The following is a 57,671-nucleotide window of genomic DNA, read 5'->3' on the forward strand; positions in this document are numbered from 1 at the left end:
ACGGACATGTTCGTCAACCGCACCAAGTTCGGCCGCGGCATCCGCGCGGTGGCGCAGGACCCGGACACCGCGACGCTGATGGGCGTCAACAAGGAACGCGTCATCACGCTCACGTTCCTCATCGGCGGCCTGCTGGCCGGCGCGGCGGCGCTGTTCTACATGATGAAGATCCCGCAGGGCGCCTCGTACCAGGGCGGCTTCATCCTCGGCATCAAGGCGTTCACCGCCGCGGTGCTCGGCGGCATCGGCAACCTGCGCGGCGCGCTGCTCGGCGGCCTGCTGCTCGGTGTCGTGGAGAACTACGGGCAGTCGCTGTTCGGCGGCGCGTGGCGCGACGTCGTCGCGTTCGCCCTGCTGGTGCTGATCCTGATGTTCCGCCCGACCGGCATTCTCGGCGAATCGCTCGGAAAGGCACGGGTATGACGACGACCACGACGCCGCCCGCCGCTCCGGCGAAGGCGCGCCGCCGTCCCGTTTCGGACTGGTGGAACCGGCTGTCCCGCGTCCAGCAGTGGGGCGTGCTCATCCCGCTGGTGGCGCTGGTCTACCTGCTGCCGGTGTTGAACCCGCCGCTGATCACCACCCAGCCCGGGTACGACTTCCCGATCGCGATGTTCGAGGTGTCCCGCTACGCGCTGGTCGCCATCGGGCTCAACATCGTGGTCGGCCAGGCGGGTCTGCTCGACCTCGGCTACGTCGGGTTCTTCGCGATCGGCGCCTACGTGATGGCGCTCTTCACGAGCCCGGACTCGTCGCTGGCGAAGCTGCCGTTCCTCGTCGTGCTGCCGATCGCGATGGTGGTCACGATGATCTTCGGGGTGATCCTCGGGACGCCGACGCTGCGCTTGCGCGGCGACTACCTGGCGATCGTCACGCTGGGCTTCGGCGAGATCGTGCGGCTGCTGGCCGACAACATCGACCCGCTGCGCGGCAACCGCGGCTTCCAGGGCGTCGGGCACCCGCCGGGCGTGAAGGCGGACGGCAATCCGCTCTTCAACAACACCGACGGCATCCCGTGGTATTGGCTCTGCGTCACGATCATCATCGTGATCCTGTTCGTGGTCGGGAACCTGGAGCGCAGCCGCGTCGGCCGCGCGTGGGTCGCGATCCGCGACGACGAGGACGCGGCCGAGATCATGGGCGTGCCGACGTTCAAGTTCAAGATCTGGGCGTTCGTCGGCGGCGCCGCGGTCGGCGGCCTCTCCGGCGCGCTGTACGCGGGGCAGCTGGGCTTCGTGAACAACCAGAAGTTCGACGTGGTCACGTCGATGCTGTTCCTGGCCGCGGTCATTCTCGGCGGCGCGGGCAACAAGGTCGGCGTGCTGCTGGGCGCGATCGTGGTGGCGTACGTGCCGCTGCGGTTCCAGGCGATCGCGGAGTACAAGTACCTGATCTTCGGACTCGCGCTGATCGTCCTGATGATCTTTCGCCCGCAGGGCCTGCTCGGCGCGCGGCAGCGGCTGCTCGCGTACGGCAGGCAGGCGTACCAGCGGCTGCTCGGCAAGGGCGAGCAGGTCAGCAGCGACGGTTCGCTGGCGTCCGACAACCCGGGGGAGAAGGCATGACGGTCCCTGGCAACGGAAACGGGCCCGAGGTCCCGGCCGAGGGCGGCCTCGTGGCCGAGGTCGCGAACATGACCGCCGACGAGCTCGCCGAGCACGAGGCCGAGGTCGCCGAGGTCGTCGCGCCGGACCGGGAGATCCAGGCCGATTACGGGCAGACGCTGCTCAAGGTCGACGACGTCACCGTCCGCTTCGGCGGCCTGGTGGCGCTGGACTCGGTGTCGTTCGAGATCCGGCGCGGCGAGATCCTCGGCCTCATCGGGCCGAACGGCGCGGGCAAGACCACCTGCTTCAACGCGATGACCGGCGTCTACCGGCCGTCCTCGGGGCAGGTGCTGCTCGAGGACAAGCCGCTCGGCAAGGCGTCGCGGCACGGGATCACCCAGCTCGGCATCGCCAGGACGTTCCAGAACATCCGGCTGTTTTCCGAGATGACCGCGCTGGAGAACGTGGTCGTCGGCACCGACGCGCGGCACAAGACCAGCCTGCTCGGCGCGCTCCTGCGGGTCCCGCGGCACCACCGCGAGGAGAAGCAGGCGATCGAGAAGGCCATGGCGCTGCTGGAATTCGTCGGCATCGCCGACCGGGCGGCGGACCGCGCGAAGAACCTGCCGTACGGCTATCAGCGGCGGCTGGAGATCGCGCGGGCGCTCGCCACCGAGCCGAAGCTGCTGTGCCTCGACGAGCCGGCCGCCGGGTTCAACCCGGCGGAGAAGGAAGAGCTCATGGGGTTGATCCGGACGATCCGCGACGACGGCTACACCGTCCTGCTGATCGAACACGACATGAAGCTCGTCATGGGCGTCACCGACCGGATCGTGGTGCTGGAGTTCGGCAAGAAGATCGCCGACGGGCTTCCCGCCGAGATCCGGGAGAACCCCGCCGTGATCGCCGCTTACCTGGGAGTTCCCGACGATGACGTTGCTTGAGCTTTCCGACGTTTCCGTCCACTATGGACGGATCCAGGCCGTGTCCGGGTTGTCCATCACGGTCAACGAGGGCGAGATCGTCACCCTCATCGGGGCGAACGGCGCCGGAAAATCGACCACGATGCGGGCGATTTCCGGCATCCGGCCGATTTCCGGCGGTGCCATCCGGTTCGACGGCGAGGACATTTCGCGGCTGCGCGGGGATTTGCGTGTGGTTCGCGGGATTTCTCAGGCTCCGGAAGGTCGCGGGATTTTCCCCGGGATGACGGTGCTCGAGAATCTGGACATGGGCGCTTATGCGCGCAAGGACCGGAAGAATCTGCAGCCTGACTTCGATCGGGTGTTCGAGTTGTTTCCGCGGTTGGCTGAGCGGAAGACTCAGGTCGGCGGGACTATGTCCGGGGGTGAGCAGCAGATGCTTGCCATCGGGCGGGCGTTGATGGCCAAGCCTCGGTTGTTGTTGCTCGACGAGCCTTCGATGGGGTTGGCGCCGCAGTTCATTCAGCAGATTTTCCGGATTATCACGGAGATCAATCGGCAGGGGACTACGGTGCTGCTGGTTGAGCAGAATGCGCAGCAGGCGTTGTCTCGGGCGCATCGGGCTTATGTGCTGGAGACTGGGCAGATCACGAAGACTGGTACTGGGCAGGAGTTGCTGGCTGATACCAGTATCAAGGAGGCTTATCTCGGGGTTGGGTGACGATTTCGCCTCGTCGCCTGGCGGCGACATTGCCCCGGTGTTGCGTGGGGCACCCCGAAGCCCGATTGTGACGACGGACGGCGGGTGCTTGTCAAGGCGGGAAAGATGCCTTGACAAGCACCCGCCGTCCGCGTTTTTGGCTTCGTATCGGGGTGCGGGGGAATGTGGCTGCCTGGTGAGTTGGGTGCGGCGGCTGCGGTTGGGTGGTAGCGCCCCAATGTGGCGTTGGGTGCGTGGGACGCACCGAATGCCACATTGGGTGCATCGCTGCGGCCGCGTGCCTGGCGCGGGCCGTGAGGGGAACCCTGAGGGACTCAGAGTCCGTGAGGGTTCCCCTCACGGACTCTGACACCGAGAATCAGGCGCCTGGTGGGCGGTCCCGGACTACGCAGGTGAGCCTTGCGGTGCAGGTGCGGCGGCCTTCGTCGTCTGTCAGCACGATTTCCGAAGTGATCGTCCCCCGGCCGACATGCAGCGGGGTCGCGACGCCGGTGACGGTGCCGGAGCGGACCGCGCGGTGGTGAGTGCAGGACAGCTCAAGCCCCATCGCGGCGCGTTCGGGGCCCGCGTTGAGCGCGGCCAGCACCGAGCCGAGGGCTTCGGCGACGGTGGCGTTCGCGCCGCCGTGCAGGAGGCCGTAGGGCTGGAGGTTGCCTTCGACGGGGATCGTGCCGACGACCCGCTCGGGCGTCATCTCCACGAGCTTCAGCCCGATCTTGTCGTTCAGCTGCTGGCCCGCGGCCGCGGGGTCCATGCCCGCGAACTGGCCCGGCGTGATTTCCGCCGTCTGCTCGGTCACTCTCTGCTCCTCAACCTATGCGACACGCAAGAGTGTCAGACCCTCACCCTAGACTCGCCCCCGTGAGCCCGACCGAGAACCGAACCGTTGCCAACGCCACAGGCGCCGCCGCCGGGAAAGACCGCCCCCGGCTGCTGCTGATCGACGGCCATTCGATGGCCTATCGCGCCTTCTTCGCCCTGCCCGCGGAGAATTTCCGCACGAAGACCGGGCAGGTCACCAACGCGGTCTTCGGCTTCACCTCGATGCTCATCAACCTGCTGCGCGACGAGAAGCCGACGCATCTCGCGGTGGCCTTCGACCTCTCGCGCAAGACCTTCCGGTCGGAGACGTACGCCGACTACAAGGCCAACCGCAGCGCCACGCCGGACGAGTTCCGCGGGCAGGTCGACCTGGTGAAGGAGGTGCTCGAGGTACTCGGCATCCCGTCGCTCACGAAAGAGAACTACGAGGCCGACGACGTCATCGCCACGCTCACCACGCAGGCCGGCGAAGATTACGACGTCCTGATCTGTACCGGCGACCGCGACGCGTTGCAGCTGGTCACCGATCGGGTGACCGTTTTGTACCCCAAGCGGGGCGTCTCCGACCTCGTGCGGTTCACGCCGGACGCGGTGGAGGAGAAATACGGCCTCACCCCGACCCAGTACCCGGACTTCGCGGCCCTGCGCGGCGACCCGTCGGACAACCTGCCCGGCATCCCCGGCGTGGGGGAGAAGACCGCGGCCAAGTGGATCCGGCAGTTCGGCTCGCTGGCCGACCTGATCGACCGGGTCGACGAGGTCAAGGGCAAGGTCGGCAACGCGCTGCGCGAGCACCTGTCGTCGGTCCAGCTCAACCGGCAGCTCACCGAACTGGTCCGCGACGTGCCGCTGGAGTCCGTGCCGGACGAGCTGGAGCTGCGGCCGTGGGATCGCGAGGCGGTGCACCGGCTGTTCGACGAGCTGGAGTTCCGCGTCCTGCGCGACCGGCTCTTCGAAAACCTGACCAGCGCCAAACCGGAGGCCGACGAGGGCTTCGACGTGTCCGGTTCCGCGCTCGCGCCGGGCACGCTCGGCGCGTGGCTCGAAGCGCACGCCGGTGCGGCCGAGCCGGTCGCGCTGTCGTTCCGGACGACCGGCGCTTCCGTCCGTTCCGACCTCAAGGCGGTCGCCTTCGCGACGGCCGACGGCGAGGGAGCGTACGTCGACGTCACCGCGATGGACGAGGCGGACGACCGGGCGCTGTCGGCGTGGCTCGCGGACCCGAAGGTCCGCAAGATCGGCCACGACCTGAAGGTGCCGCTGCACGCGGTGCGCGCCCGCGGCTGGACGTTCGCCGGGCTCAGCATGGACACCGCGCTCGCCGCGTACCTCGCGCGGCCGGGGCAGCGCACGTTCGGGCTCGACGACCTGGCCCTGCGCTACCTGCACCGCGAGCTGCGCTCGGAAGCGGGCGACGGCGACGGCCAGCTGTCGCTGCTCGACGGCGGCGCGGACGAGCTGGAGCAGAAGGAAATTTCCGCCGAACTGGTGAAAGCGCGCGCGATCTTCGAGCTCGCCGGCGCGCTCACCACCGAGCTGGAGGAACTCGGCGGCGCGAAGCTGCTGGCCGAGCTGGAACTGCCGCTGCTGGAAGTGATCACCGAACTCGAAGCGGCGGGCATCGCGGTCGACGTCGACCAGCTCACCGAGCTGGAGGCGCACTACCTCAGCCGCGTCACGCAGGCCGCGGACTCCGCGTACGAGGTGATCGGCAAGCAGATCAACCTCGGTTCGCCGAAGCAGCTGCAGGTGGTGCTGTTCGACGAGCTGGGCATGCCGAAGACCAAACGCACCAAGACCGGCTACACCACCGACGCCGACGCGCTGCAGTCGCTGTTCGAGAAGACCGAGCACCCGTTCCTGCAGCACATGCTGGAGCACCGCGACGCGACGCGGCTGCGCACCACGGTCGAGGGCCTCATCAAATCGGTCGCCGACGACGGGCGCATCCACACCACGCTCCAGCAGACGATCGCGGCCACCGGGCGGCTGTCGTCGGTCGAGCCGAACCTGCAGAACATCCCGGTGCGCACCGAGGAAGGCAGGCGCATCCGCGACGCGTTCGTGGTCGGCGACGGCTACGCCGAGCTGATGACCGCGGACTACAGCCAGATCGAAATGCGGATCATGGCGCACCTGTCGAAGGACGAGGGCCTCATCGAGGCCTTCAACAGCGGCGAGGACCTGCACACGTTCGTCGCGTCGCGCGCGTTTTCCGTGCCTGCCGCGGAAATCACGCCGGAACAGCGCTACCGCGTCAAGGCGATGTCGTACGGATTGGCGTACGGCTTGTCGGCGTACGGCCTGTCGCAGCAGCTGAAGATCTCGACGGAAGACGCGAAAGAGCAGATGGAGGCGTACTTCTCGCGGTTCGGCGGGGTGCGCGACTACCTGCAGTCGGTCGTCGGCGAGGCCGCGAAGCGCGGGTACACCGAGACGATCTTCGGCCGTCGCCGCTACCTGCCGGACCTGAACAGCGACAACCGCCAGCGCCGCGAAATGGCCGAGCGGATGGCGCTCAACGCCCCGATCCAGGGCAGCGCGGCGGACATCATCAAGGTGGCGATGCTGAACGTGCACCGCGCCCTCGCCGAAGCGGGTTCGCGCAGCCGCGTGCTGCTGCAGGTCCACGACGAACTGGTCCTGGAAATCGCCGACGGCGAGCGCTCGGACGTCGAAAAGCTGGTCCGCGAGGGCATGGGCTCGGCCGCGGAACTGGCGGTGCCGCTGGAGGTTTCGGTCGGATACGGGCGGTCGTGGAACGAGGCCGCGCACTGACGCGTTGAGCTGAGAAGCCGTGCCCGGGGTCGGCGACCGGCCCCGGGCACGACGCGGCTCTGCCGGCCAATGCCAGGAACTTAAGGCTGTGATGCGGACGCGCTGCTGGCGTGTTTCCGCAGCTCAACTGGCTCGGTCCGGTCGAGCGCACGTCGCCGTGGGCCCGGGAACCGCGAGCGGGAGCCGGGTTGTCGTCCGTGAAGGACTCCTTGAGGGAATCTGATTCCCTCAAGGAGCCCTTCACGGACTTCAAGACCCGGTCACATGGCGGCAAATCGGGCGTTCCGGTGCTGTTGGCGTCCTTTGTGGATGGTTAGCGGGCCGGGATCACGCGGCTTATTACAAGTTCCTGGCATTGGCTCTTCCGGCGGAATCGGCGCCGCGTCCGTTCGGGCGAGGGCGAGTCCGGCGGGACGGGTGACGGCATCCGGTCAGGCGGTCCCGGATCTGCGCGCGGACAACGAAATCGGCGGCGAATCCGGCCGGACGACCACGAATCGGCAGCCCACGCGGGTAAGTTGTCCGGCCGATCCGTTTCGCGCCAGCGCGGGGAAACCTGAAACTCGCGGGCTTTTCGGTAGCCTGCCCGGCGGTGTCCTCAACGTCAGCGGCTTCTTGGCTGTCCGGCCGCCAACACGGAGCGACCGCGGAGAAACCGGTGTCACCCACGAGAAGTGCCGCGACGCCGCTGAACGGGTGAGGTTGCTGCTCCAGCGTGGGCCACTTTCCGCAAACGCCGCCCGACCTGCGGCGCGTCCGGCGTAGGGTCCACCCGTGGGGTACCAGGCCGAGCGTCGACGCTGGCGGGTTCGCCTGCGCGACCGCACGGGCGGGATCCGCGGGGCAGGCACCATGCTCGACGAGGACCATGTTCTCACCTGCGCGCACGTCGTCGAGCGGGCCGGCGGGCCGGACGCGGACGTCCTCATCGATTTCGTCGGGCTGCCCGGCACTCCGGTGCGCGTCGGCCGCGTTGCGCCGGGGGCTTGGGTGCCGCCGGGAAGGGACGAGCGCGGCGACATCGCGGTGCTGCGGCTGGCCGAACGGGTGCCGGGCGCATGGGGCGCGCCGTTGTACCGGATGCCGTTGTCGGACGGCCAAGCCGTGCGCGCTTACGGGTTTCCGGCGGGCGCGGACGAAGGGCTGTGGACGTTCGGCGAGCTCGCCGGAGAAGGCGGGCCTGGCTGCGAATGGGTCCAGCTGGCCCGGAAGAACGACGACCAGCCGATCACCGGCGGGTTCAGCGGCACCGCGGTGCTCGACGAGGAGACCGGCCGCGTGGTCGGCATGGTCGTGTCCCGGTACAAGGCCGAGGGCGAGCGGGTCGCGTGGATGATCCCGGTCGAAACCATTCTCGGTTACCTCGGCGCGGACCGGTGGGGGCAGGGGAGTCCGGCCGTCGACCAGACCTTCGGCCGCGAGCTCGACCGAGTCGCTTACGACCCGCAGTTCGCACGCGAAGTCGTGGGCTGGTTCGGCGAGGGGCACGGCGTGTGGATCGTCGTGACCGGCGAGGCCGGGTCCGCGAAAGCGGCCGCGCTTGATCTCGCGGTGGTGCTTGCCGACCGCGAGCGTTCCGCCGCGGCCAACGAACTGCGCGACACCCTGGCCAAGGAAACCTTGCCGCCAGCGGGAAGTGTCGACCTCGCGGTCGACGCGGCGGGCAAAACCTCCGCGCAGGTGCGGCAGCGGCTCGCGGAGCGGCTTGACCTCACCTTGGACAACGGCGCGACGCATTCGGGCATCGGCCGCACCGTCGTGGTGAACGCGATCGACGACGCGGCTGAGCCGGAACAGCTGATCGGCGAGGTGATCGCGCCGCTCGCGGACCGCGCCGCGCGGCTGGGGATCCGGCTCGCGCTCGGGTTCCGCCGGGAGTCGTCGCCTGGGTTGACCGAGCTGCGGTCGCGCCGGAACGGGGCACGGCCGGACGGGCTGGCTCGCCGGATTTCCGCGCTGGACAAGCAGATCGACGAACTCGCTGTTCTCGAGGAGCACATCGCCGAGCTGGCCCCGCGATTCGCGGTGAACGACATTCCGCCGCCGCGGGTGCGTCGCCGCCGTGGTGCGGTGAGCCGGTTGCAGGAAGCCGCTGATCTCGGGGATGTCGCGTGGGCGGAGCGGCACGTCGAGGAGGTCGCCAGTGTGGTGGCCGCCGACCTGGCTGCGGCGAAAACCGCCCGTGATCGGCTCAACGCCGCGCATGAGCGCCGCACCGAGTTGCGGTTTCGGCTCGACGGCTACGGAGAGCGTGCCCGCGCTGCTGGCCGGGTCGAGGATCCGCTGCTGGATTCGTTGTACGCCAACGCCTGGCAGTTGCTGTACGAGGGCGCGTGCGAGCCGGAGGCGGCCGCGGCGGCTGTCGAGGAGTTCAGTGCCGCGGTGCGCAAGGGGAGTCGATGACGGCCTGCGCGCGCCCGAACTGTTCCGGCACGATCAGCCGTGCCGGATTCTGCGCGAAGTGCGGCTGGGCACCGGGATCCGAGCCGAAGAGGCCTGCACCGAAAGCCGACGCGACGCTCGTCATCCCCGCCCCGGGCGCGAGCCGGATCGCCGACACCGTCGTCACGCGGGAGCAGCAGACGGCCGGCCACGGCACCGGCGACGACTACATCCCGCTCCCCGTGGTCGTCCTGCCGGACATCGCCGGGCGGGTCCTCGCCGATCCGCGCGTCGCCGAGGACGAACGGCACTGCGGCAAACGCGGCTGCGGCGCGCCGGTCGGCCGCTCGACCGGCGGCCGTCCCGCGCGCACCGAAGGTTTCTGCTCGCAGTGCGGCACGCCGTTTTCCTTCTCTCCCAAGCTGTTTCCGGACGATGTGGTGGACGGCCGCTACCAGGTGCACGGCTGCATCGCGCGCGGCGGACTCGGCTACGTCTACCTCGGCACTGATCTCCGGCTGAAGCAGTACGTCGCGCTGAAGGGCCTGCTCAACACCGGCGACGAGGCCGCGGTCCGGATCGCCGAGACCGAGAGCCAGGTGCTGACCTCGCTCGACCACCCGAACATCGTCCGGATCCACGACGTCGCCACGCACCCGGATCCGCACGGCGGGCCGGACGCGCGCTACATCGTGATGGAGTTCGTCGACGGCCTCCCGCTCGCCGAGGTGATGCGGCGCGGCCGCGCGATGCTCGACGGGCCCGAGGGAAGGCTGCTCGTCGAGCACGTCGTGGCGTACGGCCGGGAGATCCTCACCGCGCTCGGCTACCTGCACGAACAGGGGCTGCTGTACTGCGATCTGAGCCCGCAGAACGTGATCCACGGCGAGAAACGGGTCAAGCTGATCGATTTCGGCGCGATCCGCAAGATCGGCGACCAGACCAGCCCGATCGTCGGCAATCCGCGGTTCCAGATCGGCGCGACCGAACTGGACGAACACGGGCTCACCGTGCGCTCGGACATCCACACCGTCGGCGCGACACTGCGCGATCTGTTCCGCTGCAGCGACGGCTGGCCGCATCCGGCCGACAAGCGGATCGCGCTCGGCGTCGAATCCTTCACACAGGTGCTCGACCGCGCGACCGGCCCGTACGAACACCGCTTCGCCACTACCGGCGAAATGCTCGTGCAACTCGACGGCGTACTGCACGAGATCCTTTCGCTGCGCGACCGCCAGTCGCGGCCGTCGATCTCCACGCTGTTCACCGAAGCGGCCGTGCTGCTGGACGCCGGGCTAGGCCAGCCGAGGCCGGTCGGGGAGTGGGTACGCCGCGCCCGGCGGACCGCGGGCCCGCTCGGCGCGCTGCCCGAACCGTTCGACATCGCGCTCGGATTGCCAGTGCCGCACGAGGATCCGCACGACCCAGCGGTGACCTTCCTGCGCACCGTCCGTGCGCCGGATCCCGCACGGCTGCTGAAGAAACTCGAACGCGCGGACTCGACCGTCGAGGTGGAACTGCGCCGGTGCCGGGCATGGCTAGAACTGTCCGAAGTAGACTCAACTGGCACGGAGCAGGCCGGCCAGCGCGTGGCCGCCGCCGAAAATCTGCTCGGCGCCCGGGCCAAGCACGACTGGCGGATCGCCTGGCATCGCGGCCTGGTCGCGCTCGCCACCGGTGCCGTGGAGAAGGCGCAGACCTGGTTCGAGCGCGTGCACCGCGACATCCCGGGCGAGGAGACGCCGAAGCTCGCGCTCGGCCTGTGCGCGGAGCACTGCGGCGGGCCGAAACGAGCGGCGCGCTACTACGACGCGCTGTGGGTGCGGGACCACCTGCAGGTCAACGCCGTTTTCGGGCTGGCTCGCGGGCATCTGCGGCTGGACGAGCGCACGGCGGCGGTGGACCTGCTGGACCAGGTCCCGGAGTACTCGCGGCACGACGAGGCGGCCCGGATCGCCGGAATCCGCGTGCGCGCCGGGATCCTGCCGGTGGGGGACGCGCTGCCGGGCATCGAGGACCTGACCGAGGCGATCGACCGGCTGTCCGCGCTGGACCTGGACCGCGACACCGCGGACCGGCTCACCGCCGAGGTCCGCGAGAGCGCCCTGCGGTGCTTCGCCGCCGGGATGCGCGGCATGCCGCCCGGCCCGGTCCTCGGCGAACGCCTCGACGAGCACGGGCTGCGGCTGCTGGTGGAGCAGTCGTACCGGCGGATCGCGCGCCGGGCCGGTTCGGCGGAGTACCACGACGCGTTGGTCGACCGGGCGAACGAGACGAGGCCGACGACCTGGGTGTAGGCGGCGAAGGGGCGAGGGATGAGCAGGGGTTGGGACGTCGAGGTCCATCAGAACCGCTACCTCGGCGAAGGCGACACCGCGATGCAGGCCGTGGTCACCGTCTCCGCGCGCGACGACGGCCAGCCCGAGGTCCGGCCGCCCGGCGCGGAAGTGCTCCTGGTCGACTGCTCGACGTCGATGCGCTACCCGCCGACGAAAATCGCCGCCGCACGCCGGGCCGCAGCCGCGGCGATCTGGGCCCTTCCCGACGGTGTCGGCTTCGCAGTCGTCCGCGGCACCGAACGCGCCGACCTGGCCTATCCACCCGAACCCGGTCTGGCAGTCGCGTCCGATGAAACCCGAGCAGCCGCCGTCGCCGCAGTGGAGCGATTCGTCGCAGTCGGCGGCACCGCGATGGGCACCTGGCTGGAGTGCGCGCGCAAGCTGTTCGCTCAGGTACCCGACGCGGTGCGGCACGTGATCCTGCTGACCGACGGGAACAACCAGTCGCAATCAGCGGAGTCGCTGCGCCGCGAACTAGACGCCTGCGAAGGCCAATTCGTCTGCGACGCAAGGGGAATCGGCGACGGCTGGCAACGAGCCGAACTGGTCGAGATCGGCCGGGTCCTGCGCGGCTCCGTCGATTCGGTGGTACGCGACGAAGACCTGGTCGACGACTTCCGCGCACTGATGGCCGCGGCGCTCGCGAAGGTGATCCCGTCCGCACGGCTGCGGATCGGCGTCACCGAACAAACCACGCTGCGCTTCGTGAAGCAGGTCTGGCCAAGCGAATACGACCTCACCTCGCGCTGCGTCCCCGACGGCGACGGCGAGACGGTCCTCTCGCTCGGTTCGTGGAGCGCGGGGGAGACCAGGGAATTCCAGCTCGCCGTGGAGGTCTCGGCGGACGCCCGGCCGGAGTACGGCTCCGACCGAATGCTCGCCTGGGTCGAGGTCGACGACGCCCCGGATTCGACGGTCCCGCTGCTGGCGCACTGGACCCACGACCCGGTCGCCCCGACGCTGGTCGACCCGAAGGTGCGGCGCTACACCATGCACGCGGAACTCAGCGAGGCCTTGGTGAACGCCGACGAGGCCTACGCCGCGGGCGACCACGCGCGGGCGGCGCGCGAATGGGGCCAGGCTGTCGAAATCGCCACGCGGACCAGCAACAAGGAAGTCCTGCGCCGCCTCGCCCGGGTAGTCGACACGACTGGCGAGGCTGTGCGGCTTCGCCCCGAAGTCACCCGCAGCGAACTGCTCAACCTGCTGGTCTCCACCGTCTCGAACGTCGGCGACCAGCCCCGCGATGCCCGTCCCGCGCCCGTTCCGGACGCGAAACCAGCGATCTGCCGCCACTGCGAGACTCCCAACGCGTCCGACGCCCGATTCTGCGAGGAGTGCGGAGAGCCGCTGCACGGAGGCGCCGCGTGACCCTCCGAACGCGGCAAGCGCTAGTCCGAATCCGGGCAGTGCTGCTGGCCGGAACCGTGCTCGCACTGGTCACTTCGTACCTGGCGGTCAGCGGCGTCGTCCGGACCGCCGATCAGATCTCGTCCGCGACCAGCCGAGCAATCCTCGAAGTCGCGGCCGCACGAGACGCCCTCGTATCCGCCGACGCCGCGGCCATCGCCAGCTTCGCCTCCGGAGAGGCAAAACTGGCTGGCCCAGGACAGGAGTACGAAAACCGGATGGCGTCAGCGAGCCAAAGCCTCGCCCGGGTAGCGGAGTTCAACCAAGCAGGCGACCCCGGCGCCGGAACCCTGCAAACCGTCGAAGGCCTGGTCGCGTCGTACTCCGGCGCCATGAGCCAGGCCGACGCCCACTTCCGCCAACCAGGCGCGGAACTAGTAGGACTAGCCGACCTCTGGTACGCCTCACGCCTGCTGCACGCCCCCGACAACGTCCTGGAGCTACTAGGAAAACTGCAAAAAGACGAGCGCACTGCCCTGGACAGCCAAATCTCCGGCACCAGGATGAGCGCGGGCCTGCTCATCCTCTGGCTGCTGCCGCCGATCGTGCTGCTCGCTCTCCTGGTCGCGACCCAAGTCTTCCTGCGCCAGCGTTTCCGCCGCCGCCTGAACCCGCCGCTGCTGGGCGCGACCGTACTAGGACTGGGCGTCGTCGCGGGCCTGCTGGCCGCCTTCGCCCTGGCCGGACGCCTCGACACAGTGCGCGGCAATGTGGACCAAGCCGTCGCCGTCCGAGAGAAAAGCATCGAGTCCGCCGACGCGGGAGGCCACGCCCGCCTGGCCACCCTCCTGCAACAACGCTGCGGCCCGTCCGGCTGCGGGTCCACAGTGGACGATTTCCGCCGCCAAACCCAAACCACCTCGACGGCGGCCCCCGCCCAGAACGCCATCACCTCGGCCGCCCGAGCCGTAACGACGGCCGGAGCCGCCGCCACCGAATCGGGCGGTCTGCCCATACTGGTCCCCACTGCCCTGATCCTCACCGGCGCGCTAGTGGTGGCCGGGCTATACCGCCGAATCGACGAATACCGGTACCGCCCATGACCCGGTGGAAGAAACTGCTCCTGCTCGCGGCCACGGCGCTAGTGGCGGCTTCCTCGGCATGCGGGGTCGCCGCGAACAGCAACACCGTCCAGGTAATCGGAGTATGGACCGAAGGCGAGGAAGCAGCCTTCAATCAGGTCAAACAACGCTTTGAGGAAAAGACCGGCATAGAAGTCCGCTATCAAGGCACGCGTGCCGTCGAACAGGTCCTAGCCGCGGACGTCCAGCAAGGCGCCGCCCCCGACATAGCAGTCCTCTCCAGCCCGGGTCTGCTGGCCGACTACGCCCGCCGCCAGGAAATCAAACCTCTCGACTTCCTGGAACAACAAGCCGAATCCTTCTACGGAAGACAATGGGTCAACCTGCAACGCCTCGGCACCGGAAAACTTTACTCAGTCGCGGTCAAAGCCGACCTGAAAAGCGCGATCTGGTACCGCCCCGCAAGCCTCCCGTCCCCGAAACCCGCCACCTGGCACCAACTCGTCGCTCTCGCCGCCAGCCAGAACACCCCGTGGTGCCTGGGACTGGCCGCCCCGCCCACCTCAGGCTGGCCGGGCACCGACTGGATCGAAGACATCCTGCTGCACTCCGCGGGCCCGGAGATCTATCGCCAATGGGCGGCAGGCACCCTCCCGTGGACGTCAACGCCGGTACGCCAGGCATTCCAAGACTGGGGCACCCTGGCAGTCCACCCCGGCGGCATCCAAGGCGGTGCACCGGCGGCATTGCTCACCGACTTCCGAGACGCGGCCCGCCCCCTCTTCACCGACCCGCCAGGCTGCCGCATGGAACACCAAGGCTCCTTCGCCATGGGCAGCTACCAAACCATGCACCTGCACAACGAAACCGGCCCGCGCCCGCAACCAGGAACCGACTACGACTTCTTCCCGTTCCCAGGCTCCGGCGCGTCGGAAGTATCGGCGGACCTGGCCGCGATGTTCAACGACACCCCGCAGGCCCGCCAATTCCTGGACTTCCTGGTCTCGCCGGAAGCCCAGCAAATCTGGGCAGGAAACCCGAACGCGACGGCCTTCTCCGCGGGAACCGCAGTACCGAAGGACGTCTACCGCGACCCTGTAAGGAGAAAGGTCGCCGACACCATCACCTCAGGAAAACCAGTCTGCTTCGACGCCTCCGACCTCATGCCGAAGACCATGACCGGCGCCTTCTACCGAGCAATCCTGGAATACACCGCGGACCCCGCACAACTGGAAACCCTGCTGACCAGACTCGAAGACACCCGCAAGAGCATCCCCAGAGCCGACTGGCTGAACGTCCCCTGTGGACAGTAGGGGAGCCGCCCAGCCGCGAACGGCTGGGTTGTCCCAGGGGCCGCCGGGCGGAAATCCACGGCGGAGGCCGGACCTCACCGGGCTCTGTGGACGATGCGGTATCGCACATGCGTGACGCCGCGGCCTTCGAGCCGCCGCACGGGCTCCAGTTCGACGTGGCCGAGCCCGGTCGGTTCGAACAGCCGCCGTCCCCCGTCCAGCAGCACCGGGACGAGGTGGAGTTCCAGTTCGTCGAGCTGGCCCGCGGCCAGCAGAGCCTGTGCCGCGCCCGCGCCGTGGACCAGCACGGGTCGGTCTCCCGCTTTGCCCCGGGCCTCGTCGGCGCACGCGTTGACGTCGGTGTAGAACTTCGCGCTGCCCGGCGGCTCGTCGTCGGGCTCGAAGCGGTGGGTGAGCACGTGGATCGGGACGCCGTCGTGGTGGTCGCCGTTCCATCGCTTGGCCAGCTCGAACGTGCGGCGTCCGGAGATCACGGCGCCGGTCGCCGAGGCCTCGGCGTAGACCTGCTTGCTGACCCCTTCCTCATTCCGACGGTCGAGCCAATCGAACAGCCGGAATCCGTCGCGGCCGAGTTCCTGCCCGGGCCGGTCGTCCGGCCCGGCGATGTATCCGTCGATCGACATGGACATGTACAGCCGCAGCGGCGTCCTGCTCATTTCTCAGTCCTCTTTCCCGGGCCAGTCGGCGGCGGTCATGCCGTCGGGGTGTCCCGCGGGCCACTGGACGAGTTCGATCCGGTCGCTGGCCAGGATGTCGAGCGTGCCGGCCATCGATTCGACCCGCACGACAAGGTGGCTCACGTCGGTTCCGCGCTTGACCAACTCGTCGCCGGGGAGCTTGAGCATGGTCAGCTGCCCGATCGGGTCTCGGGCACCGTGCCGACGACCTCGTAGCCGAGCGCCGTGCAGAACGCCAGCGACCGGGGAAGATCGGCCACTCGCAGTCCGATGTGCAGGGTCCGCATTCCAGTGCCTCCTTCGGGTGCGCCTCGCCCGCGGCGAGCCGCTTTCACCCGTGCGTCGAACACTCGGCACCGGATTCGACAACCGGGGCCGGATTCTGCTCGACGGATGATTGGTGCCACCCGCGTCCCGCCGTGACGAGCCCGCGTGCCCCCGAGGATTCACCCGCCCGCCTGCCCGGTCAGCGGTACCCCCGTAACCACCACCCCACTTAGCGTGACCCACGCAGGAATGACCGACCCGGAAGGACCGAGCAATGATCAAGCGCCTGTTCCAGACCGTCCTGCGGCACGGATGCTGCTCCGCCTGCACCGGCAAGGGCTGCGGCTGCTGCGCTAACTGCCACTAACCCCTGAGGGGCCCGGCGCCGAAGCCGGGCCCCACCACGTCACCTCTTCAACCCGCGAATCAGCAACATCACCGACCCGAGCACGTCAGCTCGAGACCTGGCGGGATGAAAAACCTGCCAATCCAACGCCACCACCAGCATCGTCCCGAAAACCCCAGCCGCGGCGGTCGCGATATCCAACCCCTCAGGCAACCGCCCCGCGGCCCCCAGCCTCTCCAGCTGCGCCTTGACGACGGCAATCAGCTCTTCCCGCAACAACGCCAACGTGTCGTGCCACCGCCCAGGCGTATGCCACAACTCGCTGACCACGATCTGGGAAAACCCCGGATACTCCGCAATGAACTCCAGCGTCGTATCCACCTGAGCCTCGATCACCGCCAACGGATCATCGTCCGTCCCGGCGGCCCGCAACCGCCCGGCGAGCAGATCGACGCCGAACCGGAGCAGAGCGTCGACCAGCCCGTCCTTGGACCCGAAGTTGTAATAAACGGTCCCTTTCGCGACCCCGGCCTCAGCCGCGATGTCATCGACCGTCAGCCCGACAAGGCCGCGACTGGCCGACAGCCGCAGAGTGGCCTCGAAGAGCTTCCGCTTGGTCGCTTCTCTCACAGGCTCAGCTCTGGCTTGAGCGCCGAGACCGACCACACCCGGTGTTTGCGCGCCGCGAGGGTGGACAGCAGGATCCCGCCGACGAGGTACGCGACCAGCACCCCTATGTCACCGAGGATCTGCATCGACGCGCCGGTATAGAGCAGATGCCGGAACCCGTCGATGGCGTAGCCCATGGGCAGCACTATGTGCAGCGGATAGAGCGCGTCCGGGATCGTCTGCCAGGGGAACGTGCCGCCCGCGCTCACCAGCTGCAACACCAGCAGCACCAGCCCGAGGAACTTGCCGACAGCGCCGAAGAGCGCGTTCAGCGCGTGCACGATCGACGTGAAGGCCAGCGACACCAGACAGGCGAACCCGATCGCGCCCAACGGATGCGCCACGTGGATGCCGACCAGCCAGGTCACCGCGGCGAACAGCACGATCACCTGCCCCAGGCCGAGCACGGCCGAGGACAGCCAGCCGCCGAGCGCGACCCGCAGCGGCGACGCGCCGGCGGTGAGCGCGCGCGTCGACAGCGGGCGGATCAGCAGGAACAGCACGAACGCGCCGATCCAGGTGGCCAGCGAGATGAAGAACGGCGCGAGCCCGGCGCCGTACGTGCCCGCCGACGCGACGCCGTTCGACGTGACCGCGACCGGGTCGGCGATCGTGTTCGCGGTGGCGGTGCGGGTCGGATCGTCCGGGTTCGGGATCTGCGACAGCCCGGCGGCCAGACCGTCGCGCAGCTTCGCCGAACCGTCGGCGAGCTGGTCGGTGCCGGTGACGGCGGTCTTCTCGCCGTCGTTCAGCTTCGCCGAACCGTCGCGCAGCTGGTTCGCGCCGTCGGACGCCTGCGAGATCCCGTTGGCCAGCTGCGGCGAGGCCGACGCGAGCTGGTGCGCCCCGTCGGACACCTGGCGCGCGCCGCTGGAGAGCTTCTGCAGGTCTCCGTTGGCGGACTGGATCTTCCCGTTGGCCTGGTTCGCGTCCGTGCGCAGCTTGTCGTAGTCGGCCAGGATGGAACTGGCGACGTTGTCGGACACCCCGGATTCCTGCAGCTTCGCCGCCAGCTGGCTGCGATAACTGTCGATCCGGCCCATCACGTCCGAGGAAGCCGACGCGGCCAGCGAACCCGCGCTCGCCACCTTCTGGTTGCCGTCGGCCACCTGGGCCGCCCCGTCGGCGAGCTTCTGCGTCTGGCTCGGCAGCTGCGCGGTGCTCGATTTGAGCGTGCCCAATCCGGTGGCGAGACTGCTCGACCCGGTCGCGAGCTGACTCGCCCCGTCGGCCAGTTGATGTTGCCCCGTCTGGAGTTTCGCCGCCCCGTCGGCGAGCTGTTTGGCCCCGTCGGTGGCTTCGGAGATCTTGCCGTAGATGGTGGAGAAACCGACGAGGAACTTGTCCGCGGCCTCGCTGCCCACCTTCTCCGCGATCGTCTTGCGGACCTGGTCGGCGACCTGTTTCGCGATCGTGCCGGACAGATAGTTGTTGGCGTCGTTGGTGGTCAGCGTGATGGTCGCCTGCTGCGGCTCGAAATTGCCGGACGACAGCAGCGCCTTCGAGAAGTCGTGCGGGATGCCGATGGCGAACGAGTACTTGTCGTCCCGCACCCCGTCCCGAGCGTCCTTTTCGGACACTTGATGCCACTGGAAGGTGCCGGACTTCACCAGTTCGTCGGTGACCTCGCGGCCGACGTTGCGCTCGGCCCCGCCTGAGTCCTTCGCGCCGGCGTCCTCGGTGAACACAGCGGCGGGCAGCTTGTCGAGGCGGCCGTACGGGTCGTAGTTCGCGTAGAGGTAGAACGACGCGTACAGCAGCGGCACCATGACGAGCGCGAACATGGCGAGCTTCGGCAGCGTCCCGGTGGACAGCCTGCGCAGCTCGTTGCGCGCGATCCGGAACGCGTTCAGTCCGCCGGCCCGCTTGTGGGGGGTGGTCATGCCCGGTCTCCCTCGGAGTTCTCGGTTTCGGCGGTCAGTTCGGCGGTCTCCGGGAGCTGCTTCGTCTGCTCGGCCTCGGTCTCCGCTTCAGCGGGCTCTGGCGGGGCGTACAGCCGGATCGGGTCCGGTTGCTCGGCCTCGCCGACCTTCGCGGGCGGATAGGGGAGCGCCGATTCCGGCGTCGTCGCGGCCAGCACGGCCACCGCGAACCCGCGCGCGGCGTGCTCCTTCGCAACAGCGGTCCAGGAGCCGACGTCGCTGGTGTGCCGGTCGGGCGTGTCGAGGACGAGCACGCGCACGCCGTCGCGTTCGGCGGCCAGCGCGGTGAGCAGGCGGGTGCGCAGCGCGGGTTCGAGACTCTCGAACCGGCTGTCGGCATACGGCCCCGCGTCGTGTTGCGAGAGCCAAGCCGTGACCGCATCCTTGCCGGAAGGACGGTGCGCGAGCGCCAGCTCCTCGCCGGTGACGACGCGCAGCGACAAGGCCTCGTCCGGCTCGCTGACCCCTGGCGAGTCCACCACGGCCACGAGCCGCCGCAGGTCGCCGTCGGAATCGGCGGTCACGGTGCCGGTGGTCGGCTTCAGCCGCCCGGCCAGCGCGAGCGCCAGCGCGGTGATGCCGACGCCCGGCTCGCCGTGCACCACGGTGAGGCAGCCCTCCTCGACGGTGAGCGAGGTAGGCGGCAACAAGGGGCCGTGGGGACCCTTCAGGGACACCCGGTCGGCACGGACCTGCACAGGACACACTCCACGGATTTTGAACTGACTAGTCAGTTCAAAAGTTAGTCCTGGCCTCGGGGGTCGGCAAGACGGCTCGCCGGACGTCACACCAAAGAGCGGAAAGCTCAGCGCAAGGCCCACGCAGGGTGTGCTTCCCAGGACGTCCACAGCGGCCGGTAGCCCTGCCGGTGCCAGAACACCGACGACAGGGGATTGGTCGGGTTGTAATAGAGGTAGGTGCCGGTCGCGCCCTGGTTCAGCAGCTCGCGGTGCGCGCGCGCCATCAGCGCGCGGCCGATCCCGCTGCCGCGGCTGGCGGGGGCGGTGACGACGTTGTTCACGTACCCCCAGCGTCCGGACGGCAGCAGTTCGGCGGCCTCGCTTCCGGGCGTGGACTCGACCCAGTCGCATTGCGCGAGCGCCGCCACCTCGCCGTCGACCTCGGCGAGCCAGGTCGCCTTCTCGCCGAGCGCGCGGCGCAATGCCGGGCCGAGCAACTCCGCGGTCTGCTCGCGTTTCCGATGTGCGACAAGGCCGGTGTAATCGAATGTCGCGGTGCACAACGCCAGGGCCACCGGGTAGTCGTCCGGCCCGGCGAGGCGGATCGACGCGTCGGTCTCGACGTTTTCCGGCACTACGGCGGGGCGAACGGCCAGTGCGGACAACGGAACCAGGCCGTGGTCGAGGAAAGCCCGGATGGCTTCGGCGTCGCGGCTCGGCCAGTTGACGACGCACGCCGAATCGGCGCCCGGCGCTTCAGTGTCCACTTGGGACCGAAGCGCGCCGAGCAGCGCGTCGAATCCTTCGGTGCCCGCCGTTTCCGGATCCGGGAACAACTGCCACACCTCGGCCGCCGACCACAGCAGGGGAGCGTCGCCCGGACCGTGCCGGTAGCGCTGGAGCATGGCGGAAACCTGCGTGCCGGACGCGGTCACCGCGCGCAGCCGTTCGCCGCTCGCGAGCGGAACGGGCGGCGGCAAGAGCGGGTCGAGTTCGGCGAATCGGCCTGCGGAGCTCACCAGCGCAGCGTAGCCGGTCAGTCGCGGCGCGTGCGGAAGATCGCGGTGCCGGGGAACAGCCGGCCGCGCAGCGGGCTCCACTGGCCCCAGGTGCGCGTGTGGCCCGCCGGCCACTCCGGCTCGACGAGATCTTCCAGCGCGAAGCCCGCGGCGGCGAGCGCGCGCACGTAGTCGCCGAGCGTGCGGTGGTATTCGACGTACGTCGCCGTGCCGTCGTCGTCCACCTCGACGTACGGCGTGCGGTCGAAGTACGGCTGGGTCGCGGTGAGCCCCTGCGGTCCGGGGTCGTCCGGGAAGATCCACCGCATCGGGTGGGTCACCGAGAAAACCCACGGTGCGCCGGGACGCAGCACGCGGCGCACCTCGCCGAACACCGTCTCCAGCGACGGCACGAAGGGGAGCGCGCCGAACGCGGAGCACGCGATGTCGAAACTGGCGTCGGCGAACGGGAGCCGCTCGGCGTTCGCCTGCACGAGGGGGACCGTCGCGCCGGTGCGGGCGTTCCCCTCGCGGGCGTGCCGGAGCATGCCGCCGGACAGATCGGTGGCGACCGGTTCGGCCCCGGCGGCCGCGAGCCAGCGCGAGCACGCGGCCTGTCCGCAGCCGACCTCGAGCACGCGGCGTCCGCGCACGTCGCCGAGCAGCCGCGCGTCCTCCTCGCGGACGCCCTCCGGGCACCAGACGAAATCGGCGTCGCCGAGGAATCCGCCGTGGGTGGCCTGGTAGTCGTCGGCATCCGCGTCCCACCAGGCCAGATTCGCCGCTTCCGCCTCGTTTCCGCCGACCTCGCGGTGGGCGACGCCGACGGTGCCGAGCCGCTCTTCAGCGCTCGCGTGACGGTCGCCGGACAGGGCCGCCGGGGCCGCGGCGGGCTCGGGCATGCCGGTCTCCTCTCCCGGTGGCGCCGGCTGGGCGCGGGGAATGCCCGGACCGGCGGAAACGTTCGACAGAAGGTACCGGGAGCCCAGGGCGACCCTGATTGTGTCCCCCGCGGGGGCCCGCGTACGATACGTGTTAGCGCAGTGGGGTTCGCGCTGCCCGGGTGACTACCCACCGGGGCCGCGCATCGTCAGCGGGTCATGCCGCGGTCGTTCACTGGTGGAACGTTTGGTCGCCGGACGTTTGAGCAGGGTCGCCGCATGCCATGGCTGCGGGACTCGCCGCGTGCATTGCCGGTAGCCAACTTCACATCCACCTACGACACCCATCCACCGGAGCAACCCGCCTAATGACCACCGACACCGCCACCGCCCCGACCGCCCTCACCGCGGCTCCGCAGGTCGCCATCAACGACATCGGGTCGGAGGAAGACTTCCTCGCGGCTATCGACAAGACGATCAAGTACTTCAACGATGGGGACATCGTCGAGGGCACCATCGTCAAGGTCGACCGCGACGAGGTCCTGCTCGACATCGGGTACAAGACCGAGGGCGTCATCCCCTCGCGCGAGCTGTCCATCAAGCACGATGTCGACCCGGCCGAGGTTGTCGCCGTCGGCGATGAGGTCGAAGCCCTCGTTCTCCAGAAGGAGGACAAGGAAGGCCGTCTGATCCTGTCCAAGAAGCGCGCGCAGTACGAGCGCGCCTGGGGCACGATCGAGGAGCTCAAGGAGAAGGACGAGCCCGTCAAGGGCACCGTCATCGAGGTCGTCAAGGGCGGCCTCATCCTGGACATCGGCCTGCGCGGCTTCCTGCCCGCGTCGCTGGTCGAGATGCGCCGCGTGCGCGACCTGCAGCCGTACGTCGGCCGCGAGCTCGAGGCGAAGATCATCGAGCTGGACAAGAACCGCAACAACGTGGTCCTGTCGCGGCGCGCCTACCTCGAGCAGACCCAGTCCGAGGTGCGCAGCGAGTTCCTCAACGCGCTCGCCAAGGGCCAGGTCCGCAAGGGCGTCGTGTCCTCCATCGTCAACTTCGGCGCCTTCGTGGACCTGGGCGGCGTCGACGGCCTGGTGCACGTCTCCGAGCTGTCCTGGAAGCACATCGACCACCCGTCCGAGGTCGTCGAGGTCGGCCAGGAGGTCACGGTCGAGGTCCTGGACGTCGACATGGACCGCGAGCGCGTCTCGCTGTCGCTGAAGGCGACCCAGGAAGACCCGTGGCGCCAGTTCGCCCGCACCCACGCGATCGGCCAGATCGTGCCGGGCAAGGTCACCAAGCTCGTTCCGTTCGGCGCGTTCGTCCGCGTCGAGGAGGGCATCGAGGGCCTGGTGCACATCTCCGAGCTGGCCGAGCGCCACGTGGAGATCCCGGAGCAGGTCGTCCAGGTCAACGGCGACGTCATGGTCAAGGTCATCGACATCGACCTCGAGCGCCGTCGCATCTCGCTGTCGCTGAAGCAGGCGAACGAGGGCGTCACGCCGGAGACCGAGTTCGACCCCACCCAGTACGGCATGGCCGCCGAGTACGACACCGAGGGGAACTACATCTACCCCGAGGGCTTCGACCCGGACACGCAGGAGTGGCAGGAAGGCTTCGACAAGCAGCGCGAGGAGTGGGAGCGCGGCTACGCCGAGGCCCACACGCGCTACGAGGCCCACATGGCCCAGGTCAAGAAGGCCGCCGAGGCCGACGCCGAAGCCGCTGCCGACGCTGCCACCGGCATCGAGGGCGGCGAGCAGAGCTACACCTCGTCCGCCCCGGTCGAGGCGAAGAGCGGCGGCACGCTCGCCAGCGACGAGCAGCTCGCGGCCCTGCGCGAGAAGCTGTCGGGCGGCGCGTGAGCGTTGACTCGCTGAGTCTCTGAACAGTTTCGGCCCCGGTCCGCACGGACCGGGGCCGAACTGTTTTCCGGATTTGTTCACGCGAGGCGGCCGCCGTCCCGCGCGAGGACGTCCGGCGGCAAGGCCAGGTCGATCTCGCGACGAACTCGGCCCAGCACTCCCGAGCGCGATGCCGGGTGCGGTTCGGGGTCAGGCGCGCAGGCCGAGGCCGTCGATCGTCGCGCGCACCCCGCGGCGGTACATCGTCTCGTGCGCGGTTTCGCTCGGGTCGAGGAACCAGTCGTCGAGCGGGCTTTGCGAGCGGATCGTCAGCTCGACGCTCACCAGCCCGTGCATCGCCGTCCAGAGCAGGTAGCCGCATTCCTGCGGGACGACGCCCGGCGGGCAGACCAGGTCGATTTTCGCGACGAACTCGGCGAAACTCGTGCGCAGCACTCCGGATCGAAGCGCCGGATCCGGGTCGTAATCGTGCACCGAACGCTCGAACATCAGGCCGTAGCGAGCCGGGCTTTCCAGTGCGAAGCGGCGGTAGGCGAGTGCGACCTCCACCAGATCGGCGATCCCGTCGCCCTCGGTCCGCGGAACGTCGCGCAGGTCTTCGCCCAGCAGGTCGAAAGCCCGTTCGTACAAGGCGTCCAGCAGACCGGTGCGGCCGCCGAAGCGCGTGTACACCGTGATCGTGGACGCCCCGGCCTGTTCCGCCACCGCGCGGACGGTCAATCCGGCGACGCCTCGCTCGGTCAGAACGGTCAGCGCCGCGTCGAGGAACCGGCCGCGGTTGTGCTGCTCCGCCGGTCGTGTCGAGAGATGCCGGGTGGCCATCTCCCACCCCCTTTTGCCCGTGCTCCGCGGGAAGCGCGTCCGCGTCTCGCAAGCAGAAGATACGATATTCACGGCTTCTTGGGAACGTCGTTCCCGGACCGTCCACAAGCGACCGCCCGCACCGGGCGGGCAGTGCCGAGCAGAAGGAATCCGCCCTCATGACCCAGCCGGAACCCGGCACTGTCGTCGTCACCGATGCCGGGAGCGGCCGCTACACCCAGCGCGTCACGACCGCGGGCCACGAATTCCTCGCCGACGAACCGACGAGCGCGGGCGGCGCGGACGCCGGTCCCACGCCGTACGACCTCCTGCTGTCCGCGCTCGGCACCTGCACCTCGATGACGCTGCGGATGTACGCCGACCGCAAGGGAATCCCGCTGACCCGCACGACCGTCCGGCTCCGGCACGACCGCGTCCACGCCCGCGACTGCGAACGCTGCGAGACCGAGGTCGGGTTGATCAGCCGGATCACCCGGGAGATCTCGCTGGAAGGCGACCTCGACGACGCCCAGCGCGCGCGGCTGCTGGAGATCGCCGACAAATGCCCGGTGCATCGCACGCTGAGCCACGAAATCGCGATCGAAACCCACGCGATCTGATCGCGGCGGTCCGTGCGGGGAACCTTCAGGGAATCAGAGTCAATGCCAGGTACTTAAGCCGCGCGACCCCGGCCCGCTGACCGTCCGCAAAGGACGCCAACAGCGCCGAAATGCCCGATTCGTCGCTATGTGCCTGTGCCTTGAAGTCTGTGAGGGACCCCTTGAGGGAATCAGATTCCCTCAAGGAGTCCTTCACGGACCGCAACCCGGCTTCCGTTGGCGGGTCGCGGGGCCACAGCGACGTGCGTTCACCCGGATCGAGCCAGCTGAGCTGGGGAAACACGCCGGAAGCGCGTCCGCATCACAGCCTTGGGTTCCTGGCATGGGGAATCAGGGTCCGTGAAGGCGGCCCTCACGGCGCTCGCCGAAGCGGGAGGGTCAGGCGCGTTCGAGCGAAACCGAAGGCACCCAGGCACGTTCGAGGGCCGCTTCGCGGGCACGACGGCGGAGGCCAGCCAAGCTGTGCTTCGCGGGCACGAGCAGCGCGCTGAACCACGTGCGCCGGTATTCCGCGAGAGCGTCCGAGACCTGGCGATAGCCGACGCAGTGCACCAGGCCGGGGGTGCCGAGCCGGTGCTTCCCGACGTGCTTATCCGCCATTGTTCCTCCGTGTGGGCGACCCTTCCGCCGCGCACGGTACGCACTCGACCCGCGAAAACAGCGCAAGCGCGCGGCGTGTCACCCACATCAGTTCGGCTACGCCCGAAAATGTGCTTGCGTTTACGCGGAGGGTGTGCGGGTACCTGTGCGGGTGCACGTGCAGGGGGTCCGATGTCGCCTGAGCGGGTGACGGCGGCGCTCGTTAAGGTGTGGCCATGCTGCGAGTGGGCCTGACGGGCGGGATCGGTGCGGGGAAGTCGACAGTGGCGAACCGGCTGGCCGAACACGGGGCGGTCGTCATCGACTCGGACCGCATCGCGCGCGAAGTCGTGGAGCCGGGCACGCCTGGGCTGGCCGCGCTGGCCGAGGCGTTCGGCGAGGAAATCCTCGCCGAGGACGGCTCGCTCGATCGGCCCGCGCTCGCCGCGCGCGCGTTCTCCGACGACGAAAGCCGCAAGCGGCTCAACGCGATCGTGCATCCGCTGGTCGGGCGGCGCGCCGGCGAACTGATGGCCGAGGCCGCGGACGACGCGGTGGTCGTGCACGACGTCCCGCTGCTCGTCGAGAACGACCTCGCTCCCGCGTATCACCTGGTGCTGGTGGTCGACGCGCCAGTGGAGGTGCGGGTGCGCCGGCTGGTCGACGTGCGCGGCATGCCCGAGGCGGACGCCCGGGCGCGGATCCGTGCGCAGGCCGCGGAGGAACAGCGCCGCGCGGTCGCGGACGTCTGGCTCGACAACGGCGGGACGCAGGACGTCGTGCTCGCCGAAGTGGACGCGCTGTGGGCGGACCGGCTGGTGCCGTTCGAGGCGAACCTGCGGCTGCGCAAACCGCGTCCGCCGGCCTCGCCGGTGATCTCGCCGTACGACTCGAGTTGGCCGTTGCAGGCCGAACGCCGGTTGGCGCGGCTGCGGCAGATCGCGGGTTCGCGGCTGGTGCGCGCGGACCACATCGGGTCCACCGCCGTGCCGGGCCTGCCCGCCAAGGACATCCTCGACCTCCAGCTCACCGTGTCCTCTTTGGACGATGCGGATGCGCTTGCCGAAGCGCTCGCCGACGCCGGTTTCCCGCGCCGCGAAGGCGAATGGTGGGACGATCCGCAGGGCGGCCACGGGAAGTGGCTCAAACGGTTCCACCAGAGCGCCGACCCGAAGCGGCCGGTGAACCTGCACGTCCGGTCCACCGAAACCCCGGCGTGGCGGCTCGCGCTGCTGTTCCGCGACTGGATCCGGGCGCATCCGGACGAGCGCGACAACTACACCGAGGTCAAGGAAGCACTGGCGCGCAAGCATTCCGCTGACGGCACGGTCGAGCAGTACGCGGAGGAGAAGCAGGGTTGGGTCAACGCGGCGTTCGTGCGCGCGCAAGTGTGGGCCGCGCAGGGCGGCTGGAAGCCCTGACCCGGAAATCAGGTGCGGTCCCGCCTCGCGCGGGGTTACCGTTCGGGCCATGAAGCGCGCCCAGTCCACGACGACGCCGGATCCCGTCCCGGCGCGCTGAACACTGCCATTCGAGCCCGGGGCGAGCGCCCCGGGCTCTTCGCTGTGCGCTCGCCTCGCCTTCCGTGAGGAGACCGCCATGCCTGACCACCGCAAACTCGGCCGGGAACTCGGCCTGTTCGGCAGCGACCCGCTGATCGGGGCCGGGCTGCCGTACCTGCTTCCCGACGGCGCCGCCGTGCGGCACGTGCTGGAGGAGTACGTCCGCGAGGTCGAACGCCGAGCCGGCTATCAGCACGTGTCGTCGCCGGTGCTGGGGAAACGGGAGCTGTACGAGCTTTCCGGCCACTGGGCGCATTATCGCGACGACATGTTCCCGCCGATGGACCTCGGCGGCGAGCAGGTCGTGCTGCGGCCGAGCCTGTGCCCGCACCACGCGCTGATCTACCGTTCCCGCGCCCACAGCCACCGCGAACTGCCGGTGCGGCTGGCCGAACTCGGCGGGATGTACCGCGCCGAACTGTCCGGCGTCCTCGGCGGGCTCAGCCGCGTGCGGGCGATTCAGCTCAATGACGCGCACATTTTCTGCCTGCCCGAGCAGGTCGGCGCGGAGGTGCGGAGTGCGCTCGCGCTGATCCGCCGGGTTTACCGCGATCTGGGCCTGAAACCCGCGCGCTACCGCCTTTCCTTGCCGGACAACCGGGGCAAGTACGCCGGTGCGGCCGAGGCGTGGGAGCGCGCGGCGGAGGTGCTCGTCGAAGCGCTCGACGGTGTCGAGTACGAACGAGGACCGGGCGAAGCCGCGTTCTACGGCCCGAAGATCGACGTCCAGATCGCCGACAGTTCCGGCCGCGAGTCGACCCTGTCCACCGTGCAGGTCGACCTCCACCAGCCGGAGCAGTTCGGGCTGGAGTACGTCGGTCCCGACGGCCGCGCGCACCGGCCAGTCCTGGTGCACCGCGCGGTGCTCGGCAGCCTGGAACGCGTGCTGGCACAACTGATCGAGGAGCATGGCGGCGCGTTCCCGCCGTGGCTGGCTCCGGTGCAGGTGGCCGTGCTGCCGGTCGGCGACGCGGAACTCCCGGCGGCCCAAGCGGTGGCGGAGCAGGCGATGGACGCTGGGCTGCGCGCCGAGGTCGTCCCGGCGGACCGGGGGAGCCTGGGCGCTCGTATCCGCGACCGGCGGTTGGTGCCGTACCAGGCGGTGATCGGTGCGCGAGAGGCCGTTGCGGACCGGATCGCCCCCCGGCTCCGCGACGGCCGTCGGCTGGACCCGTTGCCAGCGAAGGAATTCGTAGCCGCAGCGGCTGCCCAGGCGGCTTCGCGTTCCGGAGCGCTGTGGAGCTGAAAGCACCCCAATGCCACATTGGGTGCGTGAGATGCACCCAATGTGGCGTTCGGTGCGTGAGATGCACCCAATGCCACATTGGGGGAGTTACGAGCCGAGCAAGCCGCGTTCGAAAGCCACGGCGACTGCCGCCGCGCGGTCCTTCACGCCGAGTTTCGCGTACGCGTGCAGCAGATGCGTCTTCACCGTCGCCTCGCTGATGAACAGCTTCTTCGCCGCTTCCTTGTTCGTCGACCCGCGCGCGACGAGGTTCAGCACCTCGATTTCGCGCTGCGACAACGGTTCCTGGGCCGGTGCGCGCATCTGGCCCATGATCCGGCTCGCGACCGCGGGGGAGAGGACCGCCTCGCCGCGGGCGGCGGCTCGGACAGCGCGGAACAGTTCCTCGCGCGGCGAATCCTTCAGCAGGTAGCCGGTCGCGCCCGCCTCGATCGCGGGCAGCACGTCGGAATCCGTGTCGTACGTGGTCAGCACGAGCACGCGCGCCGGGTTGCCGAGGCGGGCGAGTTCGGTGATCGCGGCGACGCCGTCGGTGCCGGGCATGCGCAGGTCCATCAGCACGACGTCCGGCTTCAACGCCTCGGCGAGCGTGACCGCCTCGGCTCCGTGCGCGGCCTCGCCCAGGACCTCGAAGCCGCGTTCGCCGGTGAAGATGCCGCGTAGCCCGTCCCGGACGATCGGGTGGTCGTCGGCGATGAGCAGGGTGATGGTCATGAGGCCCCCTCGGTCGGGTCCAGTGTCGCAGCCGGGACGGCGGGCAGGCGCACCGAGATCGCGGTGCCGCCGCCCGGTTCGGACTCGACGTGCAGGGTTCCGGCGAGCCGTTCCGCGCGCCGCCGCATGCCGGGCAGGCCGTGGCCGCCTTCGGGCGACGGCGGGGCGGGCGGCTGCGCCGGGTCGAAGCCGACGCCGTCGTCGCGCGCGTCGAGCGTCACCTCGTCGCCCATGTACGACAGGGTGATCCCGGCCCGGCCCGCCTGCGCGTGTCTGGCCACATTGGACAGTGCTTCCTGGGTGATCCGCAGCAGGGTCGCCTCCAGCTCCGGATGCAGCGGGACGGCGGTTCCCGTGGCCGAGAACTCCGCGGGTACGCCGGTGCGCTCGCTCCACAGCCGCGCGACTTCGGCGAGCGCTTCGGGCAGCGTCGCGGTTTCGAGCGGCTCCGGGTGCAGCGCGGCGACCGAACGCCGGGCCGCGGTGAGGTTCTCCCGCGCCAGCTGGGTCGCCGAGGCGAGGTGGCGTTCCCATTCCGCCGGGTCGTCGCGGGCCTGCGCGGCGGCCTCGAGCTGGGTGATGATCCCGGTGAAGCCCTGCGCGAGCGTGTCGTGGATTTCCTGGCTCAGCCGCTGCCGCTCGTCGAGCACGCCTGCCTCGCGCGCCTGCGTGAGCAACTGCCGCTGCAGCCCGCGGTTCTCCGCCTCGGCCGCCGTCAGCTGGTCGAGCATCCGCTTGCGTTCCTGATTTTGCCTGCCCACCGCGGCGAAAAGCGCGCCGCCGCCGCCGATCGCCGCGGTCTGCACGACCACGACCGTGCCCCAGATGCCCGGCGACACCGACAGCGCGTGGATCGGGCCGCCGAGCGTCATGGTGTTGATCAGCAGTGACGTGATGCCGACACCGAGCACCGCGACCGGCATCGGCTTCATCCGCATCGCCGCGAAGAACCCGTAGACCATGAAGATGATGAAGTACGCGTCGCGCGACTGGAGGACCGAGCCGAACGCGACGACCCCGGCGAACGCCGCGGCGGAGGCGACCGGGTGGTCGCGCAGCTTCGGGCTGAGAACGAAAGTGGTCAGCGCCAGCCACACCGCGGCCCCGGCGGCGATCAGCACGGTGGTGATCCGGTGTGCGTTCGTCTGGTCGGTCAGCGCGCTCAGCAGTGTCGGGACGACGAGGAGAACCCACGCGAGCGTCGTCTCCACCCGGGCGAACCACCGATGCCACCGCACGGGCTGATCGCCTTCTTGAGACGCGGCGGGCGGCATCAGCGAACCGCGCCAGTCGAGTTCGACGTCCCGGACGTCCTCGAATCTCACGCCTTGAGGTCCTTGAGCCGCGGCCAGATCTCGGCCCAGCTCCCGATCCGGCCGTCGAGCTGCCAGATCGGCATGTGGCGGCTGGCGTTCGGGACGCCCAGCCGGTTGTCGACCTCGCCGACGACGCGCGCGGACCGGAAGTGCGCCGCCAGCTTCGCCGGTTCGCGGCCGACGAACAGCACGGTGTCCGCCTTGTCGTCCGGCCGTCCGAAGTACCAGAATCCGCGGCTGGCGCTGTACGCCTCGGGCAGGCCCTGATCAGGCCCGTACCGGTCGAGCGCGCCCGCCTGCCAGTACCCGCCGGTGACGAGCGTGGTGCGGGTTCGCTGCTCGGGCGGCAGCGCGCGGTACTGCTTGGCGACGGACGCGGCCAGATCCGGCCAGCCGTACTCCTCCATCGCGTACGCCGGGCGCGGCGCGGTCGGGTGCTCGACCAGCCACTGCTCCGGCCATACCGGGAGCGCGTAGGGGAGGCTGTACAGCGCAGACAGGACGAACATCGGCCACGTTGGCACCCAGCGCCACCACAAAGCGGGCCGTCGGCGGTCCTGCAGATGCACTGCGGCAGCCGCCCACAGCAAGCCGAAAGTGCCTGCGGCGTAATAGAACCGGCCGTTGCCGATCAGGAAGAGCGCGAAGACGCCGAGCGCGGTCCAGCCGAGGAAGCGGTACGCGCGCAGCCGAGAGCTGCCGACCAGCACCGTCAGTCCGTACAGCACGCCTAGCGCGCCGATGACCCAACCAGCCCCGGCGAGCAGCGTGGGCACGAACATCGCCCGGCCGCCCGCTTCCTCGACTTCGCGCGACACCGCGTCGCCCATGCCGAGCTGCGGCCAGCCGTTCGAGGCCTGCCAGAGCAACGTCGGTACACACGAGACAGCGGCGATCGCCGCGCCAGCCCACAGTTTCGGACGGCGCAACAGGTCCCGCGGTCCGAAGACGAGCGCGGTGACCGCGGTGACCGCCCAGAACCCGCCGATCAGGAACTTCACGTTCAGCCCGACCGCCGTCGCGACGCCGAGCCACAGCAGCAGATTGTCGTCGCGGGTGCGGATCCAGCGCACCAGCAGCCACAGCACGATCGTCCACAGCAGAGGGTCCACAGTGGACGTCGCGAGGTAGTGGCCGCTGCCGACGAACTGCCCGCAGATCGCGTACGCCGCGGCGGCACGGGTCTGCGCCTTGCGTTCGCCGCCCATTTCGCGGGCGATCAGCGCGGTGAACACCACGCCCGCGGCGGTCGCCAGTATCGCCGGGATCCGGAACACGACGAGCGAGCCCGGCGCGATCGAGTTCGCCAGCCAGGCGAGGAACGGCAGCACCGGCGGCTGGTCCGCGTAACCCCACGCGAGGTGTTTGCCCGCGGCGAGGAAGTACAGCTCGTCGCCGAAGTAGCCGTAGCGGCCGGCGGTGGCGAGGAGTACGGCGGCGGTCCCCGCGGCGAGCAGGAAGACCGGCCGCCGGGCGAAGTCGGCGAGCGCGCGGCCGGGCGTGCTCGGTGCGGTGGCCGTGGTCACGGCATCCATCCTGCTCCCTGTCGGCAGATCGGGGGCTGGCCTCGCCCGCACCCTACGGGCGAGGCCGGACGCCGCCGTACTGCGGGTGGCGCCGGTCAAGCGCCGGTGTTCGCCAGCTCGGGCCAGATTTCCGGCCACGGCCGCAGCCTCGCGGTGGCCAGCCACATCGGCGTGCCGTCGAGCACACTCGGCTTCGCGTCCCCGGTCGTCACTGTTCCGATCGGCTCGAGATGGGCGAAGTGTCCGAGCAGCGGCCGGGGATCTGCTCCGACGAACAGGACGTCGCGAGCCGAATCGGGCGGAACGACCAGTGGCGCGTACCCGCGGTTCGGGCTGGCCGGCTCGGGCAGACCCAGGTCCGGGCCGTAGCGGTCGAGCGCGCTCGCGGTCCAGTACGTCTCGCCGACGATCGCGGTGTGTGCCGGGTCGGGCACGCGATGGAACGCGCGGGCGACCGATTGCGAGGCTTCCGGCCAGCCGACCTCGCCGAACGAGAAGGCTGGCGTCGGCAGCGGCGGGTTCTTCTCGACCCAGGAATGCGGCCACACCGGCAGTGCGGCGGGCAGCATCAGCAGCGCGGAAAGCACGTAGACCGGCCAGGTCGGGATCCAGCGCCACCACCGCGACGCCTGTCCGTTTTCGAGTTCCACCGCCGCGGCTGCCCAGCACGGCGCGAACATGCCCGCGATGTAGTACGACCGGCCGTTGACCGCGATAAACACCACCGCGAGCGCGAGTGTGGTCCAGGCGAGGAAGCGGTAGGAGCGCAGCTGAGGCGAACGCAGCAGCCGCCACAGGCCGTAGCCCAGCAGCACAAGCCCGACTGGGACCCCCGCGAGCAGCAGCACCTGCGGGATCCAGGACAGCCGCCCGCCCCAGGACGCGCCGACCTCGTTCGAGATCGCCGCGCCCATGCCGAGCTGCGGCCAGCCGTGCTGGGCCTGCCAGACCAGCGTCGGGACCAGCGCCAGTGCGGCGATCGCGGCGCCCGCCCACAGCATCGGGCGGCGCAGGAGCTCGCGCGGACCGCAGACCAGCAGCGCGATCCCGGCGACGATCCAGAAGCCGCCGATCAGGAACTTCACGTACAACGCGAGCGCGGTGACGACTCCGGCCCACAGCAGCAGGCCGTCGCGCCGGGTGCGGATCCAGCGGACGACCAGCCAGAGCAGGACGGTCCAGAGGAACGGGTCCAGCGTCGAGGTCGCCAGGTAATGGCCGCCGGCCACGAAATTCGTGCAGGCGGCCCAGGTGGCGGCGGTGATCACTTGCGCGCGGGTCCGGCCGCCGAGTTCACGGGCGATGAGCGCGGCGAACACGACCCCGGCCAGCATCGCCAGCATCGCCGGGAGCCGCAGGACGAACAGCGAATCCGGCGCGATCGTGTCCATCGCGCGGGCGAGCAGCGGCAGCAGCGGCGGCTGATCCACGTAACCCCAGGCCAGATGCCGCCCGGCGGCGAGGAAGTACAACTCGTCGCCGAAGTAGCCGTAGTTGTTCGCGGTGAGCACCAGCGGCACCGCCATCAGCGCGGCAATGCCGAACACGGGCATCCGGGCGAACGGCGCGACCGAGCGGGCCGTCGTGGTTTCTTTCTGTGTCGTAGTCATCGCGCTCACTCCCAGCGGAAGAATCGGGCGGCGAGCGTCGAACACACGACGGCGACCACCGCGAGGGACACGAGAGGCAACCACTGCGGCGCGTGTCCGGCGGCGGTCTCGCGCAGGCTGCCGAGTGTCGCGCCGAGCGGCAGGATGTCGGCGATGTGCTGCAGCACCGGCGGCAGCTGTTCCTTCGGCACCCAGACCCCGCCGAGCGCGAGCATCGGGAAGAACACGGCCGCGCCGAGCCCGTTCGCCGCGCGGGTGCTCGGTACGAACGCGGCGAGCAGCGTGCCCACCGAGAACAGCGACACCGCCCCCAGCAGCATGACTCCGAGGAACCCGAGCGGATTCCTCGGCAGCGCCATGCCGAGCGCGATCGTGCCCACCCCCACGACGAGCACGATCGCGACGACCGCGACGGCGAGATTCACCAGCAGTTGCGCGGCCAGCAGCCGCGACGCCGGCATCGGGCTCGCCGCCAGCCGCTTCAGCACCCCCTTCTCCCGGTGCGCGGCCATCGCGCCGGGCAGCATGTACACCGCGAGGATCCCGAGCAGGAGCGCCACCGCCATCGGCGCGATCACCGTGGCCAGCGACGACTGGCCGCCGTACTGGGCGCTCGGTTCGCGCGACCCCGGCATCAGCCCGAACACCAGCACCAGCGCCAGCGGGATCCCGAGCACCACGGCCGGAGCACCGGGGTCGCGGAGAAAGATCTTCGCCTCGGCGACGGTCAGTTTCGACAACACTTCCGGTTCCCCCTCAGTCCAGTTTCCGGCCGGTCAGCGCGACGAACGCGTCGTCCAGGCTGGCCTGCTCCACCCGCAGATCGCCCGCCACCACGTCGGCGCGGGCGAGGAACGACGTCACCGCCTGCAGCGCGCCGGCGCCGCCGGTCACCACCAGTTGCGCGCCGTTCCGCTCGGCCTTCAGCACGTCCGGCAGTTCGGCGAGTTCCCGCGGATCGACCGGCGCGGACGGGCGGAACCGGATGCGCTGCTCCCCGCCGACCCGGCCGACCAGCCCGGCCGGGGTGTCGGTCGCGACGACGCGCCCGGCGTCGATCACCGCGATCCGGTCGCACAGCCGTTCCGCTTCCTCCATGAAGTGCGTGACCAGCACGACCGTCACGCCCTCGGCGCGGACCGCTTCGACGAGGTCCCAGGTGTCGCGGCGGGCCTGCGGGTCGAGACCGGTGGTCAGTTCGTCGAGCACCACCGCCTCGGGACTGCCGACGAGCGCGAGCGCGATCGACACGCGCTGCTGCTGGCCGCCGGAAAGCTTGCGATAGAAGGTGTTCCGCTGCTCGGTGAGCCCGAGCAGGTCCATCAGCCGCTCCGGATCGGCCGGGGTGCGGTACATCGCGGCGAACAGGTCGAGGACCTCGGCGACGCGCAACCGGTCGGGCAGCCGGCTCTCCTGCAACTGGACGCCGAGGCGCTGGCGCAGTTCGCGGACGTCGCGCCGCGGGTCGAGGCCGAGCACCGAAACGGTGCCGCCGTCGGGGGAGCGCAGGCCCTCGACGCATTCGACCGTGGTCGTCTTGCCCGCCCCGTTGGGGCCGAGGATCCCGAAGATCTCGCCCCGCTCCACGGTGAACGAAACGTCTTCCACCGCCGTTTTCTCGCGGTAGCGTTTGCGGAGGTTTCGCACCTCGATGACCGGCATTGTCCGCCGTCCCCTCTCGAATCGCAGCGGTTGCTGTGTTCGAGAATCCCTGCTGGAGCGGCCGATCGGATCAGCGGAACGGTGCGACTTCCGGTCCACCGGCTGTCAGCCGCGCATCCACCGATCGGTGGATGCGGAAGTAGATCATCGGGTTGTCGCGCCCGGTGTGGACGATGCTGTCGACGCCGAGTCCGCGCCTCAGTTCGTTAAGGCGAGCGTACGCGTGTTTCGCCCGGGCGCGCGCCGCGGTGAAGTACGGAGTCTGTGTTTTTCCCAGCCAGCGCACCACTTCAGTGCCTTCGGTGAAGGGCAGCGGGGTCCCGCGATGGAACACGTCGTGCACGCTCACCGCGGCGTCGATCTTCGGGAAGACGTCGGCGAGGTACCACCTCGCGAAGCGCGCTCCGTGGTCGGCATCGATGAAGAGATAGTCCACATCGGACAGCCAGTCGGCGGCGAGGGTGCGCGCGTCGCCCTGGCGGAACTCCCAGCGGCCCTTGGCCAGCGCGTGCGGGACGGTCTTGGTCGCGTTCCCGATGAGGTCGATCGTGGTCAGCCCGCCGGAGCCGTTGTCCGCGAGCGCGCGGAGGATCCAGCTCGTGGACCAGCCGTGCAGCGAACCGATCTCCACGACTTTCTCCGGGCGCAGCTGGCGCAGGAGCAGGTAGGTGATCTCCGCCTCGACGTCGTCCAGCTGGGTTTTCATCGTGGGGTGCGCGCGGCGGTGCGCTCGCTGGGCGTCCTTCGCGGCGCGCAACGCTTCGGTGTGCTCGCGGTAGAGCGAGCACACGAGGTCGAGCGTCACCTGGTTTGCGGTTCGTTCCATGCCGCTGATCGTGGCCGGGCGAGCCGTTTCGGGTAATCCGGCTGACCGCCGGGCCGGGTGGGGAATTCCCCCGTTCCCGGTTAGGGATGCCTGCGCCAGCCGAGTGTCATGTCCTTTGTGGACAGCCAGGCGGCGAGGTCGTAGCCGTGCGCGGCGAGCCCCTCGACGGCGGCGTAGGCGACTTCGAGCGCGTACTCGCCTTCCTCTTGGGAGAGCAGCTTCTCGGAGACGGCGGCGAGCAGCTCGTCGGTGTCGATCACCCGGACCGAGATCTTGTCCTTGAGCACGAGGTCGAGGTAGAGGTCGGTGGCGACCCAGCGCGGGCCGTCGCGGTGCACGCGCACCACGTCGAGGTAGAAGTCCTGGTCGCGTTCGTGGCCGGGGCTGAACCAGAAGTCGGTGATCCGCAGCCCGAGCTCGGGAAGCAGCCAGGATTCGAGGTAGTGGAACTGCGCCCGTCCCGGCGCCGGCCGCGCCAGGTACAGGCCGCACGGCTCCTCGCGGAACTCCTCCACATCGCGGCGGATGCCCTTGTTGTCGATGTTCACGCGGGCGGCCGGGTCGAACGTCTCGACCTTCGGCGGGTGCAGATCGGTCATCCGCCCATCCTGCCCTGCCCGCGCCCTTCGCGAGAATCTCCGGAACGCCGGTTAGGGGCCTGGCCGAGGGGCTAAAGTTCGCGGGTCATTCGGTTCTCCTGGGGGGACAAGCGTTTGTTCGGGATCATCAGACCCTGCCGGCACCGGCTGGCCGGGCGGCTCCACGCGGACTGGATGGCCCACCTGTGCGGCCTCTGCCTGGCCCTGCGCGACCAGCACGGCCAGTTCGCCCGGGTCGTGACGAACTACGACGCGCTGATCGTGTCGGCGCTGGTCGAAGCACAAACACCGAGCGGACCCCGGCGCGCCGCGGGCCCTTGCCCGCTCCGGTCGATGCGCTCCGCGTCCGTCGCGGTCGGCGACGGGGCCCGGCTCGCGGCGGCGGTTTCGCTGGTACTGGCTTCGGCGAAGGTCGACGACCACGTCGCTGACCGGGACGGTGCTTTCGCCCGGCGTCCAGTCGCCGGGGCAGCCCGGCTAGTCGCCCGTCGCTGGGCCGCGCAAGGCGGTCGGACGGGCGCTGGCGTCGGTTTCGACACCGCGGTGCTGACCGAAGCGGTCGGTCGGCAGGGCGAACTGGAGCGCGCGATTCGTGCCGGAGACTCGCCGCTGCTGGCGACCGAACCGGCCGAACTGGCGTCGTCCGCGGCCTTCGCGCAGACCGCGGTACTGGCCGGACGCCCCGGCAACCGCGCCCCGCTCGCCGAGGCCGGGCGGCTGTTCGGACGGGTGGCGCACCTGCTCGATGCGGTCGAGGACCTCGCTGCTGATGCCGCGTCCGGGGCGTGGAATCCGTTGCTGGCCACGGGAACCGCTTTGGCCGAGGCACACCGGTTGTGCACGGACGCGGTGCTCGGGGTCGAGCTGGCGCTGCGCGAGGCGGAGTTCGCTGATTCGGCTCTGGTGCACGCGCTGCTGGTGCACGAGCTGCGGCAAGCGGTGCGGCGGGCGTTCGGGCATCACCATCTGCACGGTCAGCAGCCGCCGCCCGGGTGGATCGGGCCGGGGCCGACGCCGCAGCAGTCGCCTTACGGGCCGCCTGGGCCTGGGCAGCCGGGATATGGCCAGCAGCCGGGGATGCCCGGGTACGGGCCGCCGCCGGGCTACGGTGCTCCGGTTCCCGGCTACGGACCTCCCGGAATGCCCGGCCCCGGCGGCTCCGCGGGCCCTCCCGGACCAGGCGGCCCCGGCGGGCCGGGAGGTCCGGACGGCCCCGAACCGCCGGAAGACGGAGGCTCCCTGGACGGCAAGGGCGGCGGCTGCTGGATGCCGAAGTTCGCGGTCCCGCCGAAACGCCGGAACGTCTTCTCCGGCTGCGCGATCGCGACGTACATGTGCTGCACCTGCCAGTTCTGCTGCCGCGACCCGTACCCAGGCCCGTGGAGCGGCCAACGGCACGACAACGACTGCGACTGCGACTGCTGTGATTGCGGCGACTGCTGCAGCTGCTGCGACGGATGCGACTGCTGCAGCTGCTAACGGAGACTGCCCGCCTGGCCGCCCTGGCCCCGCGCACCGCCAGAAGTCCGTGAGGGGAACCCTGAGGGACTCAGAGTCCCTCAGGGTTCCCCTCACGGCTGCTCGGGGGCCCCGGAAGGGCGATAGATCCCCAGCTCACACCGGCCGTCGCGGAAATTGTCGGTGCCCCGGCCTACCCTGGTTCTCGTGGCTTTCGCAACCGAACACCCCGTCCTCGCCCAGTCCGACTTCCGCCCGGTCTCCGAGGTGCCTCGTGCCGGCGGCCGGTTCGAGGTCGTCAGCGAGTACCAGCCCGCCGGCGACCAGCCGGCGGCCATCGACGATCTCGAACGCCGGATCCGCGGCGGGGAGAAAGACGTCGTGCTGCTGGGCGCCACCGGCACCGGCAAATCGGCCACCACCGCGTGGCTGATCGAGCGCGTCCAGCGGCCCACGCTGGTGATGGCCCCGAACAAGACGCTGGCCGCGCAGCTGGCCAACGAGCTGCGCGAGCTGTTCCCGCACAACGCGGTCGAATACTTCGTCAGCTACTACGACTACTACCAGCCCGAGGCGTACATCGCGCAGACGGACACCTACATCGAGAAGGACTCGTCGATCAACGACGACGTCGAGCGGCTGCGCCACTCCGCCACGATGAACCTGCTCTCGCGGCGCGACGTCATCGTGGTCGCGTCGGTGTCCTGCATCTACGGCCTCGGCACGCCGCAGTCGTACCTCGACCGGTCCACGAAGCTGGAGGTCGGCGGCACGGTGGAGCGCGACGTGCTGCTGCGCGCGCTGGTCGACGTGCAGTACTCGCGCAACGACATCGCCTTCGCGCGCGGCACCTTCCGCGTCCGCGGCGACACGGTGGAGATCATCCCGGCGTACGAGGAGCTGGCGATCCGCGTCGAGTTCTTCGGCGACGAGATCGACAAGCTGTACTACCTGCACCCGCTCACCGGCGACATCGTGCGCGAGGTCGACGAGGTCCGGATCTTCCCGGCCACCCACTACGTCGCCGGGCCGGAGCGGATGGAAAAGGCGATCCGCGGCATCGAGGCCGAGCTGGAAGAACGGCTGGCCGAGCTGGAGAAGCAGGGCAAGCTGCTGGAGGCCCAGCGGCTGCGGATGCGCACCGCCTACGACATCGAGATGATGCGCCAGGTCGGCTTCTGCTCCGGCATCGAGAACTACTCGCGGCACATCGACGGCCGCGGCGCGGGCACCGCGCCCGCCACGCTCATCGACTACTTCCCGGAAGACTTCCTGCTGGTCATCGACGAATCGCACCAGACGGTGCCGCAGATCGGCGGCATGTACGAAGGCGACATGAGCCGCAAGCGCAACCTCGTCGACTACGGGTTCCGGCTGCCGAGCGCGGTCGACAACCGGCCGCTGACCTGGGAGGAGTTCTCCGACCGGATCGGGCAGACGGTGTACCTGTCGGCGACGCCGGGCCCGTACGAGATGGGGCAGACCGGCGGCGAGTTCGTCGAGCAGGTCATCCGGCCGACCGGCCTGGTCGACCCGAAGGTGGTCGTGAAGCCGACCGAGGGCCAGATCGACGACCTGGTGCACGAGATCCGCGAGCGCGCGGACAAGGACGAGCGCGTCCTGGTCACCACGCTCACCAAGAAGATGTCCGAGGACCTCACGGACTACCTGCTGGAGCTGGGCATCCGCGTCCGGTACCTGCACTCGGAGGTCGACACGCTGCGCCGGGTCGAGCTCCTGCGGCAGCTGCGTGCGGGCGACTACGACGTCCTGGTCGGCATCAACCTGCTGCGCGAGGGCCTCGACCTGCCCGAGGTGTCGCTGGTCGCGATCCTCGACGCGGACAAGGAAGGCTTCCTGCGCAGCGGCACGTCGCTGATCCAGACCATCGGCCGCGCGGCGCGAAACGTCTCCGGCGAGGTCCACATGTACGCGGACAAGATCACCGATTCGATGCGGTACGCGATCGACGAGACCGACCGCCGCCGCGCCAAGCAGGTCGCCTACAACGAGGAGCGCGGTCTCGACCCGCAGCCGCTGCGCAAGAAGATCGCCGACATCCTCGACCGCGTCTACAACGAAGCGGAAGACTCGGACGAGTCGGTCGCGGTCGGCGGCTCGGGCCGCAACGCCTCGCGCGGCAAGAAGCCGGAACAGGGCGACCGCGTCCGCAGCTCGGGCATGCTGACCGACAAGAACGTGTCGTCGATGCCGCGTGCCGAACTCGCCGACCTGATCCAGCAGATGACCGACCAGATGATGCAGGCCGCCCGCGACCTGCAGTTCGAACTGGCCGCCCGGCTGCGCGACGAGGTCTCCGACCTGAAGAAGGAACTGCGAGGGATGGACGCGGCTGGAATCAAGTAGTTACACCATATCGGGTACCCTTACACCATGGCGATGAACATCAAGGATCCGGACGCGGAGCGCCTGGCCGCCGAGGTGGCCGAGCTGACCGGCACCACCAAAACCGGTGCGGTCCGCGAGGCCCTTCGCGTGTTCCGGGAAGACCTGGTCAGGAAAACGGAAACGCCCGAGGAGCGCCTGGCGCGGTTGCACCGCTTCCTCGAGGAGGAGGTCTGGTCCCAGCTGCCTGCTGATCAGCTGGGGGTCCCGATCACCAAAGAAGAGCAAGAAGAGATTCTTGGTTTCGGGCCGGAGGGCGTGTGATCATCGATACGTCGGCGATCGTCGCGATGATCAATCGCGAGCCGGAAAGCGGGGTCTTGGAGCGGGCGCTCGTCGCCGATCCGAAGGTGCGGATCGGTGCTGCCACCCGGGTCGAGGCGGGAATCGTCCTGCTTTCTAAGTTCGGCATGCGCGGCCGGAGTCTCTTCGAACGTTTCCTGCAAGAGCAGGACGTGGTCACGGTCCCGTTCGACAAGCTCCATGCCGAGGTCGCCATCGAGGCATTCCAGCGATTCGGGAAGGGCCGTCATTCGGCGAGGCTCAACTTGGGAGACTGCCACAGCTACGCCACCGCCAAAATCGCTGGCGAACCGCTGCTCTGCATCGGCGACGACTTCCCGCAAACCGACCTCGAGCTGGTCAAGCTGGAGGAGAACTGACGGCGGCCGGATCGGCGGAGAGAAGCGGGGCAAAACCCCCGGCCCGGGGGTGCGCTCCGAACTGAGGCACCCCCGGTTCCCGGACCCTCACCTCGACTTTCACAGAAACATGCGCCCGAAGCAATGGGTGCGAGGGCAGAGCTGAGGCAAGAAAGTCTCTCCTCCGGCGATCGCCCCGGCCCGGAGCCGAGCTTGCCCGGCAACGCGCCGGGTGTGAGCCGACCCTGCCCGACAGCACGCCAGGCATGAGCCGACGTGCCAAGGCGACGTGTCGGGCTGGAGCCGAGGTCGCCCTGGCGGCACGCCAGGCATGAGTCGATCGTGCCCAGGCAACGCGTCTGGCTGGAGCCGAGGTCGCCCGGACATCACGTCGGGCATGAGCCGAGCGCGCCGAGGCAACGCGCCGGGCTGGAGCCGACCTTGCCCAGGCATCACGCCAGGCACGAGCCGAGCGTGCCCGGGGCAGCACACCAGGGGAGAGGTCAGCGCTTCAACACCTTCTCCACGTAACCCTTCACCGCCGCCAGCGCCGGGTCCGACCTCCACAGCCGTTCCACCTGCGCGTCGTCCGACACGCGGTTCTCCGCGATCCGCTGGTGGTACGGCTGCCGCAGCTGCGCCTTCGTGTGCGCGAAAGCCTCCGCAGGCAGTTCGCCCAGCCGGCTGGCCAGCTCGCGCGCCCGGGTGAGCACGTCCTCGGCGGGCACGACCTCGTCGACCAGACCGCGGTGGACGGCGTCGGCCATGGTGACCGTCGCGCCGCTGTAGATCAGGGACGGCAATGGGGTCGTTCCGTAGGTGCAGCGCAGAATTTCCAGCGCTGACAACGGGAACGGCACCCCTACCAGCAGCTCCGTCACGCCGATGCGGCCGGGGCCGTCCGCGGCGATCCGGTGGTCGCACGCCGCGGCCAGGACCATGCCTCCCGCGATGGCGTGGCCGTTCACCGCGGCCACCACCGGGCGCGGGAAGCCGAAGACGGCCAGGAACGCGTCCGACAGCGCCGGCAGGAAATCGCCGACGTAGCGCGCGCCGCCCTCGTCGATGGCGAGCAGGTCCACTCCGGCGGAGAACAGGTCGCCGGAGCCGGTCAGCACGACCGCGCGCGCTCCGGCCGCGTCGGCCTCTTCGAGTCTGATCACCAGCTCTTTGCAGGTGGCGGTGTCGAGGGTGTTGCCACGCCCGTGTTCGAGGGTCACGAGTGCGACGCCGGCATCGAGTTCCAGGTGGATCGTCACGCGCCGAACCGTACCGGACGTCCGCGTCAGCTGGTGACGTCCTTGCGTGCGAACCGGCGGCCCGCCAGCAGCAGGAAGACCGTCGTGTAGATGACCGACGACAGCACCCCGCTGGCCAGGTTCGTCCAGTCGATGTCGGTGGAGATCAGGTCGATCCAGGCGAACGAGTAATGCGTCGGCAGGTAGTTCCGCAAGCCCTCCAAAGCGGTGATCTGGTCGAGGATCTGCGACAGGATCGCCACCAGCACCGTCCCGCCGACCGCGCCCAGCGGCGCCTCCGTCGACACGCTCAGCAGCAGCGCGAGCCCGGCGACCCAGGCCAGCTGCACCACGATGTACACAGTGGACATCAGCAGCGCCAGCAGGCTGTCGCCGAAGCTGACCGCGTCGCCGGTCGGGCTGATCGCGTCGCCCGCGCCGTACCAGATGATGCCGACCAGCAGCGAAACCACCGGCAGCAGCACGAGCGCGGCGATCGACAGCAGCCCGGACACCGCGGCCTTCTGCCGCAGCAGCCGGTGCCGCGGCACCGGGATCGCGAGCAGGTATTTCAGGCTCGACCACGACGATTCGCTCGCGATCGTGTCGCCGAAGAACAACGCGACGATCATCGGCAGCAGGAACGTGCCGGACACGAAGAACGCGAGCACCACGAAGTTCGGCGCGCTCGCCGTCGCGAGGTCCACGAACCCGCCGGAGCGGCGGTTGGGACTGGACTGCCCGATCTGGAACGCCACCACGAGGATGAACGGCAGCACCGCGACGAACGCCAGCACCAGCTGGGTCCGCCGCCGGCGCAGCTGCCGCTTCAGCTCGACGCTCAGCCGCAGCGTCCGGTCGGCCCGGTAGCCCGCGACCGCGCCGTCCGGGCCGACCTCGGCCGGTTCCGCGGTGGCCAGGTCGCTCAGTTCCTGCAGCGCGGCCGGGTCGGTGTGCACCCCGCCGGAACCGTTGTCCTCGCTCATGAATCCTCTCCCACCAGCTGCAGGAACGCGTCTTCGAGCCGTCGGCGCGGCCCGGCCTGCTCCACCGCGACCCCGGCGCGCACGAGCGCCGCGACCGCCTCGGCGCGCGGCAGCCCGTCGAGGTTCGCGTGCACCAGATCGCCCTCGGTTTCGATGTCCGACACCCCGCCGACGCTCTTCAGCGCCGCCGCGGCCGCCGCCGAGTCGCCGACCCGGAACGTGGCCTCGCCGCTCGAGGCCGCCAGCTCGCCGACCTCGCCCGAGGCCACGAGCCTCCCGCGGTGCATGACCACCACGTGCGAACACGTCTGCTCGACCTCGGCCAGAAGATGGCTCGAGACGACGACGGTGCGCCCGGTGGCGGCGTAGCGCTGCAGGACCTCCCGCATCTGGTGGATCTGCGGCGGGTCGAGCCCGTTGGTCGGTTCGTCGAGCACCATCAGCTCCGGCAGCCCGAGCATCGCCTGCGCGATCGCGAGCCGCTGCCGCATGCCCTGGCTGTAGGTCTTCACCCGCCGGTGCACCGCGTCGCCGAGCCCGGCGATCTCCAGCGCCTCGGTGAAATGCGCCTTCTCGACCGGCCGCCCGGTCGCCGCCCAGTACAGCTCCAGGTTCGCCTTGCCGGACAGGTGCGGCAGGAATCCGGAGCCCTCGACGAACGACCCGATCCGCGACAGCACCGGCGCGCCCGGCGCGATCCGGTGGCCGAACACGCGGATCTCGCCCGCGGTCGGCGTGATCAGGCCCATCAGCATCCGCAGCGTGGTCGTCTTGCCCGCGCCGTTGGGGCCGAGCAGGCCGAGCACCTGGCCCGGTTCGACGCGGAACGACAGGTCCCGCACCGCGGTGAACCCGCCCGCGTACTGCTTGCGCAGGCCCTTGATCACCAGCGGGGTGTCCGCGAGCTCCGGGTCGACGTCGTGCGCTCGCCGCCGCCGGATCACCGCCACCACGACGACCGCGATCGCGATCAGCAGCGTCGCGCCGATGCCGATCAGCTGCCCGACCGGCAGGGGAGCGCCGACCGAAGCGCCGGGCACCACCGGAACGGCGAGCGCCGCGCCCGCTGCGAGCCCGACCCGGAACACTCCCGGCTGCGCCGGTACCGAGTACGCCTGGTCAGTCGTGCCGACGACGAGCCGCAGCGAATGCCCGGAGTCGATCGGCCGCACGACGCCCGGCAGCGTCACCGTGACGTCGACCGGCGTGCCGTCGGCGGGCAGCCCGGTGACCCGGAACGGCGCGACCGCGTTCGCGGGCAGCACGCGGGTGCCGTCCTGGCCGACGTCGTAAAGCTTCGCGAACAGCACCGCTTCCGGCTGCGGATGCGCCGGGTCGGTCGCGACCCGCAGCCGGACCGTGCTCGAACCCGACAGCAATACCTGGCTGTCGAACGGCGCGGTGCCGAACTGCGCGGCCTGTCCCGGCGGGTCGCTGCTGAACAGCGGAGCCAGCCGCGAGGTGCTGGACGCGAGCCCGTTGAGCCCCGGAATCCCGCTCACCGCGGCCGGATTCGCGCCCGCGGGCCGGACGATCGGCTGCGCCGGGCCGCTGAGCGCCACCTGCTTCCGCTCGGTCCCGTCGCCGTTCAGCCCGGGGTACGCCGCGGTGTTGACCGTCCGCACCGACGGGGTTCCGTTGGCGCGCAACGTGCCTTGGACGTCGTAGCTGAATCCGTGGCCCGGGTCGCCCTGGCCGGTGAGCGACGACCACAGGAAGTCGCCGATCTTCGCGCGCAGCTGCGGTCCGGGGACGCCGCCGTCGTGGCCGCCGGTGTACCAGATCGTGCGCACCGATCCGCCCGCCGCGGTGATCTGCCGCGCGGTGGCGTCGGACTGGTCGAGCCCGAACAGCGTGTCGCTCTCGCCTTGGACGAGCAGCGTCGGCGCGGTGATCTTGCCGGTGACCGACGAGGGGGAGACGCGGTGCAGCAGCGCGACCGTTTCTGGGCTGGCCTTCCCGGTTGTCGCGAGTTCCGTGTACGCCTTGCACACCGCCGAGGTGAACCGCCCGCACGGATCCGCGGACGGCCGCTCCGACCGTGCCCCAGTTGGTGGCGCGGCCGCTTGCGGAGCTGTGCCAGCGCTGTTGCCCGCGGTGCTGCCGTTGTCGTTGGTCTTCTGTCCCGCTTCGGGTGCCTCGGCGGACGGCGTGCTCGCCGCGGCCGCACCAGAACCGGAGGAGAAGAAGATGCCCGCCCAGGTCTTCTTGAAGACGCCGTCCGGGGAGAACGCGCCAGCCGCTGGAGTCTTCGCCGACGGAGCGGTCGTCGCCGCGGCGTTTGGCACGAGGGCTTGGCCGAGGTCGTTGTAGGTGATCACGGGCGCGAGCGCGCGCACTCGATGGTCGGTCCCAGCGAGCAGGAGCGACAGCGAACCGCCGTAGGACGCTCCGGTCACCCCGATCTCGCGCTGGCCGTCGGCGCCGGTCGCTACCTCGGGGCTTGCCGACAGCCGGTCGACCAGCCGCCGCGCGTCGGCGACTTCGCCGTCGGGGTCGTTCAGGCCGATTTTGCCGGTGCTGTGCCCGAAACCGCGCGCGGACCAGGTGAGTACGACGAACCCGCGCTGGGCCAGTTCGCGCGCCTGCGGGTCCACACTGGACTTGTCGCCGCCGAAGCCGTGCGCGAGCAGCACGGCGGGCGCGGGCGTGTGTTCGGGGTAGTAGGTCGTGGTGTCGATGCGGACCTGATCGGGGGGACCTGGGGCGGCGGGCATTGAGAGGAAGGCGTCCTGGGTCCGGACCGGGGCAGGGCCGCGGTCTCGGGTTGCCCAGACGGTCACTGCCGCGGCGGCGACCAGCACCACGGCGGCTACGGCAGTGAGCCGGGTACCGCGGGTGCGGGGGAGCGGGATTCGGGGCACGACGTGACGTTATGACGATTTTGCTGAGAGTGGGTGGAGGGCTTTACACGGATTAGACATGGGGTCACTCGTTGGAGGGGTGGTTGTGGGCGAGTTAGTCGGGGGCGGGTTCGCGGGGAAGGCGCGGCACGCGAACTGTGTTTGATGGCGTCGGCTTCGCCGCCGCGCGGGATTGCTTTTAGCCGGCGTTTAGGGCTGAGCGGCGGGAGGGGCCTTCGGCCTGTCCCGCCGCTCAGCCCCAAACGCCGGCGCAATCCCGCGGTGGTGGTACCGGGGGGACGCGAGGGGGGTGGTGGATTCGGAGAGTCGCGGGGGTTGGCTGTTGATGCCTGGAGTGGTGAAGAAGACACGGCTGGTTCGGTGATGTGGGCAACCTCGGCTGGCGTTTGCGGGCTGTAACCGGCAGACTGAACGCGCTGTGAGGGGAGTATTCCTTCGCGGCGGTGTCGTCAGCACGGTGACCCGGGCGAGTCATTCGCCGAGGTCCCCGGCACCGTCGGCCGGTTTCGTACCGGCGGGAGAGACCTCCGGTTAGTTGCTGCTGCGCACTATCCGGAGGTTTCTGAGATGACTGTCCCCCTGTGGCTGTGGTTCGCGACAGTCGGCGGGCTGCTCGCGCTGATCGCGATCGACCTGGTGATCGTCGACCACAAGCCGCACGCGGTGACCACCGGCGAGGCCGCCCGCTGGGTGATTTTCTACATCGGCTGCGCCGTCCTGTTCGGCGCGGGCGTCTGGTACTTCGCCGGGCACGACCCCGGGGTCCAGTTCTTCACCGGGTACATCACCGAGTACTCGCTGAGCGTGGACAACCTCTTCATTTTCATGATCATCATGACCTCGTTCAAGGTGCCCGCGATCCACCAGCACCGCGTGCTGCTCGTCGGCATCCTGCTCGCGCTCGGCATGCGGAGCGTGTTCATCGCGGTCGGCGCGGCGCTCATCAACCAGTTCGTCTGGGTGTTCTTCGTCTTCGGCGCGGTGCTCGTGTGGACCGCGATCAGCATGCTGCGCGGCAACGGCGACGAGGAGGAGTACCAGGAGAACGCGCTCACCCGCTGGGTGCGCAAGCTGTTCCCGGTCACCGACGACTACCACGGCCACAAGTACCTGGTGAAGGAAGGCGGCAAGCGGAAGATCACCCCGATGCTGCTGGTGATCATCGCGATCGGCTCGGCCGACCTGCTGTTCGCGGTGGACTCCATCCCGGCGATCTTCGGCATCACCCAGGAGGCGTTCCTCGTCTTCACCGCCAACGCGTTCGCGCTGATGGGCCTGCGGCAGCTGTACTTCCTGCTCGGCGGGCTGGTCACGAAGCTCGTGTACCTCAGCTACGGCCTCGCGGTGATCCTCGCCTTCATCGGCGCGAAGCTGGTGGTGCACGCCCTGCACGAGTACCACCTCGCGCCGGACTGGCTCGACATCAGCAACTGGATGTCCCTCGGCGTCATCGTCGTGGTCCTCACCGTCACCACGGTGCTGAGCCTGGCGAAGGCCAAGCGCGACGAACGGCGGGCGGTAGAGGCGAAATAGGTCGTTCGCCTTGCTAAGGATCGGGTACGGTCGTCGGCATGCGTCCTGCCGACATCGAAGTCCTCGCCGTCCCCGGCCGTCCCGCGCTGCGCGGTGACCTCCTGCTCGCCGCGGTGAGCAGTCCCGACCTGGAAGCCGACCAGTACCGCAGCGCGATCCGGCGGATCTCGCTGTCCGGCGGCGAAACCCCGTGGACGCACGGTCCGCGCGACTCCGCTCCGGCGATTTCGCCGGACGGACGCTGGGTCGCGTTCCTGCGCGCCGGCGACGGCAAGGGTGCCGAGGGCAGTCCGCAGGTGCACGTGATGCCCGCCGACGGCGGCGAAGCCCGGAAGCTGACGTCGCTGCACCTCGGCGCGGACGCTCCGGTGTGGGCCCCGGATTCGCGCTGGCTGGCGTTCACCGCGCGGGAAGCCGAGCCGGGCCGCTACGGCACCGAGGACGCCGACGAGCGCACGCCGGAGCCTGCCGCCGAGGCGCCGCGACTCATCACCCGGCTCGACTACCGCCTCGACAACATCGGCTTCCTGCGCGACCGGCCGAGGCGGCTGTACGTCCTCGACACGTTCGAAGAGGGCGAGCCGGAAGCAGTGACGCCGCGCGACTACAGCGTCAGCCAGCCGGTCTGGACGCCGGACGGCGAGCGCGTCGTCGTGATCGTGCCGCACGATTTCGACCGGACGGAAACGCGGGAAGACGACCTTGTCGCCTTCCCGGTTGACGGCGGCGAACCCGAGGTGCTGGCCGCCTGCGCCGGGTCCGCCGATCAGCCGGTGTACGCGCCGGACGGCACGCTCTACTTCTTCGGCACGTCCCATGAGGACGGTGTCGTCGTCGCCTCCAACACCGGTTTGTACGCGGTCGTGCCGGACGGGAAACCGCGGCGGCTGACCGAGGTGGAGACCGTGGACATCGAGACCGGCTCCGGTCCGGCGGTTCCGCTCGGCGACGAGGTGCTGGTCGCCGTCCGCAATCGCGGTGCGGTGGAACTGCGTGCGATCGCGACGGACGCCGACGGCGCGAAGCTCGAGGACCTGCGCGTGCTGCACGCCGGGCATTCGGCGGTCCGCGGATTCGCGGTGGACGGCGAAACTGTCGTCGCGGTTGTCGCCAGCCTGGACACCGCGGGCGAGCTGGCGGTGCTGGGCCCGAACGATCCGCGGGTGCTCACTGACTACTCGAAGCCGTTGCGGGACAAGGGTCTTTGCGAGGTCGTGGAACTGGAAACGACCGCGCCGGACGGCTACCCGGTGCACGGCTGGCTCGTCCTTCCGGAGGGCGAGGGGCCGCACCCGGTGGTGCGCGTGGTGCACGGCGGGCCGTTCGCCCCGCAGGAATGGACGGTGTTCGACGAGGCGCAGGTATACGCGTCAGCCGGGTTCGCGGTCGTGCTCGGCAACCCGCGCGGATCCGCCGGATACGGGCAGTCGCACGGTACTTCGGTGGTGCACAACATGGGCACCGTCGACGTCGACGACGTGCTCGCGCTGCTCGACAAGGCGCTGGAACGGCCGGACCTCGACGCGTCGCGGACCGGGATCATGGGCGGTTCCTACGGCGGGTTCATGACGAGCTGGGTCGCCGCGAAGCACCCGGACCGGTTCCGCGCGGCGTGGAGCGAGCGCGCGGTGAACGCGTGGGATTCCTTCGCGGGCAGCTCGGACATCGGCTACTACTTCACCGAGGGCTACGTCGGCGCGGACCCGGAGGAACAGCGCCGCCGCAGCCCGCTCAGCTACGCCGCCGATGTGCGGATCCCGTTCGCCGTCGTGCATTCCGAGCAGGATTGGCGCTGCCCGTTGGAGCAGGCGCAGCGGCAGTTCGTGGCGCTGCGCCAAGCCGGCGTCGAGACGGAGTTCCTGCTGTTCCCCGGCGAGGGGCACGAGCTGACGCGCTCGGGCAAGCCGAGGCACCGGGTGCAGCGGTTCGAGGCGGTGCTGGCCTGGTGGGCCCGGCACCTCAGCTGAGCAGCGTGTAGTTCAGCTCCTCGCACACCCGCCCGAGCGGCACGTCGAGCCCCGGATGGTCCAGCGGAAGCAGGACGTCCGGGGCGATCGGCAGCGCCGCGCCCGCGGGCGGGTCCCACAGGCACACCGAGGGCTTGCCCGCGTCCATCGACGAGCGGTACCAGAGCCCGTCGAGGTCCGGCATCGCGCCGCGGATCGCGCGCGCCCACGCCTGGGTGATCTTCTTCGGGCCGCTGGAGATCTCCTGCGACGCGCCGACCCGGGTCGGCCACAGGCCGGTGAGGTCGAGCAGCCGCAGCACGCGCGTCGGGCGCACTACGACCAGCCGGGGGCCGCGCGTCGTGCGGTCCACCGTCGAGGTCGTCTGGAACACCTCGGCGACGCTCGTGCGCACGGTCAGGCCGAAGTACAGCACGCCGTTGCCCGGGTCGGTGACCGGACGGCCGCCGCGGCCGGGCGGCTGCTGGTCGAACCGGCCGTGCGGGAGCGGGCCGGTGTAGCGGAAGGTGTTCCACTGCTGCGGGTGATTGCCGTGCGCGGTGAAGATGCGGACCAGCCGGGTCTCGGGCTGCACCGAAACCACGTCGTGGCTGCGGTCCAGCCCCTTGACCAGAGCCGACCGCGCCGGAGGCGAGGGGAGCCGGGCCATGCGGGGGAGGTTGTCCGTCCTGTGTCGGGGCAGGGGGCGGGCCGGCGCACGGAGGGCGGATCGGTGCGCGGGCGGAGGGGGTGAGCGGGTCAGAACGGCGAGCCGAGCGTGGCGACGAGCCGGGCCACTTGCTCGGGGTCGCCGCCGGCGAGCAGCCACTGCCGCGGCGTCGCGGGCCGGTCGCTGATCACCAGGTCGGCCTGCGGGGTGTTCATGAACGCGGCGACGACCAGCGCGGGCTGGTCCTCGGGAACGGCGCGCAGCACGGTTTCGAGGCCGGGCAACACGCCCGCGCCGTTGAACTGCCACGCGGGCAGCCGCCATCCCTGGTCCTTCCAGCCGGTGAGCCTGCCTTCCTTGAGGCGGTGCCGGATCCGGCTGTCGTCGACGTTCAGCATCTCGGCGGCCTGGCCGACCGACAGCGCGGAATCGGCGAGCACGGCGTGCGCGGCGACGGTGCGCGCGCGGAAGTCCGGCTCGCCCTCGTCCCGCGGGCTCAGGTCGAGGCCGGCGTCGGTGAGCGCGGCCTGCTGGTCGGGGGAGAAGTAGTGCGAGGGGTCGGGATTGGGCGGCGACAGCCTGCGGGCCGCGTCCTCCACGAGCGTGAGGAACTCGTTCGCGTCGGCCTTGAGGCCGGCTCTGGCGAGAACGTTCTCCAGCGCTATCGACATACGCTCAGCCTAGCGCGTGTGTGCGGGTTCGTGCGGTTTCCGACCTTTTTGTGGGTGAATTCACCAAAGATCGCCACGCATCGCACAGAAGTAAACACGATGCGTAGGCAATGTCGGGACAGTCTGCCCCGCACCGGGTGGCTTGTCCAGGCTTTCGAGTGCTTGACACTCCTGGACCGCGGATTTACGTTGCGAACGAGTAATCGGTTTCCCGCCCTCGGGTGCGGCCCGTGCTCCGCCGTCCGCGGCGGAAGCTGGGGGGACAGGGGGTGGGGCGTGCCTGGCGGCTCGGCGGATCTCCGCCGGGCCGCCAGGCACGTCGTTTCCCCCGGATTCCGTTTCTCGCGCTGGCCTGCGTGCCGGATTTCGCCGCGCGCCAGGGCGTGTTCCGACGGGTCTTCTCGCGCCGCCGGTTCCCCGGTGCGGCCGGTCAGCGGTGGGAGCTTTGCCGGTCGATCAGCTGCGCGTCCAGTGTGGTGGTGACCGGTTCGCGGGTGCTGTCGGCGATGCGGGCCAGCAGCAGTTGCGCGGCGACCCGGCCGATCTCGTACGCCGGTTGCGCCACGACCGTCAGCGGCGGGTCGATCAACGTGGTCCACGGGGCGTCGTCGAACGAGACGATGCCGATGTCGCGCCCGGCCCGCAGGCTCCGCTCCGCGAGCGCCTCCAGGACCCCGATCGCCATCGTGCTGTTGGCGACCAGCAGCGCGTCCGGCGGCGTCGGCTGGTCCAGCAGATCCCCGGCGGCGCGGCGGGCGCCTTCCGCGCGGTATTCGGCGCGGCGGTAGACCGCGTTCTCCTCGCCGACCGCGTCGAAGTAGCCGGCCAGCCGGTCGTCGGCGGTGCGCACGCCCGAGGGGCCGGTCAGGCACGCCACCCGCCGGTAGCCGTTCGCGACGAGGTGCCTGGTCGCCTGCCGGGCGGCGCGGCGGGTGTCGACGAGCACCTGGTCGCCGTCAGTGCCCGGCAGCGGCCGGTCGACCGCGACCACCGGGGTGCCGAGCCGGCGCAGGCGCGTGACGTTCGTGGCCGGGCCGGTCGGGGAGAGCAGCACGCCCGCGACGCGTTCCTGCAGCGCGACGTCGAGGTACCGGCGTTCCTTGTCCTCGTTCTCGTCGGAATTGCAGAGCACCACCGAATACCCGGACACCTGCGCGAGATCCTCGACGCCGCGCGCGATCGAGGTGAAGAACGGGTTCTCGACGTCGGAGATGATCAGCGCGAGCACCGCGGTTTCCTGGCGGCGCAGGTTTCTCGCCAGTCCGTTCGGGTGATAGCCGAGTTCCTCGGCGGCCTCGAGCACCCGGGCGGCCAGCTCCGGGTCCACTGTGGACTTGCCGTTCAGGGTCCGCGACACCGTGGCGGTCGAGACGCCTGCCCTGGCGGCGACGTCGCTGATCGTGGCCACCGCGCCTCCTCGTCCTGGCTTTCTTGACACCCCGGTGAGCGCAGAATACCTTGCCGGTAATCGTTTACCGTCCGCTTGCCGGGGGTGCTGTGATGCGACCGGGCCCGTTGCTCGGCATCGACATCGGCACGTCCAGTTCGAAAGGCGTCCTCGTGGGTGCGGACGGCACTGTACTGGCGCGCGCCGGCCGCCCGCACAGCACCTCCCGCCCGCGGCCCGGCTGGTTCGAGCACGACGCCGAAACGGTGTGGTGGGCGGGGTTCGCCGAGCTGGTCCGCGAATTGCTGGCCGGCGGCCAGAAACCGGCCGGGCTCGCGGTGAGCGGCATCGGCCCGGTGCTGCTGCCCGCGGACGACGGCGGCCGCCCGCTGCGCCCGGCGATTCTCTACGGAGTCGACACGCGGGCCGGCGCCGAAATCGCCGAGCTGACCGCCGAACTCGGCGAAGAGTCCATTGTGGAACGCTGCGGCAGCGCGCTGTCGAGCCAGGCGGTCGGCCCGAAGTGGCGGTGGCTGTACCGGAACGAGCCGGACGTCGCGGCGCGGGCCCGCCAGTTCCTGATGGCGAGCTCGTACCTCGTGCGGCGGCTGACCGGCGAATACGTGCTCGACCACCATTCGGCCAGCCAGTGCGATCCGATGTACGACCTGCGCGCGGGCGGCTGGGCGGAGGACTGGGCCGCGCTCGTCGCGCCCGGGATCGAACTGCCGCGGCTGGCCTGGCCGACCGAGGTCGTCGGCACGGTCACCGCTCAGGCCGCCGCCGAGACCGGGTTGCCGGCCGGAATGCCGGTCACCTGCGGCACGATCGACGCGTGGGCCGAAGCGACCAGCGCGGGCGTGCGCGACCCCGGCGACACGATGGTCATGTACGGCACCACGATGTTCCTTGTCCAGGCTGTCGCCGAGGCTCGGCCGGTCTCCGGATTGTGGGCGACGCGCGGGGTTGTGCCGGGCAGCTACTCGCTGGCCGCGGGAATGGCGACGTCCGGCGCGATCACCGACTGGCTGCGGGAACTCTTCGACGGCGATTTCGCCGAACTGGTCGCTTCGGCCGGTCGCGTCCCGGCCGGAAGCCGCGGGCTGGTGATGCTGCCGTACTTCGCGGGCGAGCGGACCCCGGTGCCGGATCCGTTGGCGCGCGGGGTGATCGCCGGGCTGACCACCTCGCACGGCCGGGCCGAGCTGTACCGCGCGGCGTTGGAGGGGACGGCTTACGGGGTGCGGCACAACCTCTCCGCGATGGGCTCGCCCGCGCGCCGGTTGGTGGCGGTCGGCGGCGGTACGCAGGGGCGGGTGTGGACGGGGATCGTGAGCGACGTGACCCGGACGCCGCAGCATCTTCCGACGGAAACTGTCGGGGCGTGTTTCGGGGACGCGTATCTGGCGGCCGTGGCGATCGGGTTGGAGCCGGATATCGACGCGTGGAACCCGGTCGCCGAGGTGATCCGGCCGGATGCGGAGCGGGCGGATCGGTACGACGAGTTTTACGCGCATTACCGGGCGTTGTATCCGGCGACGGTGGAGACCGCGCATTTCCTTGCGCGGCAACAGGATCTGGCAGCGGAGTGACCCTCGTCAGTGGTTGTGCCGGTTCTAACCGGGATTAACCCTCAGGAGGGGGAAGTAGGCGCTCGGGGTGAGGCCGGTGAGCGTCCGGCATTCGCGGGTGAGGTGCGACTGGTCGGCGTAGCCCGCGGCGACGGCGAGGTCGGCGAGGGTCGCGGTGGCGGGTGCCAGCGCGATGGCCCGTTGGAGGCGCAGGACTCGTCGGTAGGTCGCCGGTCCGTAGCCGACCGCGAGCGTGAACAGCCGACGCGCCTGCCGCTCGCTCCGGCCTGCTCCCGCTGGCGGCCCTGCGGATCGCGATGTCCGTTCGCCTCGGCCCGGAATCTCGGCGTCCCGGGCAGCCTCGGCGGTGAGTCGCGCCAGCATCCGCTCCACCACCGGGTCCGCCGCGGCTGCCTGCTCGGTTGCGACGTCGGCCATCGCGTCGGCGAGGTCGCGGCCGCTGAGGATCTCGTCGGCGAGGGTCGCGCCGCGGTGGTTCCACAGGTCCGTCAGGGAGATCCGGCTGTCGCGCAGTTCGTCCGCGCCGACGCCGAGCATCGCCGCCGCCGCGCCCGGCTGGAAGCGCAGGCCGCGCAACCGGGTGCCGGGCGGGAACACCGACGTCCACGCCGCCGTGTCCGGCCCCGCGACGAACACCTCGCCGTGGCCCGCGACGAGGTCCACGCAGCCGTCGGGAACGATCCGCTTCGGACCGGGCTCGACCGACTCCCAGCGGCACCGCACGAGGCGGCGCAGCGGTTCCGGCGGCGGGCTTTCGCGGTACACCCCACGATCATGCCTCGCGGGTACGACAGAATGCGTCCCATGACCCCGATCGACGCCCTGGCCTGGGTCCACGTGAAGGACCGGCGGCTGCTGTCCGTCCGCACCAGCGGCAAGCAAAAGTTCTATCTCCCCGGCGGCAAGCGCGAACCCGGCGAGGGCGACGTCGAGGGCCTGTGCCGGGAGATCCGCGAGGAGCTGGGCGTCGCGCTCGACCCGCTCAGCTTCCGGTTCTTCGCGCTGCTCGACGAGCAGGCCGACGGATTCGCCGACGGCCGCCGCGTCCGGATGACCTGCTACACCGCCGACCACACCGGCGAACCGGAGCCGTCGGCGGAGATCGCCGAAGCCGCGTGGCTGCGCGCCGGGGACGCCGCCGCCTGCCCGCCCGCCGGACAGCGCGTGCTGCGGATGCTGTCCGAGGCCGGACTGGTCGACTGATCACCCTGGGTCAACCAGGGGGTGCGCGAGCGTTATCGGCATCGTGCGTGGTGACCGTACTCGTGAGCGAACCCCAGCTACCCCCATCAGGGTGAAAAGAAGCCAATTTTCTCGGGTTGGCTAACGCCGTGTAACGGTCTGGCGAAGAACCAGACGTCGCACTCGCGGGAAGTGCGCTCGAGAAGAGAAGACCTCTCCATGGGTGTTCCTGGCGCGACCCGGCCCACGGCGGCCCGGGGGGAATCGGGCAGGCTGCGGCCGCTCGGGAGCGTGGTGGTCGTGGTCGGCGTCATCGCCGTCGCGGTCACTGTCGCGTGGTACGTCATGCCGAAAGCGACCCCGGACCGGCCCGCCCCGGCCGCGTCGGTGCCGTCGGTGACGGTCGAACCGGCGGTCGTGAGCGAGGTGACCCGCACGGTCGTCTACGAACTGACCGGCGGGGACGTCGCGCGTAACCTGACCTACGTCGCGACCGGCGGCGACCTCGAACAACAGGCCGAGGTGCACCTGCCCTGGTCGGTGACGGTGGAGCGTAAGGCTCCCGCCGCACAGCCGGTGTTCAGCAGCCTGGTCGCGCAGAGCGCGGGGGCTTTGTCGTGCCGGATCCGGGTCGACGGGCACGTGGTGGCCGAGAAATCGGTGGCGGGGGAGGGGCGGCAGCTCAGCTGCAGCGCCTGATCCAGTCGGTCCGAAGCTCCCCGGTGCCGCGCCCCAATGCCGCATTGGGTGCGCTGAGCGCAACGAATGTGGCATTGGGTGCATCTGACGCACCCAATGCGGCATTGGGGTTTTCTCAGCAGTGCAGTGTGCGGCGGGTTCGTTCCCGCGGTGCTGGCCAGGGGCTGTGGTGCACCGCCTGGCTAGACGGGTTGCGTGGCGCTGTTCCTGCCCAAAGGTCCGTGAGGGGAACCCTCATGGAATCTGATTCCCTCAGGGTTCCCCTCACGGACCTTGGCATCGCGCGCCGGGCCTGGGCGAGGGGGCGCGGGTGGCGAGGGGGGAGAGAAGCTCCGCGCGCTGGAGCGAAAGCTCAGTGAAGTAGCGCTGGTTAGGGAGAACCGGCCCGGTGCACCGCGCCGTACCGCCGCCTGCGGCAGGATCACCACCGTGAACGGTGCGATCGGGTTCGGGCCCGCGTTGATCGCCGTGCTCGTCGTGCTCACGCTCGCGGGTGCGGCCGTCGTCCGGTTCGGGCAGCTGGGGCAGGGGCGGGCGGTGCTGGTCGCGGCCGTCCGGGCGGTCGCGCAGCTCGCGCTCGTTTCGCTGGTCATCACCTTCATCCTGCGTTCGGACTGGCTGACCGGCCTGTTCGTCCTCGCGATGTTCTCCATTGCCGCCGCGACGTCCGCCAGCCGGATCGGGGTGCCGCGGCGGATCGGGTGGGTCGCGTTGTCGCTGGCGTCCGGGGTTGTCCCGGTGCTAGGGCTGGTGCTGGGTTCCGGGGTCGTCCCGGCGAAGCCGATTTCGGTGGTGCCGATCGCGGGGATCGTGATCGGCGGTTCGATGACCGCGACCTCGCAGGCGGCCCGGCGCGCGCTCGACGAGCTCAAGCAACGCCGCGGCGAGTACGAAGCCGCGCTCGCGCTGGGGTTTCTGCCTCGGCATGCCGCATTGGAGATCTGCCGTCCGTCGGCGGGGCACGCGTTGATCCCGGCGCTCGACCAGACCCGGACGGTCGGCCTGGTGACGTTGCCGGGCGCGTACGTCGGCGTCCTGCTGGGCGGGGCGAGCCCGTTGCAGGCCGGTACCACGCAGGTGCTGGTGCTGATCGGGCTGCTGGCCGCGGAGGCGATCGCGGTGCTGGTGACGGTGCAGCTCGTCGCGGCGGGGTTCATCCGCCGCGACGAGTCGGTTCAGCCGAGCGGGGCGGCCAGGTGAGAGCGGTCGTTGAAGCCGCGGATCAGCCAGTTCTCGCCGTGCACCACGAGGTGCGAGATCGATCCGTTGTCCGCGCCCAGGAACGCGAACCGCTCCAGCGAACGGCTCGCCTGCGCGAACACCTCGCCGATCACGCCGCCGTGGGTGAACACCGCGACTCGCTGATCCGGGTGCGCCGCGGCGATGCGCGTGAGCGCGGCCCGGATCCGCAGGCCGAACGCCTCGTCGGATTCCGCGCACGGCAGGACGTCCCAGCGCTGCTCTTCCCACAGCTTGCGCGCCAGCGGATGCCCCTCGGCGGTGTGCTTGCGGAAGAGCCCGTTTTCCCATTCGCCCAGGTGGATCTCGCGCAGATCCGGCTCGACGGACGGGGTGAGGCCGAGCTTTTCCGCCAGCGGCGCCGCGGTCTGCGCGGTGCGGCGCAACGTGGTGACGTACACCGCGTCGATGCGTTCGGACACCAGCCGTTCGCCGACGCGCGCGGCGTGGTCGCGGCCTTCCGGCGCGAGGTCCGGGTCGGCCTGGCCGTCGACGAGATCGAACGGCTCGCTGAGCCGTTGCGGCATCGATTCCCCGTG

General features: G+C 70.1%; 51 protein-coding genes (2 of these 51 only partly in view). 24 read left to right on the top strand and 27 right to left on the bottom strand.

Annotated features, from left to right (window positions below):
- The 4 genes in view from ACFORO_RS05900 to ACFORO_RS05915 are tightly spaced (each overlapping or abutting the next) and all read left to right on the top strand, a layout consistent with a single transcriptional unit that may run on beyond the window.
- A protein-coding gene (locus tag ACFORO_RS05900; RefSeq protein ID WP_344286446.1) for a branched-chain amino acid ABC transporter permease crosses the window boundary here: on the top strand, positions 1-423 show its final stretch. 591 nt of this gene lie to the left of the window's left edge; 423 of the gene's 1,014 nt are visible here — the last part of the coding sequence; its start codon lies off the left edge, out of view; its stop codon occupies positions 421-423.
- Positions 420-1,565 (top strand): branched-chain amino acid ABC transporter permease, encoded by a 1,146-nt coding sequence (locus ACFORO_RS05905; protein WP_377867700.1) that lies wholly within the window; start codon positions 420-422, stop codon positions 1,563-1,565. The genes ACFORO_RS05900 and ACFORO_RS05905 overlap by 4 nt, the downstream gene beginning before the upstream one ends.
- On the top strand, positions 1,562-2,491 hold the full coding sequence (locus ACFORO_RS05910; RefSeq protein ID WP_354750118.1) for an ABC transporter ATP-binding protein: 930 nt from the start codon (positions 1,562-1,564) through the stop codon (positions 2,489-2,491). Before ACFORO_RS05905 ends, ACFORO_RS05910 begins: the two co-directional genes overlap by 4 nt.
- Entirely contained in the window at positions 2,478-3,191 is a 714-nt protein-coding gene (locus ACFORO_RS05915; protein ID WP_116203489.1) for an ABC transporter ATP-binding protein, read from the top strand. The genes ACFORO_RS05910 and ACFORO_RS05915 overlap by 14 nt, the downstream gene beginning before the upstream one ends.
- Before the next feature lie 358 nt (positions 3,192-3,549).
- Here the strand turns inward: ACFORO_RS05915 and ACFORO_RS05920 are convergent, their stop codons facing one another.
- The gene (locus ACFORO_RS05920; RefSeq protein ID WP_370940728.1) at positions 3,550-3,945 is read right to left on the bottom strand and encodes a PaaI family thioesterase; all 396 of its coding nucleotides are present in this window, start codon (positions 3,943-3,945) and stop codon (positions 3,550-3,552) included.
- A 107-nt stretch (positions 3,946-4,052) separates the two neighbouring features.
- Here ACFORO_RS05920 and polA point away from each other — a divergent pair, with 107 nt between their 5' ends.
- The 6 genes from polA to ACFORO_RS05950 all read left to right on the top strand — a co-directional run bounded on the left by polA (position 4,053) and on the right by ACFORO_RS05950 (position 15,257).
- Positions 4,053-6,791 (top strand): DNA polymerase I, encoded by a 2,739-nt coding sequence (gene polA / locus ACFORO_RS05925; RefSeq protein ID WP_377867702.1) that lies wholly within the window; start codon positions 4,053-4,055, stop codon positions 6,789-6,791.
- A gap of 774 nt (positions 6,792-7,565) precedes the next feature.
- Positions 7,566-9,194, top strand: coding sequence for a S1 family peptidase (locus ACFORO_RS05930; RefSeq protein WP_377867703.1), 1,629 nt, complete (start codon positions 7,566-7,568; stop codon positions 9,192-9,194).
- A complete protein-coding gene (locus ACFORO_RS05935) occupies positions 9,191-11,470 on the top strand; it encodes a serine/threonine-protein kinase (RefSeq protein WP_377867704.1) in 2,280 nt (759 codons plus the stop codon). Before ACFORO_RS05930 ends, ACFORO_RS05935 begins: the two co-directional genes overlap by 4 nt.
- An 18-nt stretch (positions 11,471-11,488) precedes the next feature.
- Positions 11,489-12,883 (top strand): VWA domain-containing protein, encoded by a 1,395-nt coding sequence (locus ACFORO_RS05940; protein ID WP_377867705.1) that lies wholly within the window; start codon positions 11,489-11,491, stop codon positions 12,881-12,883.
- Entirely contained in the window at positions 12,880-13,965 is a 1,086-nt protein-coding gene (locus tag ACFORO_RS05945; RefSeq protein ID WP_377867706.1) for a hypothetical protein, read from the top strand. The genes ACFORO_RS05940 and ACFORO_RS05945 overlap by 4 nt, the downstream gene beginning before the upstream one ends.
- Positions 13,962-15,257 (top strand): ABC transporter substrate-binding protein, encoded by a 1,296-nt coding sequence (locus ACFORO_RS05950; protein WP_377867707.1) that lies wholly within the window; start codon positions 13,962-13,964, stop codon positions 15,255-15,257. Before ACFORO_RS05945 ends, ACFORO_RS05950 begins: the two co-directional genes overlap by 4 nt.
- Positions 15,258-15,331: 74 nt before the next feature.
- On the opposite strand, the gene ACFORO_RS05955 is transcribed toward ACFORO_RS05950, so the two are convergent.
- The 8 genes from ACFORO_RS05955 to ACFORO_RS05990 form a co-directional block, all read right to left on the bottom strand.
- Positions 15,332-15,913 carry a dihydrofolate reductase family protein gene (locus ACFORO_RS05955; protein ID WP_377867708.1) on the bottom strand — a complete coding sequence of 194 codons (582 nt, stop codon included), beginning with the start codon at positions 15,911-15,913 and terminating at the stop codon, positions 15,332-15,334.
- A gap of 3 nt (positions 15,914-15,916) precedes the next feature.
- A complete protein-coding gene (locus ACFORO_RS05960) occupies positions 15,917-16,102 on the bottom strand; it encodes a hypothetical protein (RefSeq protein WP_377867709.1) in 186 nt (61 codons plus the stop codon).
- Positions 16,103-16,104: 2 nt separating this feature from the next.
- The gene (locus tag ACFORO_RS05965; protein ID WP_377867710.1) at positions 16,105-16,221 is read right to left on the bottom strand and encodes a VOC family protein; all 117 of its coding nucleotides are present in this window, start codon (positions 16,219-16,221) and stop codon (positions 16,105-16,107) included.
- 386 nt (positions 16,222-16,607) lie between these two features.
- On the bottom strand, positions 16,608-17,177 hold the full coding sequence (locus ACFORO_RS05970) for a TetR/AcrR family transcriptional regulator (RefSeq protein ID WP_354750783.1): 570 nt from the start codon (positions 17,175-17,177) through the stop codon (positions 16,608-16,610).
- Entirely contained in the window at positions 17,174-19,069 is a 1,896-nt protein-coding gene (locus ACFORO_RS05975; RefSeq protein ID WP_377867761.1) for a YhgE/Pip family protein, read from the bottom strand. The genes ACFORO_RS05970 and ACFORO_RS05975 overlap by 4 nt, the downstream gene beginning before the upstream one ends.
- Positions 19,070-19,095: 26 nt before the next feature.
- The gene (locus ACFORO_RS05980; RefSeq protein WP_354750782.1) at positions 19,096-19,836 is read right to left on the bottom strand and encodes an ATP-binding cassette domain-containing protein; all 741 of its coding nucleotides are present in this window, start codon (positions 19,834-19,836) and stop codon (positions 19,096-19,098) included.
- Positions 19,837-19,943: 107 nt separating this feature from the next.
- Positions 19,944-20,840, bottom strand: coding sequence for a GNAT family N-acetyltransferase (locus tag ACFORO_RS05985; RefSeq protein ID WP_377867762.1), 897 nt, complete (start codon positions 20,838-20,840; stop codon positions 19,944-19,946).
- A gap of 14 nt (positions 20,841-20,854) precedes the next feature.
- Entirely contained in the window at positions 20,855-21,718 is an 864-nt protein-coding gene (locus ACFORO_RS05990) for a class I SAM-dependent methyltransferase (RefSeq protein ID WP_377867711.1), read from the bottom strand.
- A gap of 347 nt (positions 21,719-22,065) precedes the next feature.
- On the opposite strand from ACFORO_RS05990, the gene rpsA reads away from it, so the two are divergent.
- Positions 22,066-23,559 (top strand): 30S ribosomal protein S1, encoded by a 1,494-nt coding sequence (rpsA, locus tag ACFORO_RS05995; protein WP_377867712.1) that lies wholly within the window; start codon positions 22,066-22,068, stop codon positions 23,557-23,559.
- 189 nt (positions 23,560-23,748) lie between these two features.
- Here the strand turns inward: rpsA and ACFORO_RS06000 are convergent, their stop codons facing one another.
- Positions 23,749-24,381, bottom strand: a complete 633-nt coding sequence (locus tag ACFORO_RS06000; RefSeq protein ID WP_354750778.1) for a TetR/AcrR family transcriptional regulator — start codon at positions 24,379-24,381, stop codon at positions 23,749-23,751.
- Positions 24,382-24,539: 158 nt separating this feature from the next.
- On the opposite strand from ACFORO_RS06000, the gene ACFORO_RS06005 reads away from it, so the two are divergent.
- Positions 24,540-24,980 (top strand): OsmC family protein, encoded by a 441-nt coding sequence (locus tag ACFORO_RS06005; protein WP_354750777.1) that lies wholly within the window; start codon positions 24,540-24,542, stop codon positions 24,978-24,980.
- A gap of 378 nt (positions 24,981-25,358) precedes the next feature.
- Here the strand turns inward: ACFORO_RS06005 and ACFORO_RS06010 are convergent, their stop codons facing one another.
- Entirely contained in the window at positions 25,359-25,580 is a 222-nt protein-coding gene (locus ACFORO_RS06010; protein ID WP_354750776.1) for a hypothetical protein, read from the bottom strand.
- A 215-nt stretch (positions 25,581-25,795) separates the two neighbouring features.
- Between ACFORO_RS06010 and coaE the strand changes: the two genes are divergently transcribed.
- Together coaE and thrS are read left to right on the top strand one after the other, a co-directional pair.
- Complete coding sequence (coaE, locus tag ACFORO_RS06015) at positions 25,796-26,980, top strand: dephospho-CoA kinase (RefSeq protein WP_377867713.1); 1,185 nt, start codon at positions 25,796-25,798, stop codon at positions 26,978-26,980.
- Positions 26,981-27,122: 142 nt separating this feature from the next.
- On the top strand, positions 27,123-28,367 hold the full coding sequence (gene thrS / locus ACFORO_RS06020) for a threonine--tRNA ligase (protein ID WP_377867763.1): 1,245 nt from the start codon (positions 27,123-27,125) through the stop codon (positions 28,365-28,367).
- An 87-nt stretch (positions 28,368-28,454) separates the two neighbouring features.
- Here thrS and ACFORO_RS06025 read toward each other — a convergent pair whose 3' ends face one another.
- The 8 genes from ACFORO_RS06025 to ACFORO_RS06060 all read right to left on the bottom strand — a co-directional run bounded on the left by ACFORO_RS06025 (position 28,455) and on the right by ACFORO_RS06060 (position 36,620).
- Positions 28,455-29,081: a response regulator gene (locus ACFORO_RS06025; protein ID WP_009079732.1), complete on the bottom strand. Its 627-nt coding sequence runs from the start codon at positions 29,079-29,081 to the stop codon at positions 28,455-28,457.
- Entirely contained in the window at positions 29,078-30,406 is a 1,329-nt protein-coding gene (locus ACFORO_RS06030) for a sensor histidine kinase (RefSeq protein WP_377867714.1), read from the bottom strand. Before ACFORO_RS06030 ends, ACFORO_RS06025 begins: the two co-directional genes overlap by 4 nt.
- The gene (locus ACFORO_RS06035; protein ID WP_377867715.1) at positions 30,403-31,923 is read right to left on the bottom strand and encodes an ArnT family glycosyltransferase; all 1,521 of its coding nucleotides are present in this window, start codon (positions 31,921-31,923) and stop codon (positions 30,403-30,405) included. Before ACFORO_RS06035 ends, ACFORO_RS06030 begins: the two co-directional genes overlap by 4 nt.
- A 95-nt stretch (positions 31,924-32,018) precedes the next feature.
- Entirely contained in the window at positions 32,019-33,533 is a 1,515-nt protein-coding gene (locus ACFORO_RS06040) for a glycosyltransferase family 39 protein (protein WP_377867716.1), read from the bottom strand.
- Positions 33,534-33,538: 5 nt separating this feature from the next.
- Positions 33,539-34,276: an ABC transporter permease gene (locus tag ACFORO_RS06045; protein ID WP_354748242.1), complete on the bottom strand. Its 738-nt coding sequence runs from the start codon at positions 34,274-34,276 to the stop codon at positions 33,539-33,541.
- 13 nt (positions 34,277-34,289) lie between these two features.
- Positions 34,290-35,195, bottom strand: coding sequence for an ABC transporter ATP-binding protein (locus ACFORO_RS06050; RefSeq protein WP_377867717.1), 906 nt, complete (start codon positions 35,193-35,195; stop codon positions 34,290-34,292).
- 70 nt (positions 35,196-35,265) lie between these two features.
- Positions 35,266-36,021 (bottom strand): class I SAM-dependent methyltransferase, encoded by a 756-nt coding sequence (locus tag ACFORO_RS06055; RefSeq protein ID WP_377867718.1) that lies wholly within the window; start codon positions 36,019-36,021, stop codon positions 35,266-35,268.
- 80 nt (positions 36,022-36,101) lie between these two features.
- The gene (locus ACFORO_RS06060) at positions 36,102-36,620 is read right to left on the bottom strand and encodes a DUF402 domain-containing protein (protein WP_377867719.1); all 519 of its coding nucleotides are present in this window, start codon (positions 36,618-36,620) and stop codon (positions 36,102-36,104) included.
- A 114-nt stretch (positions 36,621-36,734) separates the two neighbouring features.
- Here ACFORO_RS06060 and ACFORO_RS06065 point away from each other — a divergent pair, with 114 nt between their 5' ends.
- The 4 genes from ACFORO_RS06065 (at position 36,735) to ACFORO_RS06080 (ending at position 41,146) form a co-directional block, all read left to right on the top strand.
- On the top strand, positions 36,735-38,099 hold the full coding sequence (locus ACFORO_RS06065) for a DUF5685 family protein (RefSeq protein ID WP_377867720.1): 1,365 nt from the start codon (positions 36,735-36,737) through the stop codon (positions 38,097-38,099).
- A 186-nt stretch (positions 38,100-38,285) separates the two neighbouring features.
- Positions 38,286-40,445, top strand: a complete 2,160-nt coding sequence (gene uvrB, locus ACFORO_RS06070) for an excinuclease ABC subunit UvrB (protein ID WP_377867721.1) — start codon at positions 38,286-38,288, stop codon at positions 40,443-40,445.
- A 27-nt stretch (positions 40,446-40,472) separates the two neighbouring features.
- Entirely contained in the window at positions 40,473-40,748 is a 276-nt protein-coding gene (locus ACFORO_RS06075; RefSeq protein WP_043828543.1) for a type II toxin-antitoxin system VapB family antitoxin, read from the top strand.
- A complete protein-coding gene (locus ACFORO_RS06080) occupies positions 40,745-41,146 on the top strand; it encodes a type II toxin-antitoxin system VapC family toxin (protein ID WP_377867722.1) in 402 nt (133 codons plus the stop codon). Before ACFORO_RS06075 ends, ACFORO_RS06080 begins: the two co-directional genes overlap by 4 nt.
- Before the next feature lie 482 nt (positions 41,147-41,628).
- Here ACFORO_RS06080 and ACFORO_RS06085 read toward each other — a convergent pair whose 3' ends face one another.
- From ACFORO_RS06085 to ACFORO_RS06095, 3 genes are read right to left on the bottom strand one after another with little or no spacing between them, the layout of a single operon-like run.
- Complete coding sequence (locus tag ACFORO_RS06085; protein WP_377867723.1) at positions 41,629-42,384, bottom strand: enoyl-CoA hydratase/isomerase family protein; 756 nt, start codon at positions 42,382-42,384, stop codon at positions 41,629-41,631.
- Positions 42,385-42,410: 26 nt separating this feature from the next.
- Complete coding sequence (locus ACFORO_RS06090) at positions 42,411-43,349, bottom strand: ABC transporter permease (protein WP_354748224.1); 939 nt, start codon at positions 43,347-43,349, stop codon at positions 42,411-42,413.
- Complete coding sequence (locus tag ACFORO_RS06095) at positions 43,346-46,213, bottom strand: alpha/beta fold hydrolase (RefSeq protein WP_377867724.1); 2,868 nt, start codon at positions 46,211-46,213, stop codon at positions 43,346-43,348. Before ACFORO_RS06095 ends, ACFORO_RS06090 begins: the two co-directional genes overlap by 4 nt.
- Positions 46,214-46,780: 567 nt before the next feature.
- Between ACFORO_RS06095 and ACFORO_RS06100 the strand changes: the two genes are divergently transcribed.
- Entirely contained in the window at positions 46,781-47,746 is a 966-nt protein-coding gene (locus ACFORO_RS06100) for a TerC family protein (protein ID WP_354744828.1), read from the top strand.
- A gap of 38 nt (positions 47,747-47,784) precedes the next feature.
- Positions 47,785-49,713 (top strand): S9 family peptidase, encoded by a 1,929-nt coding sequence (locus ACFORO_RS06105; protein ID WP_377867725.1) that lies wholly within the window; start codon positions 47,785-47,787, stop codon positions 49,711-49,713.
- Here the strand turns inward: ACFORO_RS06105 and ACFORO_RS06110 are convergent.
- The 3 genes from ACFORO_RS06110 to ACFORO_RS06120 all read right to left on the bottom strand — a co-directional run bounded on the left by ACFORO_RS06110 (position 49,706) and on the right by ACFORO_RS06120 (position 52,441).
- Positions 49,706-50,362, bottom strand: coding sequence for an RES family NAD+ phosphorylase (locus ACFORO_RS06110; protein ID WP_116206792.1), 657 nt, complete (start codon positions 50,360-50,362; stop codon positions 49,706-49,708). The two genes, ACFORO_RS06105 and ACFORO_RS06110, sit on opposite strands and share 8 nt — an antisense overlap.
- Before the next feature lie 89 nt (positions 50,363-50,451).
- Positions 50,452-51,033, bottom strand: a complete 582-nt coding sequence (locus tag ACFORO_RS06115) for a DNA-binding protein (protein ID WP_344286479.1) — start codon at positions 51,031-51,033, stop codon at positions 50,452-50,454.
- Between the two features lie 430 nt (positions 51,034-51,463).
- Entirely contained in the window at positions 51,464-52,441 is a 978-nt protein-coding gene (locus ACFORO_RS06120; RefSeq protein ID WP_377867726.1) for a LacI family DNA-binding transcriptional regulator, read from the bottom strand.
- A gap of 92 nt (positions 52,442-52,533) precedes the next feature.
- Between ACFORO_RS06120 and ACFORO_RS06125 the strand changes: the two genes are divergently transcribed.
- Positions 52,534-54,012: an FGGY-family carbohydrate kinase gene (locus ACFORO_RS06125; protein ID WP_377867727.1), complete on the top strand. Its 1,479-nt coding sequence runs from the start codon at positions 52,534-52,536 to the stop codon at positions 54,010-54,012.
- A 24-nt stretch (positions 54,013-54,036) separates the two neighbouring features.
- Here the strand turns inward: ACFORO_RS06125 and ACFORO_RS06130 are convergent, their stop codons facing one another.
- The gene (locus ACFORO_RS06130) at positions 54,037-54,777 is read right to left on the bottom strand and encodes an AraC family transcriptional regulator (protein WP_377867728.1); all 741 of its coding nucleotides are present in this window, start codon (positions 54,775-54,777) and stop codon (positions 54,037-54,039) included.
- 39 nt (positions 54,778-54,816) lie between these two features.
- Here ACFORO_RS06130 and ACFORO_RS06135 point away from each other — a divergent pair, with 39 nt between their 5' ends.
- The 3 genes from ACFORO_RS06135 (at position 54,817) to ACFORO_RS06145 (ending at position 57,093) form a co-directional block, all read left to right on the top strand.
- Positions 54,817-55,215, top strand: a complete 399-nt coding sequence (locus ACFORO_RS06135) for an NUDIX hydrolase (RefSeq protein ID WP_354744838.1) — start codon at positions 54,817-54,819, stop codon at positions 55,213-55,215.
- A gap of 198 nt (positions 55,216-55,413) precedes the next feature.
- Positions 55,414-55,893, top strand: a complete 480-nt coding sequence (locus ACFORO_RS06140) for an MmpS family transport accessory protein (protein ID WP_377867729.1) — start codon at positions 55,414-55,416, stop codon at positions 55,891-55,893.
- 429 nt (positions 55,894-56,322) lie between these two features.
- A complete protein-coding gene (locus ACFORO_RS06145) occupies positions 56,323-57,093 on the top strand; it encodes an ABC transporter permease (protein WP_354744842.1) in 771 nt (256 codons plus the stop codon).
- Here the strand turns inward: ACFORO_RS06145 and ACFORO_RS06150 are convergent.
- A protein-coding gene (locus tag ACFORO_RS06150) for a histidine phosphatase family protein (RefSeq protein ID WP_377867730.1) crosses the window boundary here: on the bottom strand, positions 57,069-57,671 show its 3' portion. 84 nt of this gene lie beyond the right edge of the window; only the last 603 of its 687 coding nucleotides appear in the window; its start codon lies beyond the right edge, outside the window; it ends in the stop codon at positions 57,069-57,071. The genes ACFORO_RS06145 and ACFORO_RS06150 overlap by 25 nt on opposite strands.

Source organism: Amycolatopsis halotolerans (assembly GCF_042647905.1).
GTDB classification, from domain to species: Bacteria; Actinomycetota; Actinomycetes; order Mycobacteriales; family Pseudonocardiaceae; genus Amycolatopsis; species Amycolatopsis halotolerans.

Coding starts and splice junctions, on each gene's coding strand:
- ACFORO_RS06040 (WP_377867716.1), bottom strand. CDS start 33,533: ATGACTACGACACAGAAAGAAACCACGACGGCCCGCTCGGTCGCGCCG.
- ACFORO_RS06135 (WP_354744838.1), top strand. CDS start 54,817: ATGACCCCGATCGACGCCCTGGCCTGGGTCCACGTGAAGGACCGGCGG.
- coaE (WP_377867713.1), top strand. CDS start 25,796: ATGCTGCGAGTGGGCCTGACGGGCGGGATCGGTGCGGGGAAGTCGACA.
- ACFORO_RS06050 (WP_377867717.1), bottom strand. CDS start 35,195: ATGCCGGTCATCGAGGTGCGAAACCTCCGCAAACGCTACCGCGAGAAA.
- ACFORO_RS06100 (WP_354744828.1), top strand. CDS start 46,781: ATGACTGTCCCCCTGTGGCTGTGGTTCGCGACAGTCGGCGGGCTGCTC.
- ACFORO_RS05990 (WP_377867711.1), bottom strand. CDS start 21,718: ATGCCCGAGCCCGCCGCGGCCCCGGCGGCCCTGTCCGGCGACCGTCAC.
- ACFORO_RS06000 (WP_354750778.1), bottom strand. CDS start 24,381: ATGGCCACCCGGCATCTCTCGACACGACCGGCGGAGCAGCACAACCGC.
- ACFORO_RS06010 (WP_354750776.1), bottom strand. CDS start 25,580: ATGGCGGATAAGCACGTCGGGAAGCACCGGCTCGGCACCCCCGGCCTG.
- ACFORO_RS05910 (WP_354750118.1), top strand. CDS start 1,562: ATGACGGTCCCTGGCAACGGAAACGGGCCCGAGGTCCCGGCCGAGGGC.
- ACFORO_RS06115 (WP_344286479.1), bottom strand. CDS start 51,033: ATGTCGATAGCGCTGGAGAACGTTCTCGCCAGAGCCGGCCTCAAGGCC.
- ACFORO_RS06060 (WP_377867719.1), bottom strand. CDS start 36,620: ATGACCGATCTGCACCCGCCGAAGGTCGAGACGTTCGACCCGGCCGCC.
- ACFORO_RS06105 (WP_377867725.1), top strand. CDS start 47,785: ATGCGTCCTGCCGACATCGAAGTCCTCGCCGTCCCCGGCCGTCCCGCG.
- ACFORO_RS05960 (WP_377867709.1), bottom strand. CDS start 16,102: ATGCTCAAGCTCCCCGGCGACGAGTTGGTCAAGCGCGGAACCGACGTG.
- ACFORO_RS06110 (WP_116206792.1), bottom strand. CDS start 50,362: ATGGCCCGGCTCCCCTCGCCTCCGGCGCGGTCGGCTCTGGTCAAGGGG.
- ACFORO_RS05915 (WP_116203489.1), top strand. CDS start 2,478: ATGACGTTGCTTGAGCTTTCCGACGTTTCCGTCCACTATGGACGGATC.
- ACFORO_RS06005 (WP_354750777.1), top strand. CDS start 24,540: ATGACCCAGCCGGAACCCGGCACTGTCGTCGTCACCGATGCCGGGAGC.
- ACFORO_RS06025 (WP_009079732.1), bottom strand. CDS start 29,081: ATGACCATCACCCTGCTCATCGCCGACGACCACCCGATCGTCCGGGAC.
- ACFORO_RS05905 (WP_377867700.1), top strand. CDS start 420: ATGACGACGACCACGACGCCGCCCGCCGCTCCGGCGAAGGCGCGCCGC.
- ACFORO_RS05955 (WP_377867708.1), bottom strand. CDS start 15,913: ATGAGCAGGACGCCGCTGCGGCTGTACATGTCCATGTCGATCGACGGA.
- ACFORO_RS06125 (WP_377867727.1), top strand. CDS start 52,534: ATGCGACCGGGCCCGTTGCTCGGCATCGACATCGGCACGTCCAGTTCG.
- ACFORO_RS05935 (WP_377867704.1), top strand. CDS start 9,191: ATGACGGCCTGCGCGCGCCCGAACTGTTCCGGCACGATCAGCCGTGCC.
- rpsA (WP_377867712.1), top strand. CDS start 22,066: ATGACCACCGACACCGCCACCGCCCCGACCGCCCTCACCGCGGCTCCG.
- ACFORO_RS05940 (WP_377867705.1), top strand. CDS start 11,489: ATGAGCAGGGGTTGGGACGTCGAGGTCCATCAGAACCGCTACCTCGGC.
- ACFORO_RS05950 (WP_377867707.1), top strand. CDS start 13,962: ATGACCCGGTGGAAGAAACTGCTCCTGCTCGCGGCCACGGCGCTAGTG.
- ACFORO_RS05965 (WP_377867710.1), bottom strand. CDS start 16,221: ATGCGGACCCTGCACATCGGACTGCGAGTGGCCGATCTTCCCCGGTCG.
- ACFORO_RS06140 (WP_377867729.1), top strand. CDS start 55,414: ATGGGTGTTCCTGGCGCGACCCGGCCCACGGCGGCCCGGGGGGAATCG.
- ACFORO_RS06055 (WP_377867718.1), bottom strand. CDS start 36,021: ATGGAACGAACCGCAAACCAGGTGACGCTCGACCTCGTGTGCTCGCTC.
- ACFORO_RS06090 (WP_354748224.1), bottom strand. CDS start 43,349: ATGAGCGAGGACAACGGTTCCGGCGGGGTGCACACCGACCCGGCCGCG.
- ACFORO_RS06075 (WP_043828543.1), top strand. CDS start 40,473: ATGGCGATGAACATCAAGGATCCGGACGCGGAGCGCCTGGCCGCCGAG.
- ACFORO_RS05920 (WP_370940728.1), bottom strand. CDS start 3,945: ATGGACCCCGCGGCCGCGGGCCAGCAGCTGAACGACAAGATCGGGCTG.